The 55639-nt window shown below is 72.9% G+C and carries 52 protein-coding genes (2 of these 52 only partly in view); 25 read left to right on the top strand and 27 right to left on the bottom strand.

The genetic code is table 11. The features are described from left to right. From ACSBPG_RS15755 to ACSBPG_RS15710, 10 genes are all read right to left on the bottom strand, one after another. Positions 1–2195, bottom strand: the 5' portion of a protein-coding gene (locus ACSBPG_RS15755; RefSeq protein ID WP_435538133.1) for an ATP-dependent helicase. The gene continues 823 nt to the left of window position 1, outside the view; 2195 of the gene's 3018 nt are visible here — the first part of the coding sequence; the start codon lies at positions 2193–2195; its stop codon lies beyond the left edge, outside the window. Then, positions 2192–3256: a DNA cytosine methyltransferase gene (locus tag ACSBPG_RS15750; protein WP_435538132.1), complete on the bottom strand. Its 1065-nt coding sequence runs from the start codon at positions 3254–3256 to the stop codon at positions 2192–2194. The genes ACSBPG_RS15755 and ACSBPG_RS15750 overlap by 4 nt, the downstream gene beginning before the upstream one ends. Positions 3257–3285: 29 nt before the next feature. Next, complete coding sequence (locus tag ACSBPG_RS15745; protein ID WP_435538131.1) at positions 3286–3780, bottom strand: very short patch repair endonuclease; 495 nt, start codon at positions 3778–3780, stop codon at positions 3286–3288. A gap of 306 nt (positions 3781–4086) precedes the next feature. Beyond that, a complete protein-coding gene (locus tag ACSBPG_RS15740; protein WP_435538130.1) occupies positions 4087–6327 on the bottom strand; it encodes a TRAP transporter permease in 2241 nt (746 codons plus the stop codon). Next, positions 6324–6881, bottom strand: a complete 558-nt coding sequence (locus ACSBPG_RS15735) for a DUF1850 domain-containing protein (protein WP_435538129.1) — start codon at positions 6879–6881, stop codon at positions 6324–6326. Before ACSBPG_RS15735 ends, ACSBPG_RS15740 begins: the two co-directional genes overlap by 4 nt. Beyond that, positions 6878–7858 carry a TAXI family TRAP transporter solute-binding subunit gene (locus tag ACSBPG_RS15730; protein WP_435538128.1) on the bottom strand — a complete coding sequence of 327 codons (981 nt, stop codon included), beginning with the start codon at positions 7856–7858 and terminating at the stop codon, positions 6878–6880. Before ACSBPG_RS15730 ends, ACSBPG_RS15735 begins: the two co-directional genes overlap by 4 nt. A 217-nt stretch (positions 7859–8075) precedes the next feature. Continuing rightward, entirely contained in the window at positions 8076–8783 is a 708-nt protein-coding gene (locus tag ACSBPG_RS15725) for a sarcosine oxidase subunit gamma (protein WP_435538127.1), read from the bottom strand. Further along, entirely contained in the window at positions 8770–11760 is a 2991-nt protein-coding gene (locus ACSBPG_RS15720; RefSeq protein ID WP_435538126.1) for a sarcosine oxidase subunit alpha family protein, read from the bottom strand. The genes ACSBPG_RS15725 and ACSBPG_RS15720 overlap by 14 nt, the downstream gene beginning before the upstream one ends. Further along, positions 11757–12035: a sarcosine oxidase subunit delta gene (locus tag ACSBPG_RS15715; protein WP_435538125.1), complete on the bottom strand. Its 279-nt coding sequence runs from the start codon at positions 12033–12035 to the stop codon at positions 11757–11759. The genes ACSBPG_RS15720 and ACSBPG_RS15715 overlap by 4 nt, the downstream gene beginning before the upstream one ends. Positions 12036–12059: 24 nt before the next feature. Continuing rightward, a complete protein-coding gene (locus ACSBPG_RS15710) occupies positions 12060–13313 on the bottom strand; it encodes a sarcosine oxidase subunit beta family protein (protein WP_435538124.1) in 1254 nt (417 codons plus the stop codon). 225 nt (positions 13314–13538) lie between these two features. On the opposite strand from ACSBPG_RS15710, the gene ACSBPG_RS15705 reads away from it, so the two are divergent. The 7 genes from ACSBPG_RS15705 (at position 13539) to ACSBPG_RS15675 (ending at position 21036) form a co-directional block, all read left to right on the top strand. Continuing rightward, complete coding sequence (locus tag ACSBPG_RS15705) at positions 13539–14552, top strand: GlxA family transcriptional regulator (protein WP_435538123.1); 1014 nt, start codon at positions 13539–13541, stop codon at positions 14550–14552. Positions 14553–14583: 31 nt separating this feature from the next. Further along, positions 14584–15036 carry an RrF2 family transcriptional regulator gene (locus ACSBPG_RS15700; protein ID WP_435538122.1) on the top strand — a complete coding sequence of 151 codons (453 nt, stop codon included), beginning with the start codon at positions 14584–14586 and terminating at the stop codon, positions 15034–15036. 173 nt (positions 15037–15209) lie between these two features. Further along, entirely contained in the window at positions 15210–16223 is a 1014-nt protein-coding gene (locus tag ACSBPG_RS15695) for a sulfate ABC transporter substrate-binding protein (RefSeq protein WP_435538121.1), read from the top strand. A 3-nt stretch (positions 16224–16226) separates the two neighbouring features. After that, positions 16227–17078: a sulfate ABC transporter permease subunit CysT gene (gene cysT / locus ACSBPG_RS15690; protein WP_435538120.1), complete on the top strand. Its 852-nt coding sequence runs from the start codon at positions 16227–16229 to the stop codon at positions 17076–17078. After that, positions 17068–17949, top strand: a complete 882-nt coding sequence (gene cysW, locus ACSBPG_RS15685; protein WP_435538119.1) for a sulfate ABC transporter permease subunit CysW — start codon at positions 17068–17070, stop codon at positions 17947–17949. The genes cysT and cysW overlap by 11 nt, the downstream gene beginning before the upstream one ends. A 22-nt stretch (positions 17950–17971) precedes the next feature. Further along, a complete protein-coding gene (locus tag ACSBPG_RS15680; RefSeq protein WP_435538118.1) occupies positions 17972–19102 on the top strand; it encodes a sulfate/molybdate ABC transporter ATP-binding protein in 1131 nt (376 codons plus the stop codon). Between the two features lie 188 nt (positions 19103–19290). After that, complete coding sequence (locus tag ACSBPG_RS15675; RefSeq protein ID WP_435538117.1) at positions 19291–21036, top strand: SLC13 family permease; 1746 nt, start codon at positions 19291–19293, stop codon at positions 21034–21036. A 48-nt stretch (positions 21037–21084) separates the two neighbouring features. On the opposite strand, the gene ACSBPG_RS15670 is transcribed toward ACSBPG_RS15675, so the two are convergent. Both ACSBPG_RS15670 and ACSBPG_RS15665 read right to left on the bottom strand, forming a co-directional pair. After that, positions 21085–21753 (bottom strand): hypothetical protein, encoded by a 669-nt coding sequence (locus ACSBPG_RS15670; protein WP_435538116.1) that lies wholly within the window; start codon positions 21751–21753, stop codon positions 21085–21087. Continuing rightward, the gene (locus ACSBPG_RS15665; RefSeq protein WP_435538115.1) at positions 21750–23150 is read right to left on the bottom strand and encodes a selenium-binding protein SBP56-related protein; all 1401 of its coding nucleotides are present in this window, start codon (positions 23148–23150) and stop codon (positions 21750–21752) included. Before ACSBPG_RS15665 ends, ACSBPG_RS15670 begins: the two co-directional genes overlap by 4 nt. A gap of 308 nt (positions 23151–23458) precedes the next feature. Between ACSBPG_RS15665 and boxC the strand changes: the two genes are divergently transcribed. The 3 genes from boxC to boxA all read left to right on the top strand — a co-directional run bounded on the left by boxC (position 23459) and on the right by boxA (position 27829). Continuing rightward, positions 23459–25108, top strand: coding sequence for a 2,3-epoxybenzoyl-CoA dihydrolase (gene boxC, locus ACSBPG_RS15660; RefSeq protein ID WP_435538114.1), 1650 nt, complete (start codon positions 23459–23461; stop codon positions 25106–25108). 5 nt (positions 25109–25113) lie between these two features. Next, positions 25114–26535, top strand: coding sequence for a benzoyl-CoA 2,3-epoxidase subunit BoxB (gene boxB / locus ACSBPG_RS15655; protein WP_435538113.1), 1422 nt, complete (start codon positions 25114–25116; stop codon positions 26533–26535). A gap of 79 nt (positions 26536–26614) precedes the next feature. Further along, entirely contained in the window at positions 26615–27829 is a 1215-nt protein-coding gene (gene boxA, locus ACSBPG_RS15650) for a benzoyl-CoA 2,3-epoxidase subunit BoxA (RefSeq protein ID WP_435538112.1), read from the top strand. A gap of 21 nt (positions 27830–27850) precedes the next feature. On the opposite strand, the gene ACSBPG_RS15645 is transcribed toward boxA, so the two are convergent. Continuing rightward, the gene (locus ACSBPG_RS15645; protein ID WP_435538111.1) at positions 27851–28723 is read right to left on the bottom strand and encodes a LysR family transcriptional regulator; all 873 of its coding nucleotides are present in this window, start codon (positions 28721–28723) and stop codon (positions 27851–27853) included. Positions 28724–28884: 161 nt separating this feature from the next. Here ACSBPG_RS15645 and bla point away from each other — a divergent pair, with 161 nt between their 5' ends. Then, positions 28885–29787 (top strand): class A beta-lactamase, encoded by a 903-nt coding sequence (bla, locus tag ACSBPG_RS15640; RefSeq protein WP_435538110.1) that lies wholly within the window; start codon positions 28885–28887, stop codon positions 29785–29787. 15 nt (positions 29788–29802) lie between these two features. Here the strand turns inward: bla and ACSBPG_RS15635 are convergent, their stop codons facing one another. Continuing rightward, a complete protein-coding gene (locus tag ACSBPG_RS15635; RefSeq protein WP_435538109.1) occupies positions 29803–30249 on the bottom strand; it encodes a VOC family protein in 447 nt (148 codons plus the stop codon). Between the two features lie 102 nt (positions 30250–30351). Between ACSBPG_RS15635 and ACSBPG_RS15630 the strand changes: the two genes are divergently transcribed. Next, positions 30352–30879: a DUF1499 domain-containing protein gene (locus ACSBPG_RS15630; RefSeq protein ID WP_435538108.1), complete on the top strand. Its 528-nt coding sequence runs from the start codon at positions 30352–30354 to the stop codon at positions 30877–30879. A 136-nt stretch (positions 30880–31015) separates the two neighbouring features. On the opposite strand, the gene pqqA is transcribed toward ACSBPG_RS15630, so the two are convergent. The 3 genes from pqqA to ACSBPG_RS15615 form a co-directional block, all read right to left on the bottom strand. After that, positions 31016–31096 (bottom strand): pyrroloquinoline quinone precursor peptide PqqA, encoded by an 81-nt coding sequence (gene pqqA, locus ACSBPG_RS15625; RefSeq protein WP_435538137.1) that lies wholly within the window; start codon positions 31094–31096, stop codon positions 31016–31018. Positions 31097–31298: 202 nt separating this feature from the next. After that, positions 31299–31646: a hypothetical protein gene (locus tag ACSBPG_RS15620; RefSeq protein WP_435538107.1), complete on the bottom strand. Its 348-nt coding sequence runs from the start codon at positions 31644–31646 to the stop codon at positions 31299–31301. Beyond that, on the bottom strand, positions 31643–32350 hold the full coding sequence (locus ACSBPG_RS15615) for a hypothetical protein (protein WP_435538106.1): 708 nt from the start codon (positions 32348–32350) through the stop codon (positions 31643–31645). The genes ACSBPG_RS15620 and ACSBPG_RS15615 overlap by 4 nt, the downstream gene beginning before the upstream one ends. 206 nt (positions 32351–32556) lie before the next feature. Here ACSBPG_RS15615 and folB point away from each other — a divergent pair, with 206 nt between their 5' ends. From folB to ACSBPG_RS15585, 6 genes are read left to right on the top strand one after another with little or no spacing between them, the layout of a single operon-like run. Then, on the top strand, positions 32557–32925 hold the full coding sequence (gene folB / locus ACSBPG_RS15610) for a dihydroneopterin aldolase (RefSeq protein ID WP_435538105.1): 369 nt from the start codon (positions 32557–32559) through the stop codon (positions 32923–32925). Positions 32926–32940: 15 nt separating this feature from the next. Then, a complete protein-coding gene (locus tag ACSBPG_RS15605; protein ID WP_435538104.1) occupies positions 32941–33606 on the top strand; it encodes an aspartate/glutamate/uridylate kinase in 666 nt (221 codons plus the stop codon). After that, positions 33600–34160, top strand: a complete 561-nt coding sequence (locus tag ACSBPG_RS15600; RefSeq protein ID WP_435538103.1) for a flavoprotein — start codon at positions 33600–33602, stop codon at positions 34158–34160. Before ACSBPG_RS15605 ends, ACSBPG_RS15600 begins: the two co-directional genes overlap by 7 nt. Continuing rightward, a complete protein-coding gene (locus ACSBPG_RS15595; RefSeq protein WP_435538102.1) occupies positions 34136–35545 on the top strand; it encodes a DUF6513 domain-containing protein in 1410 nt (469 codons plus the stop codon). The genes ACSBPG_RS15600 and ACSBPG_RS15595 overlap by 25 nt, the downstream gene beginning before the upstream one ends. Beyond that, positions 35542–36108 (top strand): DUF447 domain-containing protein, encoded by a 567-nt coding sequence (locus ACSBPG_RS15590; protein ID WP_435538101.1) that lies wholly within the window; start codon positions 35542–35544, stop codon positions 36106–36108. Before ACSBPG_RS15595 ends, ACSBPG_RS15590 begins: the two co-directional genes overlap by 4 nt. After that, positions 36108–36866 (top strand): (5-formylfuran-3-yl)methyl phosphate synthase, encoded by a 759-nt coding sequence (locus ACSBPG_RS15585; protein WP_435538136.1) that lies wholly within the window; start codon positions 36108–36110, stop codon positions 36864–36866. Before ACSBPG_RS15590 ends, ACSBPG_RS15585 begins: the two co-directional genes overlap by 1 nt. On the opposite strand, the gene ACSBPG_RS15580 is transcribed toward ACSBPG_RS15585, so the two are convergent. After that, a complete protein-coding gene (locus ACSBPG_RS15580) occupies positions 36767–37789 on the bottom strand; it encodes a hydantoinase/oxoprolinase family protein (RefSeq protein WP_435538100.1) in 1023 nt (340 codons plus the stop codon). The genes ACSBPG_RS15585 and ACSBPG_RS15580 overlap by 100 nt on opposite strands. Positions 37790–37845: 56 nt before the next feature. Further along, the gene (locus ACSBPG_RS15575; RefSeq protein ID WP_435538099.1) at positions 37846–38832 is read right to left on the bottom strand and encodes an ATP-grasp domain-containing protein; all 987 of its coding nucleotides are present in this window, start codon (positions 38830–38832) and stop codon (positions 37846–37848) included. Between ACSBPG_RS15575 and ACSBPG_RS15570 the strand changes: the two genes are divergently transcribed. Then, complete coding sequence (locus ACSBPG_RS15570; RefSeq protein WP_435538098.1) at positions 38831–39562, top strand: HisA/HisF-related TIM barrel protein; 732 nt, start codon at positions 38831–38833, stop codon at positions 39560–39562. The two genes, ACSBPG_RS15575 and ACSBPG_RS15570, sit on opposite strands and share 2 nt — an antisense overlap. A 185-nt stretch (positions 39563–39747) precedes the next feature. Here the strand turns inward: ACSBPG_RS15570 and fae are convergent, their stop codons facing one another. From fae to ACSBPG_RS15535, 7 genes are all read right to left on the bottom strand, one after another. After that, entirely contained in the window at positions 39748–40272 is a 525-nt protein-coding gene (gene fae, locus ACSBPG_RS15565) for a formaldehyde-activating enzyme (RefSeq protein WP_435538097.1), read from the bottom strand. Between the two features lie 179 nt (positions 40273–40451). Continuing rightward, positions 40452–41435 carry a triphosphoribosyl-dephospho-CoA synthase gene (locus ACSBPG_RS15560; RefSeq protein ID WP_435538096.1) on the bottom strand — a complete coding sequence of 328 codons (984 nt, stop codon included), beginning with the start codon at positions 41433–41435 and terminating at the stop codon, positions 40452–40454. Then, a complete protein-coding gene (locus ACSBPG_RS15555) occupies positions 41419–42315 on the bottom strand; it encodes an ATP-grasp domain-containing protein (RefSeq protein ID WP_435538095.1) in 897 nt (298 codons plus the stop codon). The genes ACSBPG_RS15560 and ACSBPG_RS15555 overlap by 17 nt, the downstream gene beginning before the upstream one ends. Then, complete coding sequence (mch, locus tag ACSBPG_RS15550; protein ID WP_435538094.1) at positions 42308–43306, bottom strand: methenyltetrahydromethanopterin cyclohydrolase; 999 nt, start codon at positions 43304–43306, stop codon at positions 42308–42310. The genes ACSBPG_RS15555 and mch overlap by 8 nt, the downstream gene beginning before the upstream one ends. Beyond that, on the bottom strand, positions 43284–44456 hold the full coding sequence (locus ACSBPG_RS15545) for an ATP-grasp domain-containing protein (protein WP_435538093.1): 1173 nt from the start codon (positions 44454–44456) through the stop codon (positions 43284–43286). The genes mch and ACSBPG_RS15545 overlap by 23 nt, the downstream gene beginning before the upstream one ends. Further along, complete coding sequence (locus ACSBPG_RS15540) at positions 44434–45321, bottom strand: NAD(P)-dependent methylenetetrahydromethanopterin dehydrogenase (RefSeq protein WP_435538092.1); 888 nt, start codon at positions 45319–45321, stop codon at positions 44434–44436. The genes ACSBPG_RS15545 and ACSBPG_RS15540 overlap by 23 nt, the downstream gene beginning before the upstream one ends. 33 nt (positions 45322–45354) lie before the next feature. Further along, positions 45355–46398 carry a beta-ribofuranosylaminobenzene 5'-phosphate synthase family protein gene (locus ACSBPG_RS15535; protein ID WP_435538091.1) on the bottom strand — a complete coding sequence of 348 codons (1044 nt, stop codon included), beginning with the start codon at positions 46396–46398 and terminating at the stop codon, positions 45355–45357. A gap of 214 nt (positions 46399–46612) precedes the next feature. Between ACSBPG_RS15535 and ACSBPG_RS15530 the strand changes: the two genes are divergently transcribed. The 6 genes from ACSBPG_RS15530 (at position 46613) to ACSBPG_RS15505 (ending at position 55403) form a co-directional block, all read left to right on the top strand. Then, positions 46613–47884 (top strand): formylmethanofuran dehydrogenase, encoded by a 1272-nt coding sequence (locus ACSBPG_RS15530; RefSeq protein WP_435538090.1) that lies wholly within the window; start codon positions 46613–46615, stop codon positions 47882–47884. Further along, entirely contained in the window at positions 47874–49598 is a 1725-nt protein-coding gene (locus ACSBPG_RS15525; protein WP_435538089.1) for a formylmethanofuran dehydrogenase subunit A, read from the top strand. Before ACSBPG_RS15530 ends, ACSBPG_RS15525 begins: the two co-directional genes overlap by 11 nt. Continuing rightward, positions 49595–50491 (top strand): formylmethanofuran--tetrahydromethanopterin N-formyltransferase, encoded by an 897-nt coding sequence (gene fhcD / locus ACSBPG_RS15520; protein WP_435538088.1) that lies wholly within the window; start codon positions 49595–49597, stop codon positions 50489–50491. Before ACSBPG_RS15525 ends, fhcD begins: the two co-directional genes overlap by 4 nt. Continuing rightward, positions 50488–51309, top strand: coding sequence for a formylmethanofuran dehydrogenase subunit C (locus ACSBPG_RS15515; protein ID WP_435538087.1), 822 nt, complete (start codon positions 50488–50490; stop codon positions 51307–51309). Before fhcD ends, ACSBPG_RS15515 begins: the two co-directional genes overlap by 4 nt. 223 nt (positions 51310–51532) lie before the next feature. Then, entirely contained in the window at positions 51533–52729 is a 1197-nt protein-coding gene (locus ACSBPG_RS15510) for an FIST N-terminal domain-containing protein (RefSeq protein ID WP_435538086.1), read from the top strand. Further along, on the top strand, positions 52692–55403 hold the full coding sequence (locus ACSBPG_RS15505; protein WP_435538085.1) for a NahK/ErcS family hybrid sensor histidine kinase/response regulator: 2712 nt from the start codon (positions 52692–52694) through the stop codon (positions 55401–55403). Before ACSBPG_RS15510 ends, ACSBPG_RS15505 begins: the two co-directional genes overlap by 38 nt. 41 nt (positions 55404–55444) lie before the next feature. Here the strand turns inward: ACSBPG_RS15505 and ACSBPG_RS15500 are convergent, their stop codons facing one another. Continuing rightward, positions 55445–55639: the 3' end of an SRPBCC family protein gene (locus tag ACSBPG_RS15500; protein ID WP_435538084.1), read on the bottom strand. Its footprint extends 285 nt past the window's final position; only the last 195 of its 480 coding nucleotides appear in the window; its start codon lies beyond the right edge, outside the window — the gene reads right to left on this strand; the stop codon is at positions 55445–55447.

The following is a 55639-nucleotide window of genomic DNA, read 5'->3' as shown; positions in this document are numbered from 1 at the left end:
ACCCCCGGTCCGAACCCCATCAGCGAACGCAGGCGGTATTCGTACGGACACCGCCACCAATAGGTCAGGTCGGAGAACGTAGTGGGCAGCATCTCAGCGTCGTCGGGAGGACGCGGGTCGCCCCGCTCACGCGCGGTGGGGTCCGTCCCGTCCCGTCGGACGGCATCGTGATGGATCTCGCGTAAATATTCGGTCGGCCGTTTGCGCGGCCGATCCAGTGACGAAATATTGAGGAACTTGGCTGAGCGAGTCAGAGCGACGTACCAGAGCCGCCGCTCCCCATCGTCACCGCCAGCGTACTCCGCCGGATCAAAAATCTGTGCCGACAGAAAGGTTTCCGGCCCCTGGTTGCGCCGGCTACTCGGGAAGTTTGAGCTTGAGACCCGCGGCAGAAAGACGACGGGCCATTCCAGCCCTTTAGCCGCGTGGACCGTCATGATCTGAACAGAGTTGAGCCGAACAACCTCGTCCAAACCGCCCTCATCGGCGTTGCTGGCGGCCCAATTTCCCAGGAACAGGCACAAACCCTTGAGGTTGGCCGGCGTCACCCATTGGTGGACAGCCTCGAACTGGGTGAGCAGCGAACTGAAGGCGCCCAGATTGAACAGGGCATCGGTCGTCCACTCCGCCTCCTGGCTGCCCAGCTCCTTGAGCATTTCTTGGAAGATGTCCTGCGGATAGATCCGCTTTGCGAGCCGTCCCCGAAGCTCGCGCTTAAGGCTGCGCCGATCGAGCTCTTCGAGCTTCGCACCGATCCATCCCAGAAAGCGCGTCGAGGAAGCGGTCGGCATATGGCGGACGCGGAGCCGCTCGATGCACTCGCGGACGAAATCGCGGGTCTCGATCGTGTTCAAGATGCGGAGCTGACCGTCATCGTCTGGCATAGCGTAGTCGGCGCGCGCCAGGAGACAGAAGGAGGCATGGATGAGCCGGACCTCGTCGTTATTGAAAAGGCCGCGAGTCCCACTCACCACTGCGGGGATGCCCCGTCCGCGCAGCACCCGGGCAAATGTGTTGCCAGCAGTCTTCACGCTGCGGAGCAGCACGGCCATGTCGGCGTAGTCCAGGGCGCGGCGGCTTCCGTCCTTCTGCTCGAAGATCACGCCACGGAGCTGCTCAATGCGGTCGGCCACCCAAGAGGCTTCTGCCTCCTCGTTGGGGAACGTCGCCATCTGGATGTCCCCAGGTTGCGCCAGACGCTCCACAACCGCACCCGTCCCCGGCTCCCGGTACCGTGCCGACATCTCCTTGTCCAGCCGTTCCGATACCTGCCGAATGGCGTGGTCGGCGATTTCCACGATGGCGTGGGTGCAGCGGAAGTTCTCCCCCATATCTACCCGATGCACCTGGGGATAGCGTCTCGCGAAGGTAAGGATGTTGCGTACACTCGCCCCACGAAACCCGTAAAGCGCTTGGTCGTCGTCTCCCACGGCGGTCACCGAAGCCGACCGGCCGCCATCGGAGAGCAGTCTGATCAGTTCCTCCTGCCGATCATCGACATCCTGGTACTCATCGACGACGATGTGGGTGAACTTTTCGCGCAGACGACCGAGAGCAGTCGAGTCCGACTTCAGAAGCTCGAGCAGCTGATCGATGATTCGATTGAAATCCACGAAGAAGTTAGGCCGGTCGTATGCGAGCGCTTGGTAGCGCAGCACGGCGTCCGCCAAACGCGGATCGTCGAGGTCCTGTGGCCGGAGCCCCTTCTGGTGCATTACGTTCAGCGTCGTGGTGAAGCGCCTGACGGTCTCCCAATAAGTCCTGGTCCGCGTTTCCGACCTGAGCCGATCGAGCCCCAGGCCTCGGCCTGAGTCCTCCCAACGCGTGAAATTGGTTGAGATCAACGCGGCCTGACGGACCTCGTCCATCACCTCCCAATTCCGGAACTGGGGCCAGTTTTCCTTAAGCACGCGCAGACAGAAGGAGTGAATGGTGCCTACGTACATGTCACCGAGCGACGGTTCCTCCGGGACCAGTTCTTCAAGATGGCCGCGGATGCGGGCCTTGAGCTCGGCCGCAGCATGTTCCGTGAAGGTGAAGGCAACGATAGAGCTCTTCGCTGTCCCGAGACCCACCAGACCAGCGATGCGGCGCGAGATGGTCTCGGTTTTGCCGCTTCCCGCACACGCAACGATCAGCAAATTGCCGCCGGAGTGCTCGATGGCCTCTTGTTGGGCGGGGGTCGGGGTAATCACCGCACACCCTCGGCGAACGCCAACCGGAAGGTCGGCACGAGCGCTTCAACCAATTTCACCGGCACAGCATTGCCGATTTGCGTCTGAATGTCTGACGAGGTTCCCGTGAACCGATAGTCTGGCGGAAACGTCTGAAGCAGCGACGCCTCGCGGGGCGTAATCGCCCGATCATCCTCGGGATGGGCAAAACGCCCGCGTGTGATATCGGTGCAGCCAGTCGTCAGAGTTGGGGCGACATCGTTCCAACGCATCCGCCCGTAGACATCCGAGAACTTCTGCTTACCCACGCCCACGTGGCAGGCCAACTCCAACTCCGGAGGAAGTGACGAGCGGCTGCCGCCATTTTTCGGTATGGCGGCAAGACGCCGTAGGGCGATCTCTTGATGGTGCCTAGCGGCATGCAGGACATCGTCGGCATCTTTCTCTCCGGCTTTTAAGCTTCGGAGATGCCCGATCGCTTGCTGAACGCTGACCCGTTTTCCCTTGGGCGTGATAGGCGGCGGTAATTCCGGAGGCGCTACCCCCCGTGCCGCCAGCATAATACACCGTACCCGCCGCTGCGGCACGCCGTAGTCGGCGGCGTCGATCCGTTGAGGTTCGCCCAGCACATACTGTGGTCCTAGGGCTTCCCGCAGTTCAGCCAAGAGGCTGGCATGTGCGGCCAACCCCGGCACATTTTCGAAAAAAATGAGCCGAGGCTTCAGCACCTCGGCGAAGCGACCGGCCTGCAGAATGAGTTGGGAACGATCGTCGTGGCCTCGCTTGCGATTTTGGCTGCTGAACGGCTGGCATGGAGCGCAGACAACAAGCAGGTCCAAATCTTTACCGCCTAGGTCCCGCTCGCGGATATCTGCCGGATCGACACGACGAATGTCGTCCTGGATCATTCGGATCCGCGGGTGGTTAAGACGGTAGGTGCGGCAAGCCACCGGATCAGAATCTACTGCGGCCACGACACGAAAGCGGCGCCGTTTCAGCGCAGCTGTAACAGCCCCTGACCCGCTATACAGATCAACAGCGGTGCGCCAGCGTCGCCCACCGCGGATCTCACTCTCGACCATCACGGTTACTCACACCCCGACGTTCCGCTTCAGCATAAATTAATAGTGGGAACGCTGCAAATGTCAGAGTCTGTCGACGTGACGGCCCAGCATTGGGGTTTCTTCCCGTTCCCCGGCGGTCCAAGAAAAGCTTGCAGCCGTTCCAACAGTGTCAGCCTATCCTTAATTTCACACTCCCAAACCACATGCACGCGCCACCCTTCGCCCCGGAGCGAAGTCATCACCAGCATATCGCGGCGGCGGTTGGTTTCAAATTTCTCGCGCCAGAACTCAGGTCGCGTTGAAGGCATGCTCGCTCGTGCGCAGCCAGCATGCCGATGCCAGAAGCAGCCGTGAACAAAGATCACGGCCTTTCTCCCAGGGAATACCAAGTCCGGTTTGCCCGGCAGCCCCCTCACGTGCAGCCGAAAACGGTAGCCCAATCCATGCAGCAGTCGGCGCACAGCCAGTTCCGGCCGGGTGTGGGCGGACCTCACCCGGCTCATATTCCAACTGCGCTTCCCTGGCTCAAGGCGATCAACCATCACTAATCGATACCAGATCCCCGTGATCCTGGCGAGCCCGGCGACGATCCAGACAAATCGGGGGTTGAGATTATGTGCACGGATGCTGCCTCAATCGTGCTTGACAGATCGCGACGCGGCGTTCACCCAACCCGGACCTCAGGTTTTGAGGAAGGTCCAATTATCCGCTCCTGGCGCAAAGCCGACCCCCGTCCGAAATCCGCCAATCGACCTCTCGACCGCCAGCCGTCTGCCCGTCCATCAACCCCAGACCGGCCACGGCGCGCAGGACATGGGGCCGCCACGCCGCGGGTCGGCGCGCGCCCCTTACCCCGCCACCCGCCGCACCATCCGCCGCTCCGCCGTGCCGTGCCAGGTCAGCAGCGCCAGGGTGACCACGGCGCCCAGCGCGATCAGCCACCAGTTGTTGAAGATCAGGCAGGTGCCGGCGACCATCAGGGCGAGCTTGCTGGCGGTGTCCAGGGGGCGGCCGAACCAGCCGGTGAAGGCGGCGCCGAGCGCGACGATGCCGAGCACGCCGGAGGTGAAGGCGACGGTGAAGCGGTCCCAGGCGAAGTCGATGAACAGCAGGCTCGGCGCGTAGACGAACATGAACGGCACCGTCGCCTTGCCCATCGACAGGCGGAAGGCCGTCATGCCCGTGCGCATCGGCTCCGAGCCGGCGATGCCGGCGGCGGCGAAGGCGGCCAGCGCCACCGGCGGCGTCACGTCGGCCAGCACGCCGAAATAGAAGACGAAGAAGTGCGTGGCGAGCAGCGGCACGTCGAGCATCGCCAGCGCCGGGGCGACGATGGCGGCGAGGATGATGTAGCTGGGCGTCGTCGGGATGCCCGTGCCCATGATGATGCAGGCGATCGCCGTCAGGATCAGCCCGAAGAAGACGGTGAGCTGTTTCAGGTCGATGAGGTTCAGCAGGTCGAAGGCCTTCACCGCCTCGGCCAGGCCGCCGGAGGCGGAGAACACCGCGGCGGAGAACTTGAAGCCGACGCCGGTCAAGGTGGTGATGCCGAGGATGAAGCCGACGCAGGCGCAGGCGGCGCCGATGCCCAGCGCGTACTTGGCGCCGAACTCGAACCCCTCGACCAGCGCCTTGGGCGTCATCGCCGTGCCGGTCATGCCGGTCACGCCGAGCGGGCGCAGCAGCAGCGGGATGTAGGAGCACAGGATGGTCAGGATGATGCCCCAGAAGGCGGCCAGGAACGGCGTGTAGCGCATCAGCAGCAGCGCCACCATGACCACCAGCGGGATCAGCAGGTGCCAGCCCCGGGCGAAGACCTGGCCGATGCGCGGGATGTCGGCGGCCGTCATGCCCGACAGGCCGAGGCGCCGCGCCTCCAGGTGCACCATCAGCAGGATGGCGAGGTAGTGCATGATCGCCGGCACGATGGCGACGGCGATCAGGTCGGTGTAGGGGATGCCCAGCGTCTCGGCCATGACGAAGGCCGAGGCGCCCATGATCGGCGGGGTGATCTGGCCGCCGCACGACGAGGCGGCCTCGGTCGCCGCGGCGAAGCGGCTGGAGAAGCCCACCCGCTTCATCATCGGGATGGTCAGCGCCCCGGTGGTCACCGTGTTGGCGATGGCCGAGCCGGAGATCATGCCGAACAGGCCGGACGACACCACCGACACCTTGGCCGGCCCGCCGGAATAGCGCCCGGCGACGATGGTCGCCAGGTCGATGAAGATCTGCCCCAGCCCGGTCGCCTGGGCCAGCACGCCGAACAGCACGAAGTGGTAGACGTAGGTCGCCACCACGCCCACCGGGATGCCGTAGATGCCCTCGGTCCCGAGGTAGAGATGGTTGACGATGCGGGTGATGGTGTAGCCGCGGTGGGCCAGCATCCCCGGCAGCCAGGGCCCGAGCATGCCGTAGAGCAGGCAGGCGATGCCGAGGATGGGCAGGAACAGGCCCATGGTGCGCCGCGTCGCCTCGGTCACCATGACGATGGCGACCACGCCCATCATGTAGTCCACCGGGATTGGCTGGCCGACGCGGGCGATGAAGACGTTGTCGAAGTTGAGCAGCAGGTACAGCGAGAAGCTGGACGCGGCCGCCGCGAACACCCAGTCGCGCACGGGGATGTGGGCGTGCGGGCCGGACCCCCGGCTGCCGATGGGCAGGCTGAGCAGGCTCAAGACGGCGATGCCGGCGAAGAACACCCAGCCCTCGCCGGCGGCGGTGGCCGGCATGGCCTGCACCAGGTCCCAGCCGATGTAGAGGTAGAAGGCGGCGAAGCCGATGGAGACCAGCCAGTCCGCCGCCGGGCGGGCGTGCTTCTGCCGCGGGAACACCAGGAACACCAGGGCCAGCACGGTGGCGAGGTGGGTGGCGCGGTGGGCGATCTCGTTCAGCAGGCCGAAGCCGGCGGTGTAGAGGTGCCAGCTCGACAGCGCCACCGACAGCACCGTGATGACCAGGGCGCCGAACCCCACCACCCGCCGGAAGTTCGATTCCGGATCGTATTCCTCCACCAGGTCCTGGATCTGGGCCTCGGTGAGGGGCGCGTCGTCGTCGTGGCGCGCGGGCGTGGTCGGCGGCGTGGTCAAGGCGTCGTCGTTCCCTGTCTGGAGGTGTCGGGGGTGTCGGCGGTGGCGGGATCATGATCCGCGCAGGCGTCCACGGCAAGCTCGCGCGGGCCGTCGCCCCAGCGGGCGAGGTCGACCGCCTCGGGTGCGGTGATGCGGTTGCCGGCGGCGGCGGAGGCGCGGATCACCAGCCGGTCGATGGGCCGGGCCAGGGTCAGCACGCGCGTGCCGTCGGGCCCGGTCACCAGCCGTTCGCCCGGGCCTTCCGGCCCCTGGGCCAGGCCGTAGCCGGAGCCGGCGAAGCGCTCGCGCACCAGGACGATCCGGCCGTCCACCACGCGGTAGTCGTCGGTCACGGTTTCCTTCATCACCGAGTGGCGGTAGGCGGTGGCGAAGGCGGGGGCGGCGGGGTCCAACGCAACACGCGCCAGCTCGTCGCCGGCGCGCGCGTCGCGGATCACCAGGGTGGGGCGGCAGGCCGCCGCGGCCGGCACCGGCCCGGCGAACGCCGGTGCCGATGCCGCCGTCAGCAGCGCCGCCCCCGCCGCGGCCATCACCGCAGCCGTGCCGGTCACGGCTTGGTGATGCCCTTTTCCTTGTAGTACTTCTCGGCACCGGGATGCACCGGCACCGACACCGACTGCAGGGCCGTCTGCGGGGTGATGTTCTTCCCCTGGCTGTGCACCTGCGACATGATGGCGGTGTTCTCGTAGAGCGCCTTGGTCACCTCGTAGGCGACGTCGTCGGGCAGCTCGGCGTGGGTGGCCCAGATCGCCATGACCGCGAGCGTCTCGGTGGCCTCGGTCTGGCCCTTGTAGGTGTCGGCGGGAACGGTGACCGACGCGTAGTAGGGCTGCTTCTGCTTCAGGGTGGCGATCTCGGGACCCGACAGCGGCACGATGCGCACGGGATGGCCCTGCGCCAGGTCGGTGACGGCGCTGGTCGGCATGCCGGCGGTGATCAGCGAGGCGTCGAGGTTGCCGTCGCGGATCTTGTCCACGGACTGGGCGAACGAGGAGTAGTCCTCCTTCACGTCCTCCCGCTTCATGCCGTGCGCTTCCAGGAGGTCGCCCAGGAGCTGCCACTGCCCCGACCCCGGCGAGCCGGACGAGACGGAATGGCCCTTGAGGTCCTTGAAGCTCTTGATCGGGCCGTCGGCCCGCACGATGAGCTGCACGGTCTCCGGATAGAGGGCGCCGAGCGCCCGGACGTTGGTCAGGGCGCCGTCCTTGAACTGCGCCTTGCCGTGGTAGGCGGCGTCGAGGATGTCGGCGGCGATGAAGGCGCTCTCGATCTCGCCCTTGCCGAGGAGCTGGGCGTTGGCCACCGAGGCGTTGCCGGTCTCCGCCGTGGCGGTGATCTTCTTGCCGTCGACGGTCGCCTTGTTGGAGATGAGCTGGGCCAGCATGCCGCCCAGCGGGTAGTAGGTGCCGCCGGTGCCGCCGGTCGCGATCCCGAAGAAGATCCGGTTCTGCGCCGCCGCCGGCAGCGCCGTGGCGATCATGACGCCCGTGGCGAGAATGGTTGCGACGGCCGTGCGTCTCGTCAGCATTGGTTGTCTCCCGTTCCCTTATCTCTTGGCGAATCCATTGGTGAGGCGATGGGGGCGGTCCGGTGGACCACCAGCCGGCGGGACTTGTGCGTCCGCCGGGAATCCTTCCGTCAACCGGCCGTCAGGGCAAGCGAAATCTCCTCCGGGGCTCCCTCGCCCTCTCCCGTCCTGGGAGAGGGAGGGGACCCGCGGCACCGCCGCGGGGAGGGTGAGGGTCTCACGCAACCGCAGCGCCCTCACCCTTCCCGACCTGCGGTCGGGTCCCTTCCCTCTCCCGGGGCGGGAGAGGGAGGCCGTCGGCCGGCACCAGGAGGCCGTGCTCCTCGGCCGCGGTGACCAGCCAGCGCCACAGGCTGCCGGCGAGGCTGCGGCCGACCGACAGCTCGAAGGCGGCGCCGTCGTCGCTGCGGACGAGGTGCACCGCCATGTGCGCCACCTGGGTGAGCGCCACCTCGGCGGGGCGAAACAGCCGCGCGTCCAGGTCGATCACGCAGCCCTTCGCCAGCACGTCGCGCACCGCCGGGCCCGCCAGCAGCAGCGCCGCGCGGGCGCCGCCCTGGTCGACGACCGCCGCCGTCCCGGCCAGCGAGGCGGCAAGCCGGGCGGTGAGCCCGGCGTCGTCGCCGGTGGCGAGCCACTGCCGCGGCCCGGCCCACTGCACGGCGATGCCCGGCCCGCGGGCGCGGCGCGGCGTCAGCGGCAGGTCGACGCCGTGGCGGGCGGCCAGGGCGGCGGCGAGGTCCGCCACCCCGTCGGCCGGTGCGGTGAGCGTGGCCGCCGCCGCCGGCTCGGCCGGCCGCACGACGAGGCCCGGGCGCCCCTCGGGGTTGCCCAGGCGGCCCGGCCGCAGGAGGCCGTCCCACGGCCCGGCGGGGCGCCATGCAGGGACGAGGGCAGCGGCAGGGGAGGCGTCAGGAACGGACACGGCGGCCCTCCGGATCGATGAACACGGGGTCGACGATCTCCACCTCCACGTCGAGGCCGCGCACCAGGTCGACGGCGCGGACGCGCTCGCCGTGGCGCTCCGGCCCGCGGCGGATCAGGCCGAGCCCGATCATGTGGCCGAGCGTGGGCGAGTGGGCGGCCGAGGTCATCCAGCCCTGGCCGTTCGCCGCCGTCGCCTCGGCGCCAAGCGCGAGGAGGGCGGCGCCGGCGGTCAGCCGGGCGGCCGGGTCGATGGGCCGGAAGCCGGCCAGCCGCGGCCGCTCGGGGTCGGTGAGGCCGGGCCGGCCGGCCAGGACGCGGCCGACGAAGTCCTTGCCCGGGGCGAGCAGGCGCCCCAGCCCGAGGTCGGCGGCGGTGGTGCGGCCGTCCATCTCGCCGCCGGCGATGTGTCCCTTCTCGATGCGCATCACCCCCATCGCCTCGGTGCCGTAGGGGACGAGGCCGAACGGCTCCCCGGCGGCGAGCACCGCCCGCATGGCGGCCCCGCCGAGGTCGGCGGGCACCGCCAGCTCGTAGGCGAGCTCGCCGGAGTAGGACACGCGGAACAGCCGCGCCGGCACGCCGCCGCCGACGGTCACCGGGATCACCGCCATGTGGGGGAGGGCCGTGTCGGACAGGTCGGTCCCGGGGTCGACCACCGCCTGCACCACCGCCCGCGACCGCGGCCCGGCGACGGCGAGCTGGGCCCAGCGCTCCGTCACCGGCACCAGGCGGACGTCGAGGTCCGGCCACAGCACCTGGGCGCAGTGGTCGAGATGCTCCAGCACCGCGGCGGCGTGGGCGGTGGTGGTGGTGAGGAGGAAGTGGGTCTCGCCCAGCCGCGCCACGGTGCCGTCGTCGAAGACGTGGCCGTCCTCGCGCAGCATCAGCCCGTAGCGCACCCGCCCCACCGCCAGGGTCGACAGGGTGTTGGCGTAGACCCGGTCGAGGAAGCGGGCGGCGTCGCGCCCCTGGACGTCGATCTTGCCGAGGGTGGAGACGTCGCACACGCCGGCCGCCCGCCGCACCGTCGCCACCTCGCGGTCGACGGTCTGGCGCCAATGGTCCTCCCCGGGAAGCGGGAAGTACTGGGCGCGCAGCCACGCCCCGGCCTCGACGAACACCGCGCCCCGCTCCGCCGCCAGCGCGTGGGTCGGCGTCAGGCGGGCCGGGCGGAAGTCGCGGCCGCGGTGCGGCCCGGCGAGCGCCCCCAGGGAGACGGGCGTGTAGGGCGGGCGGAAGACGGTGGTGCCGACCTGCCCCATGGGGGCGCCGGTCAGCGCCGCCATCAGGCCGATGGCCGGGACGTTGGAGGTCTTGCCCTGGTCGGTGGCCATGCCGAGCGTGGTGTAGCGCTTCAGGAGCTCCACCGCCCGGTAGCCCTCGCGGTGGGCGAGCGCGACGTCGTCGGCGGTGACGTCGTTCTGCAGGTCGACGAAGGCCTTGCCGCGGCCGGTCGCCCGCCACACCGGGGCGCCGGCGGTGGTCTCCGGACCGGCGGTCTCCGGATCGGTGGCCGGCACCGCGGGCGCCGCCGCGCGGAAGCCGCACTCGGCCGCCGCCGCGGCGCCCAGCGCCATGCCGTCGGCCAGGGCCTCGGCCAGGGTCAGCCGCCCGGCGGCGGCGCCGGCGACGGTCATGCCGGGCGGCGGGGTGCCGGGCAGGAACATCGCCGTCCCCTCGTCCCACACCGGCCTGCCGCCGTGATGGCAGGTCAGGTGCACCGCCGGGTTCCAGCCGTTGGCGACCGCCAGCAGGTCGGCCGCGACGGTGGTGCGGCGGCCGTCGCCGCCGGTCACCTCGACGCCGCGCAGGGCCTGCCCGCCGCGCGTGCCGGTGACGACGGCGCCGGTCATCACCGGCACGCCGGCGGCGTGGGCCGGCGCCGCCACCGCCGCGTCCACCGTCGGGCGCGGGTCGACGACGGCGGCGACCGCCGCCCCGGCCGCCAGCAGGTCGGCCGCCGTGCGCCAGCCGTCGTCGTTGCTGGTGTAGACCACGGCCTGGCGGCCGGGCAGCACGCCGAAGCGGTGGATGTACGTGCGTACGGCGCCGGCCAGCATGACTCCGGGCACGTCGTTGCCGGCGAACAGGGCCGGCCGTTCCAGCGCGCCCGCCGCCAGCACGGCGCGCCGGGCGACGATGCGCCACAGCCGCTGCCGGGGCTGCCAGGGCGCCGGGACGGCCGCCGCCGCCACCCGCTCCACCGCCCCGTATGTGCCATGATCGTAGACGCCGAAGACGGACGTACGGGGCATCACGCGGACGTCGGGCAGGCCGGCCAGCTCCGCCGCCGCCAGCGCCGCCCAGTCGGCGCCGGGCAGGCCGGCGACCTCCCGCCGCTCGCCCAGCAGGCGCCCGCCGAGGCGGAAATCCTCCTCGCACAGCACCACCCGCGCGCCGGCCCGGCCGGCGGCCAGGGCCGCCGCCAGCCCGGCCGGGCCGCCGCCGATCACCAGCACGTCGCAGAACAGCGTGGCCTGCTCGTAGCGGTCGGGGTCCGCCGCCCCCGCCGCCCGGCCCAGCCCGGCGGCGCGGCGGATCAGCGGCTCGTACACCCGCTCCCAGAAGGACGCCGGCCACATGAAGGTCTTGTAGTAGAAGCCGGCGGAAAACAGGCTGCCCAGCCGGCCGGTCGCCGCCATGGCGTCGAGGCGCAGGGACGGCCAGCGGTTCTGGCTCGCCGCCTCCAGCCCCTCGCACAGCTCCACGACGGTGGCCCGGGTGTTGGGCTCGCGGCGGGCGCCGCCGCCCAGCTCCACCAGCGCGTTGGGCTCCTCCGGCCCGGCGCCGAGGACGCCGCGCGGGCGGTGGTACTTGAAGGAGCGGCCGACCAGCCGCACGCCGTTGGCGAGCAGGGCCGAGGCGAGCGTGTCGCCGGCCAGCCCGCTGTAGCTGCGGCCGTCGAAGCGGAAGCCGAGCGGCCGCTCGCGGTCGACCTGGCCGCCCGCCGCGGTGCGGAACGCGCCGGCGGTCATGGCGTCGCCTCCGCCGCGGGGGCGCTGTCGAGGACGGCGTGCGTGCGGGTGTCGCGGGTCACCCGCACCCAGGTGCGGCACGGCGTGTGGTACCACAGCTCGCGGTGCTCCCCGGCCGGGTTGGTCCGCTGGTGGACGTAGGCGGTCATGGCGGCCATGGCGGCCATGTCCGCCGGATCGGCGCCGGTCCCGTCGGGGCGCCGCACCGTGGCGTCGCCGCGGTAGGTGAACTCCCGGCCGTCACGCTCGCCGCAATGGGGACAGCGGATGCGCATGGGTGCGAACCGGCTCCTTCCGGATCAGTGGAGGTTGGGGCGCGCGCCGGCGCCCTTTTCGTCGAGGAGGTGGCCGGTGGCGAAGCGGTCGAGGCGGAAGGCGGCGGCCAGCGGGTGGGGCTCGTCGCGGGCCATGAGATGGGCGAAGCACCAGCCCGAGGCCGGCGTCGCCTTGAAGCCGCCGTAGCACCAGCCGGCGTTGAGGTAGAGCCCGGCCACCGGCGTGCGGTCGATGATCGGGGAGCCGTCCATGCTCATGTCCATGATGCCGCCCCAGTGGCGCAGCAGCCGCAGCCGGCCGATGCCCGGCCACAGGGCCATGCCGCACTCCATCACGTCCTCGATCACCGGCAGGTTGCCGCGCTGGGCGTACGAGTTGTATCCGTCGATGTCGCCGCCGAACACCAGCCCGCCCTTGTCCGACTGGCTGACGTAGAAGTGGCCGGCGCCGAAGGTCAGCACGATGTCGATCAGCGGCTTCACCGCCTCCGACACGAAGGCCTGCAGGACGTGGCTCTCCAGCGGCAGGGTCAGCCCGGCCATGGCCGCCAGCTCCGACGAGCGGCCGGCCACCGCCAGCCCCACCTTGGGGGCGGCGATGAAGCCGCGGGTGGTCTCGACGCCGCGCACCTGCCCGTTCTCGATGCGCAGGCCGGTGACCGCGCAGTTCTGCACGATGTCGACGCCGCGCCGGTCGGCGGCGCGGGCGTAGCCCCAGGCCACGGCGTCGTGGCGCACCGTGCCGCCGCGCCGCTGCAGCAGGCCGCCGCGGATCGGGAAGCGGGCGTTGTCGTAGTCGAGGAAGGGGACGAGGCGGCGCACCGCGTCGGCGTCGAGCAGCTCGGCGTCCACCCCGTGCAGCCGCATGGCGTTGCCGCGCCGGGCGTAGGCGTCGCGCTGGGCGTCGGAGTGGCAGAGGTTCAGCACCCCGCGCTGGCTGACCATGGCGTTGAAGTTGATGTCCTGCTCCAGCCCCTCCCACAGCTTGAGCGCGTGCTCGTAGAAGGGGATGTTGCCGGGCAGCAGGTAGTTGGAGCGGACGATGGTGGTGTTGCGCCCGACGTTGCCGGAGCCGATGACGCCCTTCTCCAGCACCGCCACCCGGCTCAGGCCGTGCTCGCGGGCGAGGTAGTAGGCGGTGGCGAGGCCGTGGCCGCCGCCGCCGACGACCACCGCGTCGTAGGCCGCCGCGGGTTCGGCGTCGCGCCAGGCGGGGCGCCAGCCCGTCTGCCCGGTCACGGCGTTGGCGAGAAGGCTGAGCAGCGAATACGCGGGCATCGGTCGGGCGCCTCTCGGGCGGCGGGGAACGGACCCATGACTGTCGCCGGTCGCCGCCGCCTCCGTCTGCCCGGAAGCGACCTCTTTGTGTCCGATCCGGACATCCTACGCATCGCACGTTTCAGCCACGCGCTGACGCTCCCTCCCCCGGCCGGGCCGGGGGAGGGTGGGGAGCCTTCTGCCGCGCTTTCCTTGGCCGACGCGCCGCGCCATTGTGGGCACGTGATGCCCCACGCCACCCCTCCTGCCGGCGCCGACCGGGCGGCGCCGCCGACGCGCACCATCGGCCTGCTGCTGATCCCCGGATTCGCGCTGATGTCCTACGCGTCGGCGGTGGAGCCCCTGCGCGCCGCCAACGTGCTGTCGGGGCGCACCCTCTACCGCTGGTCCCACATCGCCCCGGACGGCAACGCGGTGACGGCGTCCAACGGCGCCACCATCCTGGCCGACCACCGCGTCGGCGGGACGGCGGACTTCGACACCGTCCTGGTGTGCGCCGGCGGCAACCCCGCCACCTTCCGCGACCCGGCGACGCTCGCCTGGCTGCGCCACCTGGCGCGGCGGGGCCGGCGGGTGGGGGGCATTTCCGGCGGTCCCTACGTGGTGGCGCGGGCCGGCCTGCTCGACGGGTACCGCTGCACCATCCACTGGGAACACATCCCGGCCTTCCTGGAGGAGTTCCCCGAGGCCCGCATCTTCCGCACCCTGTACGAGATCGACGGCACCCGGCTGACCTGCGCCGGCGGCATCGCCGCGCTCGACCTGATGCTGGCGTTCATCGCCGCCGACCACGGCCCGGCGCTCGCCAACGCGGTCAGCGACTGGTTCCTGCACGGGCGGGTGCGCCAGGGCAGCGGGCCGCAGCGCATGGACCTGCGCGAGCGCACCGGCGTCAGCCATCCGCGCCTGCTGAAGGCGATGGAGGCCATGGAGGCGGCGATCGAGACGCCGCTGACGAGCGCCCGCATCGCCGCCGTCGCCGGGCTGTCGCAGCGCCACCTCGAGCGCCTGTTCGCGCGCCATCTCGGCACCACGCTGGCCGACCACTACCTCGGCCTGCGCCTCGACCACGCCCGCGCCCTGCTGCGGCAGACCACCCTGTCCCTGGCCGAGGTCGCCGTCGCCTGCGGCTTCGCCAGCGCCAGCCACTTCTCGCGCCGCTTCAAGGGCCGCTTCGGCCATCCCCCCGGGGCCGAGCGGCCGCGCGCCCTTCCACCGCAACGCCCCGGACGCCGCTGACGCGGTCCGACGGACGGGCTATAGTGGCGGGATGCTCTCACAGAAAGCCAAATACGCCCTGCGCGCGCTGCTCGCCCTCGCCGCCGCCGACGAGGGGGAATCGCTGCAGATCGCCGACATCGCCGAGCGCCACCGCATTCCCAAGCGCTTCCTCGAGCAGATCCTGCTCGACCTCAAGCACCACGGGCTCGTCGGCAGCCGGCGCGGCAAGAACGGCGGCTACGTGCTGATCCGCCCGCCGGCCGAGATCACCTTCGCGCAGGTGGTGCGCGTCGTCGACGGGCCGATCGCCCCCTTGCCCTGCCTCAGCCGCATGGCCTACCGGCGGTGCGAGGACTGCGTCGACGAAGCGGCGTGCGCCATCCGGCGCGTCTACGCCGGCGTCCACGACGCCACCGTCCGCATCCTCGAGGGGACCAGCCTCGCCGACGCGGCGGCTTCGGAGGAGACGGCGGACTCGCTTCTCCAGGCGCGGCGCGCCTGATCAACGGGCCTCCCGGCGCGCCGCGCCTGATTGACGGCGCGGCACTGTAAATCTTCACCCAATTCGTGGGTATTCACATCGGCGAAGGATTTTTCGCTTGCGATCACGACCAAGTTGATCGGGTATATGGGGTATCGGGCCGGCACGCCGGCCCCATGCCGATGGAGTCGACGATGACCCTGCGCACCCGTTCCTTCGCGGTCCTCCTGGCCGGTGCGGCGCTCGCCTGCGGCGCGCCGGCGGCGCGGGCCGACAGCAGCCTGCTCAACGTCTCCTACGACCCGACCCGCGAGTTCTACGCGCAGTTCGACAAGGCGTTCGCCGAGACGTGGAAGGCGCGGACCGGGGAGACCGTGACGGTCCGGCAGTCGCACGGCGGGTCGGGCAAGCAGGCGCGGTCGGTGATCGACGGCATCGAGGCCGACGTGGTCACCCTGGCGCTCGCCTACGACATCGACGCCATCGCCGAGGCCGGCCGGATGAACAAGGACTGGCAGAGCGAATTTCCCGACAACAGCGCCCCCTACACCTCGACCATCGTCTTCCTCGTCCGCAAGGGCAATCCCAAGCGGATCGAGGACTGGGACGATCTGGTGAAGCCGGGCGTCCAGGTGATCACGCCCAACCCGAAGACCTCCGGCGGCGCGCGGTGGAACGTGCTCGCCGCCTACGGCTACGCCCTCGACCGCGCCGGCGGCGACGAGGCCAAGGCCCGCGACTTCCTGCGCGACCTCTTCCGGAACGTCCCCGTGCTCGACACCGGCGCCCGCGGCTCGACCATCACCTTCGTCCAGCGCGGCATCGGCGACGTCCTGCTGGCCTGGGAGAACGAGGCGTTCCTCGCGGTGGAGGAGCTGGGCCCCGACCACTTCGACATCGTCGTGCCGTCGCTCAGCATCCTGGCCGAGCCGCCGGTCGCCATCGTCGACGCCGTCGTCGACAGGCGCGGCACCCGTAGGATCGCCGAGGCGTACCTGCGCCACCTCTACTCGCCGGAAGGCCAGGAGCTGGCGGCCAGGAACCATTACCGGCCGCGCCTGGCCGAGGTCGCGAAGCGCTACGCCGACCGCTTCCCCCAGGTGCCCCTGTTCACCGTCGACGAAAAGTTCGGCGGCTGGTCGAAGGCGCAGGCGACCTTCTTCGCCGACGGCGGCGTCTTCGACCAGATCTACACGCCGGGGCGCTGAGCCATGGCCGGCGCTCTCGCCTGGGCCGGTGCGCTGAAGAAGCCCAGCGTGCTTCCCGGCTTCGGGATCGCGCTGGGGTTCACCCTGACGTACCTGTCCCTGATCGTGCTCGTTCCCCTGGCGGCGCTGGTGGCGAGCGCCGCCGGGCTGGGCTGGGACGGCTTCTGGGCGGCGGTGCTGAAGCCGCGGGTGATCGCGGCGTTCCAGGTGAGCTTCGGCAGCGCGCTCGCCGCCGCCGGCCTGAACGCCGTGTTCGGACTGCTCGTCGCCTGGGTGCTGGTGCGCTACGACTTCCCCGGCCGGCGCCTGGTGGACGCCCTGGTCGACCTGCCCTTCGCCCTGCCCACGGCGGTCGCCGGCATCGCGCTGGCGTCGCTGTACGCGCCCAACGGCTGGATCGGCGGCCTGTTCGACCCGCTCGGCCTCAGGGTGGCCTTCACGCCGCTCGGCATCGTCGTGGCGCTGACCTTCGTCGGCCTCCCCTTCGTCGTCCGCACCGTCGAGCCGGTGCTCCAGGACCTCGAGGCGGAGCAGGAGGAGGCCGCGGCGATGCTCGGCGCGGGGCGGCCGTCCACCGTCCTGCGGGTGATCCTGCCGGCGATCCTGCCGGCCCTGCTGACCGGCTTCGCGCTCGCCTTCGCCCGCGCGGTCGGCGAGTACGGGTCCGTCATCTTCATCGCCGGCAACCTGCCGATGGCGTCGGAGATCGTGCCGCTGCTGATCGTCATCCAGCTCGAGCAGTACGACTACGCCGGCGCCACCGCCATCGCCACGCTGATGCTGGCGGCCTCCTTCGCCATGCTCCTGGTGATCAACCTGCTGCAATCCTGGACGAGGTCCCGCCATGGCTCTTGACGCTCCATGGGATGCCGGCGCCGCACTCCCCGCGCCGACGGCGCTGTCGGAGCCGCGGGCCGTCCGCTGCGGCCTGATCGGCCTGGCGCTCGGCTTCCTGGCGCTGTTCCTGGTGCTGCCGCTGGTGGTCGTCTTCAGCCAAGCCCTGGCCGGCGGCGTGGCGGCGTACGCGGCGTCGCTGGCCGAGCCGGACGCACTCGCCGCCATCCGCCTGACCCTGCTCGCCGCGGCCATCGCGGTGCCGCTGAACCTGCTGTTCGGCGTCGCCGCCGCCTGGTGCGTCGCGCGCTTCGAGTTCGCCGGCAAGAGCGTGCTCACCACGCTGATCGACCTGCCGTTCTCGGTGTCGCCGGTGATCTCGGGCCTCGTCTACGTGCTGCTGTTCGGGCTGCACGGCTGGCTGGGGCCGTGGCTGCAGCAGCACGACGTCAAGATCATCTTCGCCGTGCCCGGCATCGTCCTGGCCACCGTCTTCGTGACCTTTCCCTTCGTCGCCCGCGAGCTGATCCCGCTGATGCAGGAGCAGGGCAGCGAGGAGGAGGAGGCCGCCATCGTGCTGGGGGCCTCGGGCTGGCAGACCTTCCGCCGGGTGACCCTGCCGAAGATCAAGTGGGGCCTCCTCTACGGCGTGCTGCTGTGCAACGCCCGCGCCATGGGCGAGTTCGGCGCGGTGTCGGTGGTCTCCGGCCACATCCGGGGCGAGACCAACACGATGCCGCTGCACGTGGAGATCCTCTACACCGAGTACGACATGGTGGCCGCCTTCGCGGTCGCCTCGCTGCTCGCCCTGCTGGCGCTCGTCACCCTGGTCGCCAAGGCCCTGCTCGAATGGCGCTACGCCGACGAGCTGGCGGCGACCCGGCGCCACTGACCCTCGCGACCGGAGCCCCATCATGCACATCGACATCCAGGGCATCACCAAGCGCTTCGGGGCCTACACGGCGCTCGACGCCGTCGACCTGCGGATCGGGGAGGGCGAGCTGGTCGCCCTGCTCGGCCCTTCCGGGTCGGGCAAGACGACCTTGCTGCGCATCGTCGCCGGCCTGGAGACGGCGGACGCCGGCAGCGTCCTGTTCGGGGGCGAGGACGCGCTGCGCCGTCATCCGCGCGAGCGCCGGGTCGGTTTCGTCTTCCAGCACTACGCGCTGTTCCGCCACATGACGGTGTTCGACAACGTCGCCTTCGGCCTGCAGGTGCGGCCGCGGGCGCTGCGCCCGTCGAAGGCGGCCATCATCGAGCGGGTTCATGAGCTGTTGCGGCTGGTCCAGCTGGAGTGGACCGCGAACCGCTACCCCAGCCAGCTCTCGGGCGGGCAGCGCCAGCGGGTGGCGCTGGCCCGCGCGCTCGCCATCGAGCCGCGGGTGCTGCTGCTGGACGAGCCGTTCGGCGCCCTCGACGCCAAGGTCCGCAAGGAGCTGCGGCGCTGGCTGCGCCACCTGCACGACGAGATGGGGATCACCAGCGTCTTCGTGACGCACGACCAGGAGGAGGCGCTGGAGCTGGCCGACCGGGTCGTGGTGATGAACCGCGGCCGCATCGAGCAGGCCGGCACGCCGAGCGCCGTCTACCGCGCCCCCGCCTCGGCGTTCGTCTACGACTTCCTGGGCGACGCCAACCGCATCGACTGCACGATCGACGGCGGGCAGGCGCGCCTCGCCGGACCGGGCACGCCGCTCGGCGGGGTGTCCGGCCACGCCGGACCGGCCACGCTCTACGTCCGGCCCCACGACATCGACCTGCTGCCGGGCGGCGAGGACGGGGCGTCGGGCACGGTCCGGCGGGTCTACGAGGTGGGGCCGCTGGTGCGGGCCGAGGTCGACTACGCCGGCACGGTGCTCGAGGTGGCGCTCCCGCCCGACCGCCGGGACGCGTCCCCGCGCGCCGGGGACCGGGTGCGGGTGGCGGTCCGCAGGGGGCTGGTCTTCGCCGAGGAGCGGCCGGGCGGGGCCGGGCCGATGCAGCTCGTCCCATTCCGCCAGGGCGGGGGAGCCGCCGTGGGCCGTCGCGCCTCGCCCCCGCCCTGACATTGGCGTGTCCTTGCCGCAGGGTCATCGCACGTGACTTTCGCTTCCCCGGCAGACCTTGGAATGCGCCCTCTCCCGCCCCGGGAGAGGGCGAAGCGACCAAATGCGGTCACCCCGGTCCATCCCGCTTGTCTCGGCACCGCGGCTGTGCACCATCCGCGAGGACGCGGCACCGGCAGGGGCGGGCGATGGGTTTCGATCAGGCGGCGTTGACCGCCATCCTGGCGGTCGTGCTGGCGGCGTTCGCGGCGGGGCGGTGGCGCTACGACGTCGTGGCGATCGGCGGCCTGCTGGCCGCCGTGGGCGCCGGGCTGGTGCCGGCGGAGGCCGCCTTCGTCGGCTTCGCCAACCCGGCGGTGATCACGGTCGCCGCCGTCCTCGTCCTGGCGCGGACGGCGGCGGAGTCGGGGGTGTTCGACCGGGTGGCGGGACGGCTGCTCGCGCCGGCGCGGTCGCTGCCGGCCGAGCTCGCCATCCTCTGCGGCCTCGGCGCCGCCACCTCGGCCTTCATGAACAACATCGGCGCCATCTCCCTGTTCCTGCCGGTGGCCCTGTCGCTGGCCGCCCGCCAGGGCCGGCCGCCGGGGCTCTACCTGATGCCGCTGTCCTACGCCACCCTGCTCGGCGGCATGGTGTCGCTGATCGGCACGCCGGCGAACCTGCTGGTGTCCGGGTTCCGCGCCGGGGCGGTGGGCGAGCCGTTCGGGCTGCTGGCGTTCGCCCCGGTCGGGGCGCCGCTGGCGGTGCTGGGCGTCGCCTACCTCGCCCTGGCCGGCTGGCGCTTCCTGCCGGCCGCGCGGGACGATGCGGACGCCGGCGAGCCGGCCGGCCCCGGCGCCTTCGACACGGAGCTGCTCGTCGCCGCAGGCTCGCCCCGCGCCGGGCGCACCGTCGCCGCGCTGGAGAGCGACACCGGCGTCGAGGTGCACGGGATCGTCCGGGAAGGCCGGCGGGTCTTCGCCCGCCTGGCCGGCGAGGCGCTGCGGGACGGCGACGTGCTCCTCGCCCGGGCCGACGCCGGCACCTTGCGGCGGCTCGCCCGCTCCGACGGTCTGGCCGCCGCGGGCGATCCGGGAACCGCGGACGGGGTGCTGGCGGAGGTGGTGGTGGCGCCCGACGCGCCGCTTCAGGGGAGCTGCGCCGTGACCCTCGACCTGGAAGGGCGCTGGGGCGTGACCCTGGTGGCGGCCGCCCGGCAGGGCCGGCGCAGCGAGGGGAGGCTGGCCGAGGCGACGCTGGCGACCGGCGACGTCCTGCTGCTGCGCGGCGAGCGCGAGGCGATCCGCCGGGCGGCGGCCGACCTCGGCTGCCTGCTGCTGGCCGACCGCGACCTGCCGGTGCCGCCGCGCCGTTCGCCGCTTGCCGGTGCCGTCTTCGCGGCGGCGGTCCTCGGCGCGGCGTTCGGCCTCGCCCCGCCGGAGATCGTGTTCGTCCTCGGCGTCTTGGCGCTGGTCGTGGCCGGCCGCGTCAGCCCGTCCGAGCTGTACCGCACCGTGGAATGGCCGGTGATCGTCCTGCTCGCCGCCATGATCCCGCTGGGCGAGGCGCTGCAGGCGACCGGCACCGCCGGGCTGGCCGCCCAGACGGTGCTGGCCGTCGCCGGCGGTCTCGGACCGGCGGTGCCGCTGGTGCTCGTCCTGGCGGCGACCATGCTGCTGACCCCGGTGCTGAACAACCCCGCCACCGTCGCGGTGATGGCGCCGATCGCGCTGGACCTCGCCGGCCGCCTCGGCGTGTCGGCGGATCCGTTCCTCGTCGCCGTGGCCGTCGGCGCCTCGTGCGACTTCCTGACGCCGTTCGGCCACCACAACAACGCGCTGGTCATGGGGCCGGGGGGCTACCGCTTCGCCGACTTCGCCCGCGTCGGTGCGGGGCTCGAACTGCTGGTGATCGCCGCCGGGGCGGCGCTGATCCTCCTCGTCTGGGGCCTGTGACCGGGTCTGGGGCCTGTGACCGGGCCGATCGCCGGCCGGCGGACCCGGCTACCGGATCAGCAGGACCGCGAGGCCGGTGCCGATCAGCGTCCCGGCCCACAGCCGGTCGAAGTTGATCCAGCCGCGCCGCAGCACGCCGAGGCCCACGGTGTGGAACACCAGGAGGGCGACGGCGGCGATCACCGCGAGCATCGCCGCCATGTGCACCAGGACGACGGCGGCGCCGGCCGCGGCGGAGCCGAGCGCCGCGACGGAGCCCGTCATGTCGCGTCCCGGTCCGCACAGCGACAGGGCCAGCATCTGAGCCGGGGCCAGCATGCCGAGGAGCAGGGGCAGGATCATCAGCCCCGCCCCGTGCACCGAGGCCATCAGGAACGACCACAGGGTCAGGCCGGCGAAGCCGGTGCGCATGCCGACCCGCACCCGGTGGCGCGGACCGCGGCCCAGCCGGTGGACGCCGAAGCCGATGAGGATCGCGGCCAAACCCGGCTTCACGACCTCAGGCGTGGCGACGAGCTGGGTCAGGCCGAAGCCCAGGAACACCGCCAGCACCGACAGGGCGTGGCCCAGGGCGATCGGCGGCAACGCCTTCAAGACGGCGCCGCGCCGCCCCTCCTGGAGGCCGAGGGCCACCGCGAACAGCCAGCCCATCGCCGGGTTGGAGCCGTGGAAGGCGCCGAGCCCGGCGAGCGCCAGCCATTGCCAGGGATCGCTCATGGATAGCAGTAGGAATCCGACGAGGCGTCGCCGCCCTCGAGCCGCACCTGATGGCCCCGGAACCCGTCGTCGAAGCGCAGGAAGAAATGCTCGTCGATGGCGAGGCCGCCGTCCGGAGCGGCGTCGAGCTTCACCATCCAGCTCTCGATGCCGTCGGGGTAGAACTGCTCGTCCCAGGTGCGGTACAGGGAATTGGTGAAGTAGACCCTCCGACCGTCGCGGCTCACCTCGACCATCTGCGGTCCGCCGTTCAGACCGCCCTCCGCGGCCGGATGGCCGGCCCGCGCGGCGATCCCGCCCAGGCGGACCGATCCCGTCAGTTCGGGCTGGAACGGGTCGGCCACGTCGTACCGGCGCAGTTCGCCGGTCCCCCAGCACGCGACGTAGAGCCAGCGGTCGTCGAGCGACAGGTCGATGTCGGTGACGAGCGGCGGCACGGCCTTGAAATCCTTGAGGAGCGGCGGCAGGCGGTCCGGGTCCGCCGGCTCGGCCGGGATGTCGATGATCTTCCGCATCGCCCACCGCTCGCCCTCGCGGTGCCACAGCCAGATGGATGAGGACAGGTCCGTCAGGTTGACCACGGCGTTCATGAAGCCGTGCGTCCTGGTCGGGTCGTGGGCCGGCCGCAGTTCGAGCGCCAGCTGGTATTCGGGGCCGAGGTCGATGGTCTGCTGGTGCCGGCGCTTGCGCAGATCCCAGAAATGGACCTGGTGGCCGTATTTGGCGCCGAGGAGCAGCTCCGGATCGAGGCCGTTCTCGATCATGTCGGGCGTGCCCCACTCGCTGGTGATCATCGTGTCCTGGCCGAGATGCCACCAGACGTCGTAGGCCAGGAACTGCGGCCCCCGGTCGATCTCCCACTGGCCGAGCACGTCGAACGTCTCGTGGTCCATGAGGAACACCCCGCCGGGCCCGCCGCCGTCGCCGTTTCCGGTCCCCAGCGCGCTGACGTAGATGCCCTCGGGCCCGCAGTGGAGGGTGTGGGGGCGGGAATAGTTGGCCCGCGCCGCCAGCTCCTCCGGTTCGATCACCTTGACGATCTTCGGGTTGGCCGGGTCGGGCTTGGTGTCGACGATGTGGATGCGCGAGGAGCGCAGCCCCGGCACGATCAGGTAGCGGCGTTCCACATGGGGATGCGGTGCATAGGGGCACAGGGCGGAGCTGCAGGCGTTCCAGCCGAAATGGTGCAGTTCGTCGCCGGGGTTGGGCATGTCCAGCCGGGCGATGACCCGGCCGTAGCGCGGCGAGGCCGGATCGACGTCGACGACGCCGAGCGCGTCCGGGCGTGCATCGGCGGCGACGTTCAGCATCGCCACATAGGCGAGCCGTTCGGGCGGCGCCCGCATCGCCATGCGGGGCGAGGGGTAGAAAGTGGGATCGGGAGTCCAGGTTGGCATCGGGCGTCCTCCCTGATGGCCGCACTCCGGAATTCCGAGAAGCTAGCGCCGCACGCCGCGACCGATCAAACGGGCATAGGGCGGTGGCCGCCGCCCGGTGGAGGGCCGTGCCGACCCATTTCGGGCGGTGGCTTCCCAAACCGATCGGGCGGTGGCCGACCGGGAGCGGACACAACGCCCTTGCAGCATAGTGCACGTCCGGATGCGGTGTGCATGTAATATGATGCATTTTGCCGTTGCCGGCCCCTCGGTCATGCATTATAGTTCCTGCATCACCGCATTCCGGCCAACCGCAACGGCGTCAGACGATGATCGATTTCCGCACCCATCCCGGCCAGTACAAGCACTGGAAGCTGTCCATCGAGGGCGACGTGGCGACCCTGGTGATGGACGTCGACCCCGCGGGCGGCCTGTTCGACGGGTACGAGCTGAAGATGAACTCGTACGACCTCGGCGTCGACATCGAGCTCTACGACGCCGTGCAGCGCCTGCGCTTCGAGCATCCGGAGGTGCGCTGCGTCGTCGTGACCTCGGCGAAGGAGAAGATCTTCTGCGCCGGCGCCAACATCCGCATGCTCGGCAAGGCCAGCCACGGCCACAAGGTCAACTTCTGCAAGTTCACCAACGAGACCCGCCTGTCGATCGAGGACGCGACCGACTTCTCGCGGCAGATCTACCTGTGCGCGGTGAACGGCACGGCGGCCGGCGGCGGCTACGAGCTGGCGCTGGCGACCGACTACATCATCATGGCCGACGACGGCAACACCTCGGTGTCGCTGCCCGAGGTGCCGCTGCTGGCGGTGCTGCCGGGCACCGGCGGCCTCACCCGCGTCACCGACAAGCGCAAGGTGCGCCGCGACCTCGCCGACATCTTCAGCTCGACCGAGGAAGGGGTGCGCGGCAAGCGCGCCGTCGACTGGCGCCTGGTCGACGAGGTGGTGCCGCTGTCGCGCTTCCAGGACACGGTGCGCGCCCGCGCCGCCGAGTTCGCCGCCCGCTCCGACCGTCCGGCCGACGCCCGGGGGATCGCGCTGACGCCGCTGGAGCGCACCATCGACGGCGACCGCATCGCCTACCGCCACGTGCGCGTCGTTCTCGACCGCGGCGTGCGCGCCGCCAACATCACCATCACCGCGCCGGAAGAAGCGCCCCCCGCCGACGCCGCCGGCATCCACGCCCAGGGCGAGGCGTTCTGGCCGCTCGCCCTGGCGCGCGAGCTGGACGACCTGATCCTGCACCTGCGCACCAACGAGCCGACCGTCACCTCCTGGATCTTCCGCAGCGAGGGCAGCCTCGACCAGGTCGCCGCCTACGACGCGCTGCTGCAGGCGGCGCAGTCCGACTGGCTCGGCCGCGAGATCGTGCTGTACTGGAAGCGCACCCTGAAGCGGCTCGACACCACCTCGCGCAGCCTCTTCGCGCTGATCGAGCCGGGCAGCTGCTTCGCCGGCTTCCTCCTGGAGATCGCCTTCGCCGCCGACCGCTCCTTCATGCTGGACGGCCGCTGGGAGGGCGACAACCGGCCGGCCGCGGCGATCCGCCTGTCGGCCCTCAACTTCGCCGACCTGCCCATGGGCAACGGCCTGTCGCGCCTCGCCACCCGCTTCCTCGGCGAGCCGGCGAGCGTCGAGGCGGCGCGGGCGCGGATCGGCGAGGAGCTGGACGCCGAGGCCGCCGGCGGGGGCGGGCTGGTCACCGCCACGCCCGACGACATCGACTGGGACGACGAGCTGCGCCTGATGCTGGAGGAGCGCGCCAGCTTCTCCGCCGACGCGCTGACGGGCATGGAGGCGAACCTCCGCTTCGCCGGCCCCGAGACCATGGAAACCAAGATCTTCGGCCGCCTCACCGCCTGGCAGAACTGGATCTTCCAGCGCCCCAACGCGGTCGGCGAGGGCGGCGCCCTCAAGCTCTACGGCTCCGGCAAGCGCGCCGACTACAACCTGGAAAGGGTGTGAGATCCATGTCGACCATCAATTACGCCGACAAGATCCCCAACAACGTCCACCTCTCGGACGACCGCAAGTTGCAGCGCGCGCTGGAGAGCTGGCAGCCGCACTACATCGACTGGTGGCGCGAGATGGGCCCCGAGGGCTCGCTCGACTACGACGTCTACCTGCGCACCGCCATCTCCGCCGCCCCCGACGGCTGGGCCCAGTTCGGCCACGTCAAGATGCCGGACTACCGCTGGGGCATCTTCCTCGCCCCGCCCGAGCAGGACCGCAGGATCGCCTTCGGCGCCCACCGGGGCGAGCCGGTGTGGAACGAGGTGCCGGGCGAGTACCGCGCGCCCCTGCGCCGCCTCATCGCCATCCAGGGCGACACCGAGCCGGCGTCGGTCGAGCAGCAGCGCCACCTCGGCGCCACCTGCCCGTCGCTCTACGACCTGCGCAACCTGTTCCAGGTCAACGTCGAGGAGGGCCGCCACCTCTGGGCCATGGTCTACCTGCTGCACGCCTATTTCGGCCGCGACGGCCGCGAGGAGGCGGAGGAGCTGCTGGCCCGGCGCTCGGGCGACGAGGACAAGCCGCGCATCCTCGGCGCCTTCAACGAGAAGACGCCGAACTGGCTGTCCTTCTTCATGTTCACCTTCTTCACCGACCGCGACGGCAAGTTCCAGCTGGCATCGCTGGCCGAGAGCAGCTTCGACCCGCTGGCCCGCACCTGCCGCTTCATGCTGACCGAGGAGGCGCACCACCTGTTCGTCGGCGAGAGCGGCATCTCCCGCATCGTCGAGCGCACCTGCCAGGTCATGCGCGAGCACAAGACCGAGGACGTCCGCCAGTACGGCGTCATCGACCTGCCGACCATCCAGAAGTACCTGAACTTCCACTTTTCCGTGACGTCCGACCTGTACGGCTCGGAGGTCTCGACCAACGCCGCCAACTTCTATCACGCCGGGCTCAAGGGCCGCTTCGAGGAGACCAAGATCGCCGACGACCACCAGCTCGACGAGACCGCCTACGGCGTCGTGCACCACGTCGACGGCGCCTTCAAGACGGTGGACGTGCCCGCCCTCAACGCCCTCAACGACCGCCTGCGCCAGGACTGGATCGCCGACGTCGCCAGGGGCGTCGAGCGCTGGAACCGGGTCATCCAGAAGCACGGCATCGACTTCCGGCTCACGCTGCCGCACGTCGCCTTCCACCGCGCCATCGGCCACTTCAATCACCTCTCGGTGACGCCCGACGGGCGCATCCTGCCGCGCGACGACTGGGAACGGCAGGCGCACCGCTGGCTGCCCACCGACGACGACCAGGCCTACGTCAACTCGCTGATGGCGGCGCCGGTGACCGAGCCGGGCAAGTTCGCCAACTGGATCGCCCCGCCGGCGCGCGGCATCAACAACCAGCCCATCGACTTCGAGTACGTCCGCTTCGCCTGAGCCCGACGGACCCGGCCGGACCCTTCCCCGGCCGGGCCGCCACGCCGCGGCCGCCGCCAAGGACAATGGAACAGAGGACATGGAGCTTCGTCGTCAACACCTGATCGACCCGGCGATCTGCATCCGCTGCAACACCTGCGAGGAGACGTGCCCGATCGGCGCGATCACCCACGACGACCGGAACTACGTCGTCCGCTTCGACGTCTGCAACGGCTGCGGCCACTGCGTGCCGCCATGCCCGACCGGGGCGATCGACAGCTGGATCCTGGTGAAGCAGCCCTGGTCCATCGAGGACCAGTTCGGCTGGGACGACCTGCCGGCGTCGGAGGAGGGCGAGGCGGAGGCGGCCGGGCCGGCGGACTCCGCCGAGCCGGCCGAGGTGGCGGCGATCATCGAGACGGCGACGGCCGCCACCGGCGGCCGGGTGCCGCCGCCCTTCTCGGCGGCCCACCCCTACGTCCACATCTACACCCGCGAACGGCCGGCGGTCGCCAAGGTGGCGGGCAACTACCGCATCACCGACCCCGAGACCGAGTCCGACATCCACCACATCGTGCTCGACTTCGGGCAGCAGGCCTTCCCGGTGCTGGAGGGCCAGAGCATCGGCATCGTCCCGCCCGGCAGCGACGCCAAGGGCCGCGCCCACACCGTGCGCCTCTACTCCGTCGCCAGCCCGCGCGACGGCGAGCGGCCCAACCACAACAACGTCTCGCTCACCGTCAAGCGGGTGGTCGCCCGCGGCGCCGACGGCACGGCGCAGCCGGGGCTGGCGTCCAACTACCTGTGCGACGCCCGCAAGGGCGACGAGGTGCTGGTGACCGGGCCGTTCGGCGACTCCTTCCTGATGCCGAACCATCCCGAAGCCAACATCATCATGATCTGCACCGGCACCGGTTCGGCGCCCTTCCGCGCCTTCACCGAGCGGCGCCGGCGTCGGGCCCCCGACGCGCCGGGCCGGCTGATGCTGTTCTTCGGCGCCCGCTCGCCGGGCGAGCTGCCCTATTTCGGGCCGCTGATGAAGCTGCCGGCGTCGCTGATCGACGTGAACCTCGCCTTCTCGCGGCTCGCCGACCAGCCCAAGGTGTACGTCCAGGACAAGATCCGCGAGCGCGGCGGCGACGTCGCCTCCCTGCTCGGCAGCGGCGACACCTTCGTCTACGTCTGCGGCCTCAAGGGCATGGAGCAGGGCTGCGAGGAGGCGCTGGCCGACGTCTGCCGCCGCCACGGCCTCGACTGGACCGCGCTGCGCGCCGCCATGCGCCGGGAAGGGCGCTACCACGTCGAGACGTATTGAGGGGGGACCGCCGCGGCACCTTCACCCGATCGCCGCCAGGAGCCAGTCGTGGAAGGCCGCCATGGCCGGCGTCGGCTGGCGCGACTGCAGGCGGGTCAGCCAGTAGCTGCCCATGGAGGTGCTGACGTCGAAGGGCTGCCGGATCTCGCCGGCCGCCAGCAGGCGGGGGAACATCAGCGGCGGGCACAGCGCCACGCCGGTGCCCTGCAGGGCGGCCTCCATCATCGTCAGGGACGAATCGAAGACGATCCCCTTCGGCAGGGGGGCCGGCACGGGCACGCCGGCGGCGGCGAACCAGGTGGTCCACTCGTCGGCGCGGTAGGAGCGCAGCAGCGTCTGGTTCAGGAGGTCGGCGGGCGTGCGCAGGGTGTCGGCGATCGCCGGGACGCACAGGACCGTCAGCGGCGCCTCGAACAGGCGGACCGCCTCGATGCCGTGCCAGGCGCCGCTGCCGAAGCGGATGGCGTGGTCGAGGCCCTCGGCCGCCATGTCGACCCGGTTGTTGTTGGTCGACAGGCGCACGTCGATGAACGGATGCCGTTCCTGGAAGTCGGCGAGCCGCGGCAGCAGCCAGCCCACGGCGAAGGTGCCGACGGCGCCGACGGTCAGCACCTGGCGGACGTGTCCGCCCTGGAAGCGCTCCAGCATGTCCGCCATGCGGTCGAAGGACTCCCGCAGCACCGGCAGCAGGGCCTCCCCCTCCTCGGTGATCAGCAGCCCGCGCGGCAGGCGCTTGAACAGGGTGACGTTCAGCCGCCGCTCCAGCACCTTGACCTGATGGCTGACGGCGGCCTGGGTGACGCACAGCTCGATCGCCGCGCGGGTGAAGCTGAGGTGGCGCGCCGACGCCTCGAAGGCGCGCAGCGCGTTGAGCGGCAGGTGAGGACGGACCATGGATGCCCAAATCCAATTTGTGGCTCGTCCTAGATAACGTGGTTTGCGGGTGCGGTCAAAAGCCCCTACCCTGGTCCGCGTCAACAACCCCCGGCTGCAAGACGACGTCGCCATGCCGCGGCCGGGCGGCCTGCCTTCATCCCATCCCTTCGGAGTTCGACATGACGTGCGCATTGACGCGCCGCGGCTTCGCCGCGGCGATCGGAACCCTCGTGGCCGGCGGCCTGCTGGCACGCCCCGGGTTGGCCCGTGCGGCCGGCGGATCCGGCGACGCCCTGGCGCGGGCGCTGGCCGAGACGGAACGGCGCCTCGGCGCCCGGCTCGGCGTGGTCGTCGACGACACCGGGAGCGGGCGGCGCTGGGCCAGCCGCCCCGACGAGCGCTTCCCCATGTGCAGCACCTTCAAGGTGCTGGCCTGCGGCGCCGTGCTGGCGCGGGTCGACGCCGGCCGGGAGACGCTGGAGCGGCGCGTCCGCTTCACCGCCGCCGATCTCGTCACCTATTCGCCGGTGACCAAGGACCATGCGGGCGGCGACGGGATGACCCTGGCGGCGCTCTGCGAGGCGGCGATGACCCGCAGCGACAACACCGCCGCCAACCTGATCCTGAAAGGTCTCGGCGGGGCGTCGGCGGTGACCGACTTCGCGCGCTCGCTGGGCGACACCATGACCCGGCTGGACCGCCTGGAGACCGAACTGAATGAGGCCAAGCCGGGCGATCCGCGCGACACGACGACGCCGGCCGCCATGGCCGCCGACCTGCGCGCCCTCGTCCTCGGCGACCGTCTGTCCCGGGAGTCGCGCGACCGGCTCACGGCGTGGATGCTGGCCAACAAGACGGGCGACGCGCGGCTGCGCGCCGGCCTGCCCGCGGGATGGCGCATCGGCGACAAGACCGGCAGCGGCGACCGCGGCACGTCCAACGACGTGGCGGTGATCTGGCCGACCGGCCGGCCGCCGCTGGTGGTCACCGTCTACATCACGCAGACGGGGGCCTCCTTCGACGACCGCAACCGTGCCATCGCCGGCATCGCGCGGTCCCTGACGGCCGCGCTGGACGCCTGAACCGGGTGTTCGGGCTCAGGGCGCCTCGGTCAGCAGCGCCGTGTAGCGGCGCTGCATCTCCTCCGGCGTCACCGCCTCGATGCTGTGGCCGATCATCCACAGGTGCCCGAAGGGATCGCGCACCTTGCCGCTGCGCTCGCCGTAGAAATGGTCCTGCGGCGCCTGCACCAGGGTGGCGCCGGCCTCGACCGCCCGGCGGATCAGCGCGTCGGCGTCGTCGACGTGCAGGTGGATGGCGGCCCCGGCGTCGCACCCGCCGGCCGGGGCATGGATGCCGTATTCGGGAAACTCGTCGGAGATCATCAGGACGGCCGGACCGATCTCCAGTTCGGCATGGCCGATGCGGCCGCTCGGTTCCACCAGGCGGTAGCGTTCGGTGGCGCCGAACACCTGCGCGTAGAACGCGATCGCCGCGTCGGCCCCGCGGGCGCGGAGATAGATGTAGACCTCGTGGATCGCCACGCCTTGTCTCCCGTCGTCGAAACGCCGACGCCAATGCAGCAGCTTTCCCGCCGGCTGTCGCTCACCATGTTGCTGCCTTCAACCGCCCCCGGGGGAGTGATCGTGAAGAAGCCCTATGCCCTCATCCTCGCCGCGCTCGCGGTGCCGCCGCTCGCCTACGCCGGACTGGCCATGGCGGTGGGGCGGGACCAGGTGTGGGAGACGCTGTTCGGCCGGCCGGCCGTGGACCCGGTGGACTTCGCCACCCTGGTGCCGCCGGACGATCCCACCCATCATCTCGTCTGCCCGCCCGGGCTGTGCCGGGGGGGCGCCGCCGCCAGCCCGGTGTTCGCGGCGCCCGCGCCGGTGCAGCGGGCCGCCTGGATGCGGTTGCTGGAGCGGTCCGGCGCCCGCTGGCTCGACCGCGGGTCGCCGGAACGGGCCGACGGCACGCTGGAAGCGGAGGTGCGCACGCCGTGGCTGCGCTTCCCCGACGTGGTGACCATCCGCCCCGTGCCGCTGGAGGGCGGCCGCTCGACGGTCGCCGTCTACAGCCGCTCGCTCTACGGTCGCGGCGACTTCGGGACCAACCGCCGGCGGGTGGACGGTTGGCTGGCGACGCTGGCGGACGAACTCGGCCGCGCTCCCTGAGGGATGCGGTCGGGAGGGATTGGACGGGGAGGGATGGGGCGGCGGCGCGGCGCGGCGATGGTGCAAAGCGGCCCGCCCGCCCGCCCCGATCGGCCGGGCGAACGGGCGGAACCGCCCCCTAGGTCCCCGTCAGGGGTCACAGGTCGGCGCAGGCGTACGCGTTGATCTCGTTGCCCACGCTGATCTCGACGATCTTGGGCTTGCGCCAGCTCTTCATGTTTCGACTCCCTATCCGTTGAGGCACGGCCGGGCTGTGTGGCGATCGGGACCCCGGCCACGCCGTGACGAGCCCGATCCGGAACAGTAAAACCCAGGCGGTCGCCTTGTTCCATGCCACTTTAGTGCAAAGTTTGGAACCGTTCTACGGTTTCGCCTTGCAGGTCAAGCCCTTGCGGCGGACGGCGCCAGGAGGCGCCAGCTTAGAAACATTTCAGATTGGCGTCCGCCTGGGCACGCTCGAAGTCGGCGATCAGCTGCTTGGCCCAGGCCGCCTCGCGGAAGAAGCCGGCGCGCGCGCCGGTGACCTGCTGCATGGTCATCACGGTCTCCGCGCGCTCGTACTGTTCGTAGGGCATGCGCTCGGCGATGGCGTCGATGCTGCAGGAGCATTTCTGCAGCATCTCCGCCGTCTGCCCGTTGGCGGCCATGCAGGTGAAGACGTATTCGGCGCGCGCCGCGGTCGGGTAGTCGTTGGCCGCCGCGGGAGCGGCCGGCGCGGCCAACCCGGCCACCAGCAGCAGGGCCGGGGTGGAGAAGGGATGGGTCACGGGCGGGCCTCCGTGTGGCTGTGCGCCTCCTGGACGGGGGCGGTCAGGGTCATCGTTTCGTCCAGCACCGGGCCGTCGGGGCCCGGCGTCACGGTCCGGACGGCGTACAGGGAGCCGGGGACCGCCTCCGACAGCACGAAACGGTACTCCTTGTGCTCGAAGGCGGGAAACCGCTCGATCAGCTCGACCGCGACGTAGGGGTGCACCACCACCTCGGTGGCCGGCACCTCGCGGCCCTTCCAGGAGACGGTGGTGGCCGTCACCTCCGCCGTCGACGCCGCGAAGGCGTTGCGCAGGCGGTTGCGGAAGTAGAGTTCCGAACCGCCGGTCAACCGCTTCATCTCCCGCGCGTCGCGTTCCAGGAACAGCATGATGAGCGGGTTGCCGTTGAACTTCGCCATCGGCTCGAAGGCGATCGCGCGGTCGCCGGTGAGGAAGTGGAAGCTGAGGTCCTTGCGCCCGTCGGCGGCGACCGCGGTCACCGTCATCTCCACCGTGTCGGTGAAGCCGGGCTCCATCGTCCCCGCCTTGTCGAAGCGGTAGCGCAGCGTCGTCCCGTCGTTCAGGTCGCGCAGATGGTTGGTGTCGAACAGCAGCGCCTGGGCGCGCGTCAGCTCGAACGCGGCCACGGGCACCGCCACCGGCGCCGCCAGCAGAACGGCGGCCAATGCTGCCGCCAATCCCGTCCTGAGCCACACGGTCATGCCGGTCGTCCTCCCTCGTTCCTTCTTGTCAGTTCCCCCGAGTGTACCTGCCGCCGGTGCGTGCGCGGATCATAGACTTTCGTCCAATTGGACCACGACAAGAAGTTCTGTAGCATCGTTAATACTGCACTGCACAGGGACTAGAGACGATGAACATGCCGCAGGCTCTCGCGGCCGGGCTCGCCCCGCGAAACGGCAGGAAGCCCATGGCGAAGACTTATCGAATTCGCGTCAAGGACCTGGTGTTGATGTGCAGCATCGGCGTCTATGCGCACGAGAAGACGAAGCCGCAGCGGGTGCGCATCAATCTCGAGATGACGGTGCGGCAGAGCGTGACGCCGGTGGACGACGACATCGCCAACGTCGTCTCCTACGACGCGACGATCCAGAGCATCAAGGCGCTGGTCGCCGGCGGCCACATCAACCTGGTGGAGACGCTGGCCGACTCCATCGCCGACATCTGCCTGGCCGACGGCCGGGTGGAGAGCGTGCGGCTGTCGGTGGAGAAGCTCGACGTGTTCGCGGAGACCGACGGCGTCGGCGTGGAGATCGAGCGCTCCCAGGCCGAGACCTGAGGGCGGAGCGGCGCCATGGTGCGAGCGCAGGCGGCCCCCCGCCCCTGGGTGGTCAAGATCGGCGGCAGCCTGGCGGCGGGGCCGCACACCCTGCGCGACTGGCTGCGGGCGGTGGAGGCCGGCCGCCGCCGTGCCGTGGTGGTTCCCGGCGGCGGCCCCTTCGCCGATGCGGTCCGCGCCGCCCAGGCGGCGCTGGGCTTCGACGATTCCACCGCCCACCGCATGGCCCTGTTGGCGATGGAGCAGTACGGGGCGGCCCTGTGCGCCCTGGCGCCGGGATTCGTTCCGGCGGCGACGCCCGACGACATGGTGCGGGCGCGTCGCGACGGGTTGGTGCCGGTGTGGGCGCCGAGCGCGCTGGCGCTCGCCGCCGCCGAGATCCCGCACCGTTGGGAGGTCACCTCCGACAGCCTCGCCGCCTGGCTGGCCGGGCGCCTCGACGCCGAGGCGCTGGTGCTGGTAAAGTCGGCGCCGCGGCCGGCCGACGGCACGCCGCTGGAGACGGTGATGGAGCAGGGGCTGGTCGACCCGGCCTTCTCCCGCTTCGCGCCGCCCGGCTGCGCCGTCGCCTGCCTCGGACCCGGCGATCCGCGGGTTCTGGCGGCGGCGCTGGCCGGGCAGGGTGGCCTGCCCGGGCAACTCGCCACGGCATCCGCCGGGGTGTGGGAGGTGGCATGCTGACGACCCGGCTCTACCCGCGCCTCGCCTGGGCGGTCACCGGCTCCGGGCACTTCCTGACCGAGTGCCTGGAGCTGATGGACGGCCTGCCCGACTTCGACCTGTTCGTCAGCGCCGCCGCCGACGAGGTGGTGCGCATGTACCGGCGCGGCGGCGTGCGCTGGCCGGAGAACACGCGGGTGTTCCGCGACCGCACCGCCAGCGCCGTGCCGGTGGGGCGCTTCTACCGCGGCCACTACCACACGCTCGTGGTGGCGCCGGCGACGTCCAACACCATCGCCAAGGCGGTGTGGGGGATTTCCGACACGCTCGTCACCAACGTTCTGGCCCAGGCCGGCAAGTGCCGCGTGCCGACCATCGTCTTCGCCTGCGACACCGCGCCGGAGATGGACACCGAGGCGCCCGACGGCATGGTGAAGGTCTATCCCCGGCGCATCGACCTGGAGAACGTCGAGCGGCTGCGCGGCTTCGAGGCGACGACCGTCGTCGACAGCGTCGCCGGTCTCGCCGCGGCGCTGCGGGAGCGGGCGGAATGCCAGAGCGCATCCTCTTCCTGACCGGCCACCTCGCCGAGCGGCGGCTGCGCCAGGTGCTGGACGCCATGGCGCCGCCCTTCGCCTGGGAGGTGCGCGACATCGGCGTGCAGGTCGCCGGCCTGATGACCGCCGACCTCGTGCGCCGGCGCCTGGGCGACCTCGGCGGCGCCACCCGGGTGATGCTGCCGGGGCGCTGCCGCGGCGACCTGGCGCCGCTGGCCGACGCCTTCGGCGTGCCGTTCGAGCGGGGCCCGGACGAGCTGATCGACCTGCCCGACCATTTCGGCCGCGCCCGCGTCGCCCTGGCCGAGGAGCCGGCGGGCCCGGCGGCGCTGATCTTCGCCGAGATCGTCGAGGCGCCGACCCTGTCGGTCGCGGCCATCCTGGAGCGCGCGGCGGCGCTGCGGGCCGAGGGCGCCGACGTGGTCGACCTCGGCGGCCTGCCCGGCACCCCGTTCCCCCACCTGGAGGAGGCGGTGGCGGCGCTGGCCGCCGCCGGCCACCGGGTCAGCGTCGATTCCGGCGACGTCGCCGAGCTGCGCCGGGGTGCGGCGGCGGGGGCGGAGTTCCTGCTGAGCCTGACCGAGGAGACCCTCGACCTCGCCTGGGAGACGGCGGCGGTGCCGGTGCTGATCCCGGCGCGGCCCGGCGACCTCGACTCCCTGGAGCGGGCGGCGCGCCGGCTGCTGGACGCCGGGCGGCCGTTCTACGCCGACCCGATCCTCGACCCCGTGGGCAGCGGCTTCACGGAGTCGGTGGTGCGCTACCACGCCTTCCGCCGCCGCCTGCCGGAGGCGCCGATGCTGATGGGGGTGGGCAACGTCACCGAGCTGACCGACGCCGACACCACCGGCCTCAGCGCGCTGCTGATGGCGATGGTGGAGGAACTGGCGATCGGCGCCGTCCTGGTGGTGCAGGTCAGCCCGCACTGCCGCCACGCCGTGCGCGAGACGGCGGCGGCGCGGCGGCTGATGCGCGCGGCGGTGGCCGCCGGGGTGCCGCCGGCGCGCATGGACCCGGCGCTGCTCTGCCTGCGCGACCGCCGCCCTTTCGCCAGCACGCCGGCCGAGATCGCCGAGACCGCCGCCGGGGTGCGCGACCCCAACTTCCGCATCGAGGCGGCCGAGGACGGCGTCCACGTCTACAACCGCGACGGCCACCACGTCGCCGGCGATCCGTTCGAGCTGTGGCGCCGCATCGCCGTCGACGACCCGGCGCACGCCTTCTATCTCGGCGTCGAGATGGCGCGCGCGCAGATCGCCGCCCAGCTCGGCAAGCGCTACGCCCAGGACCGCGAGCTCTCCTGGGGCGTGGCCGGGACCGGGCGGGCCGACGTTCCCCTCCCGCCCCGGGAGAGGGCCTCTCGCGAAACGGGAGAGGCAGAGGAACCGGAGGCCGCCTCATGATCCGCGAGATCGTCGTCGTCACCCTCGACCCCGACGGCAGCCCGCACGCGGCGCCCATGGGGCTGATCGCGGCGCCCGGTGCTGCGCCGGTGCTGGCGCCGTTCCGGCCCTCGCGCACGCTCGACAACCTGATGCAGCGGCGCCAGGCGGTGCTGAACTACACCGACGACGTCCGTGTCTTCGCCGGCTGCGTGTGCGGGCGCAAGAGCTGGCCGACGCGGCCGGCGGCGCGGGTCGCCGGCGGCGTGCTCGAGGGCGCGCTGGCCCACGCCGAGGCCGAGGTGGCGGCGGTCGAGGACGACCCCGTGCGGCCGCGCTTCTCCCTGCGCATCGTCCACGAGGAGACGCACGCGCCGTTCCGCGGCCTCAACCGCGCCAAGGCGGCGGTGATCGAGGGCGCCGTGCTGGTGTCGCGCCTGCACCTGCTGCCCGCCGCCCGCATCGACGCGGAGATGGAGCATCTCGCCGTCGCCGTCGATAAGACCGCCGATCCCGAGGAGCGGGAGGCCTGGCAGTGGCTGGTCGACCACATCGCCGCCTGGCGGGCGGGGAAGGCGGCGTGATGCGGCTGCTGGCCAGCGTCAAGGACCCGGCGGAGGCGGCGCTGGCGGTGGCCGGCGGCGCCGATCTCGTCGACCTCAAGAACCCCGCCGCGGGCGCCCTCGGCGCGCTGCCGGCGGCGACCCTGCGCGCCTGCGTCGCCGCGGTCGCCGGCGGGCGGCCGGTCAGCGCCACCATCGGCGACGTGCCGCTGCGCCCCGGTCCGGTGCTGGCGGCGGTGACGGCGACCGCCGCGACCGGCGTCGACATCGTCAAGATCGGCCTGTTTCCCGGCGATTCCGACGGCTGCCTGCGGGCGCTGGCGCCACGCGCGGCCGCCGGGCTGCGGCTGGTGGCGGTGCTGTTCGCCGACCGCGTGCCCGACTTCGGCGTGCTCGAGCGGCTGGCGGCGGCCGGCTTCGCCGGCGCCATGCTCGACACCGCCGGCAAGGAGTCGGGGCCGCTGACCCGCCATCTCGACGCGGCGGCGCTGGCCGGCTTCGTGGCGCGGGCGCGCGGGCTGGGGCTGATGGCCGGGCTGGCGGGATCGCTGCGGGTCGGCGACGTCGCCGGGCTGGCGGCGGCCGGGCCCGACTATCTCGGCTTCCGCGGCGCGCTGTGCGGCGACGGCCGCGCCGGAGCGCTCGACCCGGCGCGCCTGGCGGCGGTGCGGCGCGCCGTTCAGGCGAGCAGCCGCGCCACCGCCACGGCCGGGGCGCAGCACGCCGCCCGGTCGGCGTGGCCGCCGTCGGCGCCCAGCACGGCGGCGACGTCGACGTAGGGCCGCCCGAGGCGGCGGGCGAGCTCGGCGGCGAGCGCCCGGCCGACGCCGGCGCCGACCACCGGCGCGTCGTCGCCGGTCGGCACGGTGGAGAGCACGAGGTGGGCGGCCTCGACGATCCCGGCCATCTGCCGCTCCACCAGCGCGGCGGCGAGGCGGCGCCAAGCGGCGCCGTCGCCCTCGTCGAGGTCGACGCCGATGCAGCGGCCGAGACGCCGGGCGCTGGCCTCGGCGGTCTTGGGCCCGCCGTCGGCCGCCGGGTGCTGGTCGGCCTCCTCGTCCAGCCGGCCGAGCACGCGCTGGGCGTCGGCCATGGTGGCGAAGTGCTCGGCCATCACCGGCACGCGGGCGCCGCGCCAGGGCAGGGCGTCGGCCACCGCCATCACCGGCGTGCGGGTCAGGCCGGTGTAGACCAGTTCGCCGGCGAGCAGGCGTTCGCGGTCGCTGCGCCCGGCGGCGGCGACCCGGCCGCCGGCCACCGGCACGAGGTCGGTGGTGGTGCTGCCGACGTCGGCCACCAGGGCGGCGGGGAGGCGGCGGGCGACCACCGCCGCCGTCGCCAGCCAGTTGGCCGAGGCGACCTCCGGCACCGCGGCCGCGGCGGCCCCGGCGCTCAGGAAGCCGGCGGTTCCGGCCCAGAAGCGCGCCTCGCCGGGCAGCCGGGCGGCGGTGGCGCCGACCAGCGCGGCGACCCCGGCGGCCCGGCTGGGAAACAGGTCGACCAGCTCGCCGGTCATCGTCACGGCGTGGCGCGGCGCCGCGGGGAACGCCGCCAGGATCGCGTCGAAGGCGGCGTCCAGCTGGTCCAGCCCCTCCCACAGCCGGCACGGCACCTGCCGCACCGCGCCGAGCCGGCCGTCGCCGTCGATCCAGGCGGCCTTGAGATGGGCGCCGCCGAGGTCCCAGCCGATGATGGGCGTCATGGGGTCTCCTGTTGCCTCGATGCCCTCCCCCGGCGGCGCCGGGGGAGGGAAGGATCTCACACCCGCACCTCGACCGCCCGGCCCGCGGCCGGAAGCGGCAGGTCGGGCGGGGCGTCGGCGAGCGCCAGGGCGGCGGGGTTGCGGGCGAGCGCCTCGTGCAGGCCGACGTAGGAGGTGGTGAGCCGCGGGTTCACCTCCACCACCACCGGGCCGCCGTCGGCGAGGATCAGGTCGACGCCGACGTGGCCCCACAGGCCGGGGAAGGCCGCCGCCACCGCCTGCGCCAGCGGGGCGACCTCGGCGGCGCGGTGGTTGAGGGCGCCGACGACGCTGCCGCGGTAGCCGAGGGCGCCGTCGGCCTCCTCGTCGATGAGCTGGCGGTTGACCGCCAGCAGCCAGGCGCGGCCGTCGCGGCACAGCAGCGACAGGCTGGCCGGCACGCCCGGCACGAAGGGCTGGACGACGTACCCGGGATGGGGGTCGGCGGCGCGCCACGCCGCCAGGGCCGCCGCGTCGCGCAGGTGGCGCACGCCCTCGGCGCCGGCGCCGTCGTCGGGCTTGACGATCCAGCCGTGGGCGGACGGCGGCTCGGCCCAGGGCGGGTGGGCCGGCACCGCGGGCACCCCGGCGGCGGCCAGCCGCTCGGCGGTGGCGCGCTTGCCGGCGGTGTGCGCCACCGCGTCCGGCGCGCTGCCCAGCAGCGTGCGCCGCTCGGCCAGGACGAGCCGCGACAGGCGCTCCAGCAGGCCGTCGCTCTCCGGCGCGATCGGCCACACCGCGTCGTGGGCGGCGATCGCCGCCGCCCAGGCCGGCCACGGGTCGGCGCCGTCCACCCAATGGACCCGCGCCGGGGCGTCGGGCGGCGGCAGCGCGCGGTCGCGCGCCACCGTCGCTTGCACGCCCGCGACGCCCATGAGATCGTTCGCCAGCGCGCACGCCATGCGCTCGCCCTCGTGCCGCAGGGCGGCGAAGGGCCCTTCGGCGACGCGGCCGCCGAGGCCGCCGCCGGTCACGTACTCGCACACCAGGATCCGCCGCGTCATGGACCTCGTTCCCGTCATCGATCTCCTCGGGGGAGCCGTCGTGCACGCCCGCCGCGGCGACCGCGACCGCTACCTACCGATCCGCTCGTCCCTGTGCCGGGGCAGCGATCCGGAGACGGTGGTGGCCGCCCTCCTGGCGCTGCACCCCTTCGCCAGCCTCTACGTCGCCGACCTCGACGCCATCCAGGGCCGCGGCGACCACGGCGCCGTCCTCACCCGGCTGGCCCGGCGCTTTCCCGGTCTCGACCTCTGGGTCGACGGCGCGGCGGCGACGCCGGCGCGGGCGCTGGTTCTGCTCGACCAGGGCGCCGGCACCGTCGTCGTCGGCAGCGAAACGCTGGCCGCCGCCGCCGACCTCGCGGCGATCCGCGCGGCGGTGGCCGACGACCGCCTGGCCCTCTCCCTCGACCACCGCGGCGACTCCTTCGTCGGGCCGCCGGAACTGGAGACCGCCGCCGCGGCATGGCCGTCGCGGGTGATCGCCATGACCCTGGCCCGCGTCGGCAGCGACGCCGGCCCGGACCTCGACCGGCTCGCCCTGGTGCGCGCCCGCGCCGGGGAACGGCGGGTCTACGCCGCCGGCGGCGTGCGCTCGCCGGCCGACCTCGCCCGCCTCGCCGCCGCCGGGGCCGCCGGGGTGCTGCTCGCCAGCGCCCTGCACGACGGCCGGATCGCCGCCGCGGACCTCGCCGCCGTGCGTCGGTCCGCGTCCGGAGGAGCGGGGGGCTAGAGGCAAAAAAACGGCCGGCTTGCGCCGGCCGAGCGGAGGATTCGCACCCTGACCCCCGGCACCGCCGGAGCTTAATGGCCGGACGCGGGGTGCCGGCCGAGAACGTAGTTGAGCAAACGCATCCCGAGGCTTTCCTTGGACGGACTCTTGCTGATTTCCTGCGCCTCGGACACGCCGCGGGACTTTCAAGCCGGCTCGGGCTCCGCCGCGGCGAAGGGATGGGAGACCGAGCCCATGGTGTCGAGCATGGCCTGGGCGGTCGGCTCGCCGTCGACGGCGCGCTGGATCGCCATCTTGGTGGCCTCGTAGTTGTACTTCTGGATCTTGGCGTCGTCGGCCGCCTCCCAGTGGATGAAGACGCCGACGCAGATGAAGAGGTCGTCGGCCTCGTGCACCGGGATCACGCCTTCCTTCACGGAATCGGCCACCGCCATGGCGACGCCGCGCTGGGCCGGCCCGAACATCTGGACGGCCTGGCGGGCGTCCTTGATCGTCACCTTGTTGAACATGACCGTCGCCGGCTTGCACATCAGGTTGGGCCCGATGACGGCGAGCAGCGCGGTGAAACCGTCCTTGTTGTTGGTCAGGCTGGTGGCGAAGGCGGTTTCGGCGGCGCTGCCGCGCGGGCCGATGATCAGGTCGATGTGCGCGACCTCGTTGCCGTCGCCGACCAGGGCCTCGCCAATCACCATCTTGGCGATCTTTGCCATAGAAGTCCTCCCGTGTTCGCGTTGGGGCTCGCCACCCGGTGGCACCCGTGGACGCCGGGCGCACCCGGCGGGGCACCGCTGACGGCAGGTCAGAGGTGGTCTCGTGAAATAGATGCCTGGACCGACTTGCGGAAATCGTTCGCAACTTCAGTATTGGGCAGGACGAACCTTACCCCATGTCAATGGGCCGATGTAATTGGACTAAAGTCCAAACCGCGACGTTTGCCGCCGACGAGGCGGTGCACGAGCAGGCTGGCGACGGTGAGATCGGCGCTGGTGCCGGGATTGAGGCCGTCGCGGCGCAGGCGCGCGTCGAAGCGGCGCAGCGCCTCCTCCCGGGTGCGGGGATCGCCGGCGGCGGCGGCCACCGCGGCGTCGATCGCCGCCGCCTCGTCCTGGACCGCGCGCGCCGCGGCGTCGCCGTGCTTGCGGGCGATGTGGCTGTCGGGGGCGCTGGCGAGGAAGGCGAGATAGGCCGCGGTGGTCGCCCACTCCGCCGGCACGCCGCGGTCCAGCGCCTCGGCCAGGCGGCGGCGGCCGAGGTCGAAGACGTCGGCGTAGCCGTCGGCGTACTGGCGGGCGACGCGGTCGCGCGGGGCGGCGGCGCGCATCGCCTCCAGGAGCGTGACCGTCGGCGCGCTGCGCACGTCGTGCTCGGCCGCCGCGCCGAGGCCGGCGGGTGCCGCCAGCACGATGGCGCGGAAGGCGAGCGCCGCGTCCTCGACGGTCAGCGCGGCGAGGGTGCGGGCGAGGGCGGCGCGCAGAGGGTGGTCGCGTCGGACCCCCCTCCCGGCCTCCCCCCACTGCGCGGGGGGAGGAGAAAAGCCCTCCCCCGCGCAGTGGGGGAGGGTTGGGTGGGGGGCCGCCGCGACCATCTCCACCGCCGCCTCCACCAGCGGCGCCGCCAGCAGGACGATGCCGAGGTTGGTGTTGTGGCCGACGGCGGCGCGGGTCGCCGCGACGGCGCGCAGGATGCGGGCGCCGACGCCGGGCGGGCCGGCGCACAGAGCCGTTGCGGCGACCGCCGCGCTGGTGGCGAAGTCGGCCAGCAGCGCCCCGACGCCGGCGGCGTGGCGGTGCACGTTGCCGGGCTTCAGCGCCGCCAGCTCGTCCAGGCAGGCGTCCCGCACCGCCTCCTCAAGCTCCTCACGGGGCGGCGGCATGGATGCGCCCCAGCACGTGCTCGACCACCAGGGCGGCGATGTCGACCCCGGCCACGCTCTGCAGCCCCTGCCAGGCCGGCATGCTGTTGACCTCCAGCACGGCGAGCGCGCCGGAGGCGTCGCGGATCAGGTCGACCCCGGCGACCTCGGCGCCGACCGCCGCCGCCGCCGCCTCGGCCATCGCCTCCAGCTCGCGGTCGCCGCGCACCGCCTCGCAGCGGGCGCCGCGGTGGACGTTGGTCACCCAGTCCCCGGCGATCCTCGCCATGGACGCGACGGCGCGGCCGCCGATCACGAACACCCGCCAGTCGCGGTAGGGACCGCCCTCGGCGCCGGCGACGAAGCGCTGCAGGTAGTAGACCCCGTCCGTGGCGACCAGGGCGTCGCCGCGGTCGAGGCGGCGCACGTCGCGCCCCTGCGAGCCGAACAGCGGCTTCTGCACCAGGGCGCCGCCGTCGTCGAGGGCGCGGCGCAGGGCCGCCGCCGCCCGCTCGGGGTCGGCGGTCGCCCAGGTCTCGGGGGTGGGGATGCCGGCGCGGTGCAGCAGGAAGCTGGTCATCGCCTTGTCGACGCAGCGCTCGATGGCGCGGGCCTCGTTGACCACCGGCACCCCGAGGTGGCCCAGCGCGTGCAGCACGTCGAGGCGCAAGGTCACCGGCTCGAAGCCGCCGCCGGCGACGGTGCGCACCAGGGCGGCGTCCGGCGGGCCGCCGGCGAGGCCGGGGATGCGCAGGCCCCAGGAGCCGGGCGCCACGACGACGTCGACCGTCTGCAGCGACACCACCAGCGGCTCCACCGCCGCCGCGCGGAAGGCGCGGACGAGGCGGCCGACGTGCCAGGAATCGCCGGATTCGGCGAACAGGACGACCCGATCAGCCATCGCCCAGCCCGAACGACCGCGCCACCAGGTCGGGGCGCAGGGCGCCGGTGCGGAAGGTGCGGCCGCTGGCGAGCGCCGTCACCGCCGCCGCCGCCGGGCTGAAGAGGTGGCCGTCGATGGCGTAGAAGTCGTAGTTGACGGCGGCGAACAGCTCGGCGAAGGGGCGGCCGAAGTCGCGCGAGGCGGCGCTCGGCAGGCCCTCGGCGAGGGCCCGCGCCTCGTCCTCCGGGCCGTCGACGAAGAGGTGGACCGAGCCGCCGTAGAGGATGGCGTCGTTGGTGCGGCCCATCGCCTGCAGGAAGTCCGCCCCCGGCGGCGGCAGCGGCGCGCTGGCGGCGCCGTCGACGATGCGCTCCAGCGGGAAGTGCAGGGTGTGCGCCTTGTGCAGCGCCACCTCCAGCACCCGCGCCACCACCTGGACGGTGCCGGCGAGGCTCTGGGTCGGCGTCAGCACGAAGGTCAGGGCGTCGGGCGTCACGCCGCACATGCCGGCGACCTCGAGGCACAGCTCGGCCGGCGGCGGCCGGTCGGTCTCCAGCACGAGGACGGCGCGGTCGGCGCGGTCATGGTAGCCCAGCTCGGCGAACAGCTCCTCGCGCGCCGCCAGCGCCCGTCCGGGCCCGGAGCCGAGGGCGCCCCAGGCCGCCTCCCCGGTGCCGTGGGACAGCGACAGCCCGGCGTACTGGCTGCCCAGGCAGGCCAGCACCGGGTCGCTCGCGGTGACGGCGAGCGCGAAGGGCGTGGGGCCGGCGGACGGCACCACCGCGACCCGGCCCAGGCCGCCCAGGCAGATCTCGGCGATGCGCCGCCCGGCCTCGATGCCGCCGCGCACGGCGATGCCGCCGTCGACGATGGTGGCGCCGGAGCGGCAGCGGCCGACGCCGAGGCGCAGCGCGTCGGCGCCGTCCACCAGTTCGGCCACCAGCGGCGCGGCGAGGCGGGAGACGCTGGGCCGGCCGGGCGCGGCGTCAGGAGAGGCGGTGTCGGTCATGGCACCCTTCCGGTCGGGAGGGCGGCCGGCACGGGGCGGCCGCCTCCAAGGTGGACAGCAGGCGGGCGGCGCGGCGGCGCGCCCGCCGCGCCGCATCGGCGGCGTCGGCGGCCTCGGCCACCACCGTGCACAACGGCGCGCCGGCGGGAACCGTGCCGCCCTGGTGCGACGGGCGGGCGCAGGGCCGGTCGGCGCTCCAGGCCGGCCAGGCGAACCAGGGCGGCACGGCCAGGGCGGTGCGGGCGTAGAGGACGGCGACGGCGCGCGCACCCCGCCGCTCCGGCAGCGGGCCGGGATCGGGGGCCAGGCCGAAGGCGGCGAGATGGCGGGCGAAGAGGAGGGGATCGTCGGCCAGCACGTCGAGCGAGGCGCCGGGGCGCGGGTTGATCTCCAGCAGCCATGCCGCCTCGTCGGTCGCTATGAAGTCGACGCTGCACAGGCCGCGCAGCCCGAAGGCGCCGACCGCGGCGGCGGCGGCCTCGGCCACCCCGGCCGGCGCCGCCACCGGCCCGGCGAGGCCGCCGAAGCGGTAGGGCAGGCCGGGGGCCGGGGCGCACCAGCCGAGGGTCGCGGCGAGCACCCGCACCCCGCCGTCGTCCGCCAGCAGCTGCACCGACAGCGGCCGGCCCGGCATGCGCCGCTGGTAGCAGACGTCGCCGCCCTCGGGCGCGGCCGGCCGCACGTGCAGGCCGCCGCTGCCGCCCGGCCGCTTGACCAGCCAGCCGCGCCGGTCGCGCGGCGGCGTCCGCCGGGTCTCCGGGTGGGCGATGCCGAGGCGGGCGAGGGTGGGGAAGAGGGTTTCCGGCCGCCGCACCGCCCGCACCAGATCCGGCGGGTTGCCGGCGAGCGGCCGGCCGGCGGCCAGCGACGCGAGCCTCTCCGGCCGGCCCTCGAAGCCGCTGCCGTAGACGACGGGCACGTCCGGCGGCAGGCGGGCCGCCGCCCGCGCCAGGGCGCGGCCGGTGAAGGCGACGCGCCGGCAGTCCGCCGCGAGCGCACGGGTGTCCGCGTCGGCGAAGGCGTCGACGACGATGGGCCGCCGGCCGGCGCGCACCGCGGCGGCGGCCAGCGCCCGGCCGGCCAGGGCGCAGACGATCACCGGGCCGCCGTCGCCGGGGGGCCCCGCCTCAGCGGGTGAGGGTCCGGGCATGGGCGAAGGCCTCGGCGAAGGACAGGTACTGCCGAGTCTCGGCCTCCAGCATCCGCTGGAACAGGGCGTGCTGGACCTGGAACTTGACGTTGCCGATGGCGAGCGCGCCGATGCCGACCGCCGCCGTGCCGTCGATGGGGACGCCGTCGTCGAACAGGGTCACCCCCTCGACCCCCAGCGGCGGCACCGCGTTGATGTCGGCGGCGATGCGCAGGTCCGGGGCGGCGGCGAGGTGACGGCGGTCGAGCACCTGCATGCCGGCCTTGGCGGCGCACAGGGCGACGTCGCTGCCGCGCAGCACCGCCATCTTGTCGTCGTCGTCGATCCCGTCGGCCACCGCCAGGGTGACGCCGAAGCGGCGCGCGAACTCGGCGGCCTTCTCCTCCAGACCGCTCGGCTGGCGGTGGGCGACCAGGGTCACCGCCGCCCCGGCCTGCGCGGCGATCACCGCGGCGATGCCGCCGACCACGCCGGTCGCCCCGAACACGGCGACCCGCCGCCCGGCGAGACCGCCGGCGCCGAGGTGCTTCTCGACCACGGCGACCATCGCGGCGGCGGTGGTGAAGGCGCCGGAGGGATCGGCGAACACCGACACCTCGAAGGGCGGCTGCATGGCGCCGCGCGCCGCCTCCAGCATGTCGACGGCGAGGCCGGCGTCGCGGCCGCCGACGAAGATGCCGGTGCGCCGGCCGTCGTCGGGGGCGCGCGAGAAGATGACGTCCTGGGTGAAGGCGGTGACCTCGTCGAGGCGCAGCCCGGTGTAGGGCGTCACGGCGTCGAAGCCGGCGTCGTGGGCCATGTTGACGTCGAACGGGCTCATGTTGGCGAGCGGCGTCAGGGCGTGCAGCAGGGAGCGTTTGGTCATGGCGGGTGTCCAGAGAGCGGGGGCCGGCGGCGGTCAGCCGCCCGTCGAGGGGGGGATCGTCGAGGGGGTGATCGCGGCGCCCCGGTTGCGGCCGCGGACGATCCGGAAGTCGAGCCCGGGCGTGTCGGCGAAGGCGGTGCGCGCCGCCTCGGCCAGCGCCCGCGCCTCGGCCTCGCTGGCGACCAGGGCGAAGCCGGTGGGCCCCCACGAGGACTGGCCGACGCCGGCGATCCCCCGCGCCTCGAACCAGGCCAGCGCGCGGGCGACGTCGGGACTGGTGAAGACGCCGCCCTGGCAGGCGGCGAAATGCTCGCCCATCGCCCGCTGCAGGGTGCCGACGGCGGCGGCGAAGCGGTCGAGGTCGCCCTCGGCGAGCGCCGGCAGCGCCTGCATCAGCATCAGCCGGCACAGGTCGGGGGCGGCGCGGAAGTCGGGCAGCCGGTGGAAGGCGGCGGTCTCGGCCGAGCCGTGGACGCCCTGGCGGGCGTGGTCGAACACCAGCACGATGCGCCAGTCCACGGGGAACGCCATGCGCGCGACGATGGGGGCGATGCCGCCGTCGGGCCCGCAGCCGCCGTCCAGCAGCACGCCGCCCTCGGCGAAGGCGGCGATGCCGATGCCCGACCGCTTGCCGCGCCCGAGCGCGGCGGCGATGCGGCGGGCCGGCCAGTCGGCGCCGGCCAGGCGCGCCGCCGCGGCGCCCACCGCCAGCGCGATCTGGGTGCCGGAGCCGAGGCCGGTGTGGGCCGGCACGGCGCGCCGCACCGTCAGCTCCGCCGTCTCGGGCAGGCCGAGGCGCTGGGCCATGGCGGTGTAGGCGGCGTAGGCGCGCTCGGCGTCGGGACCCTCGGCGCGGCGGCGCGGCGAGGCCGCCAGCCGCACCTCGGTGCCGAGCTCGTCCAGGGTGATGCCGAGGCTGCCGAAGCGCCGCCCCAGCGCGCCGTCGAGATCGAGGAAGCCCAGATGCAGGCGCGCCGGGGCGAACACCGTGACGGCGGTCAGCGGCGCCGGATCGGGCGCGGGCTGGGACGTCCGGACCATGTGCATCGCCGTGATCCCCTCGGGCGGACTGAACATCCTGCAAATGCTCGCTCGCATCCTTTGCCGCGTCAACTCTGCACGGCAAGTCGAACCATTCAACTTAAGTCCAATGGAATCAGGGTGATTGACGTTCGAAAATAGGCGCATGGTAACGGACAAGATTCAGCCGAACGATTCAGCCGGGGGAACAGGCATGCGCAGGAACGAGACATTCCCGACCGGCCGGCCCGCCTTCGCCTGAAGCGCGCCGATGGACTCCGACATCGCCTTCCGCGGGGCCACCGCGACCTGTCCCTTCTGCGGCCTGCTGTGCGACGACCTGCCGGTCGACGCCACCCCCGACGGACCGTGGCCGGGCGCCGCCGGCTGCCCCGTCGCCGCCGAGGGGTTGGCGCGCTGGTCGTCCGACCTGGCGTGCGCCGTCGGCGGCGCCGCGGCGACGCAGGCCGACGCGGTCGCCGCCGCCGCCGCCCTGCTGCGCGGCAGCCGGCGGCCGCTGTTCGCCGGCCTCGGCGTCGACGTCGCCGCCCAGCAGGCGGTGCTGGCGCTCGCCGACCGCGCCGGCGGCGTCGTCGACCACGGCGAGTCCGACGGCCATTTCCGCAACCTTTCGGTGCTGCAGGACACCGGCGCCATGAGCGTCACCCTGGGCGAGGCGCGCACCCGCGCCGACCTGGTGGTGCTCGTCGGGCCGGACACGGTGCGCCGCTTCCCCCGCCTGCTGGAGCGGCTGCGCGCACCGCCCGAGCGCGGCCTGGTCTGCCTGGGCTGGACGCCCGAGGGGCGCGACCTCGCCGGCTGGACCGGAGCGCCGCCGGAGGTGATTCCGGCCGACCTCGGCGCTCTGCCGGACCTGGCGGCGGCGCTGCGCGCGGCCGGCGCGGGGCGGCGGCTCGGCGCCGAGGTGGTCGCCGGGGTGCCGCGCGGCACGCTCGACCGGCTGGCGGCGCGGCTGACGGCGGCCCGCTACGGGGTCGTCGCCTGGGCCGCCGGCGCCTTCGCCGGCGCGGCGCCGGAACTCGCCGTGCAGGGGCTGGTGGAACTGATCCGCGACGTCAACCGCACCACCCGCTGCGCCGGGCTGCCGCTCGGCGGCACCGGCAATCTCGTGGGGGCGCACCAGGTGTCCACCTGGCAGAGCGGCTGCGGCCTGCGCAGCGCCTTCACCGCCGACGGGCCGCTCTACGACCCGGACCACAATGGCTGGCGGCGGGTGCTGGCGGCGGGCGAGGCCGATCTCCTGGTGTGGACGGCGGCGCTCGGCGGCCCGCCGGTGCCGGCTCCGCCCGGCGTCCCGGTGATCGCGGTCGCCGCCCCGGGGACGGCGTTCGCCGGCACCCCGGCGGTGGTGCTGGCGGCGGCCCGCCCCGGGCTCGACCACGACGCCTGGGCGTTCCGCACCGACGGCGTGGTGGCGCTGCGTCTGCGCGCCCCGGCCCCCGGCGGGCGACCGTCGGCGGCGGCGCTTCTCATGGAACTGGCGACGGCCGTGCAGGGGCCGGAGGTGCGGCATGCGGATTAAGCTCGCCGGCGGGCGCGTCTACGACCCTTCCAACGGCTTCGCCGGCGCCACCCGCGATCTGTTCGTGGAGGACGGCCGCATCGTCGCCGACCCCGGCCGCGGCTGGCGGGCCGACGAGGTGGTGGACGTCGCCGGCAAGGTGGTGATGGCCGGCGCCATCGACATCCACAGCCACATCGGCGGCGGCAAGGTCAACATCGCCCGCAGCCTGATGGCCGAGGACCACCGCGACCACCGCTTCGGCGCGCTGGAGCACGGGCCGCTGGACCATCGCCCCGCGGATCACGGTTCCTCGGACAGCGGGATGAACGGCCGGCGCTCGGGCAGCGGGCTGGTCACGCCGTCCACCTTCACCACCGGCTACCGCTACGCCGAGATGGGCTACACCGCGGCGTTCGAGCCGGCCATGGTCGCCTCCAACGCCCGCCACGCCCACATGGAGCTGACCGACACGCCGCTCATCGACAAGGGCGCCTACGTCATGCTCGGCAACGACGACCTGCTGCTGCGCCTGATGGCAGAGGACCGCGGGCAGAGCGCCGTCGAGGACTACGTCGCCTGGATCATGGGGGCGACCCGCGCGCTCGGCGTCAAGGTGGTCAACCCCGGCGGCATCTACGCCTTCAAGCACAACGCCCGCCACCTCGGCCTCGACGAGGAGAGCCCGCACAGCGGCCTGACGCCGCGCACCATCCTGCGCCGCCTCGCCGGGGCGGTGCGCGCGCTCGGCGTGCCGCACCCGCTGCACGTCCACTGCAACGACCTCGGGCTGCCCGGCAACATCGAGACGACGCTCGCCACCATCGAGGCGGCGGAGGGGCTGCCGCTCCATCTCACCCACGTGCAGTTCCACAGCTACGGCCGCGAGGGCGACCGCCGCTTCTCGTCGGCCGCGGCGCGGCTGGCCGAGGTGGTGAACCGCACGCCGACCCTCTCGGTGGACGTCGGGCAGATCCTGTTCGGCCAGACCGTGACGGCGTCCGGCGACACCATGTCCCAGTACCGCAATTCCGGCCTCGCCGACCCGCCGAAATGGGTGTGCATGGACATCGAGTGCGACGGCGGCTGCGGCCTGGTGCCGTTCCGCTACCGCGACCAGAACTTCGTCAACGCCCTGCAGTGGGCGATCGGGCTGGAGCTGTTCCTGCTGATCGAGGACCCCTGGCGGGTGTTCCTCACCACCGACCATCCCAACGGCGCCCCCTTCACCAGCTATCCGCACCTCATCCGCCTGCTGATGGACCGCTCCTTCCGCGAGGAGAAGCTGGCGACCATCCATCCCGCGGCGGCCGCGGCGTCCAACCTCGGGTCGATCCGCCGCGAGTACTCCCTGTGCGAGATCGCCATCATGACCCGGGCGGCGCCGGCCCGCATCCTCGGCCTGGAGGACCGCGGCCATCTCGGGCCCGGCGCGGTGGCCGACGTCGTCGTCTACACCGAGGACGCCGACCGCGAGCGCATGTTCGGGACGCCCGACCTGGTCTTCAAGGGCGGCCGGCTGATCGCCCGCCAGGGGCGGGTCGTCGAGGTGACCTGGGGCGACACCCACGTGGTGCGCCCGGAGTGGGACCCCGCCATCGAGCGCACCATCGCCGACCACGCCGAGGACAAGCTGGGCCTGCGCCTGGACAGCCTGCGCATCGCCGACGACGAGTTCGCCGACGGCCGCGGCTCGGTCGTCGCCCATCCCTGCCGCCGGGAGGGCGGATCGTGAAGATCGCCGGCATCGACATCGACGACAGCTTCGCCGAGGCGTTCGGCATGGTGGCGACGCGCATCGTCGTCACCGCCGACCGCACGGAGTGGGTGGAGCACGCCGCCCGCAGCATGACCGGCTTCGCCACCTCCGTCATCGGCTGCGGCTGCGAGGCCGGCATCGAACGGCGGCTGGACGGCCACGAGACGCCGGACGGAAGGCCGGGCGCCGCCATCCTGCTGTTCGCCATCTCGCCCAAGGACCTGACCAAGGCGCTCGCCCTGCGGGTCGGCCAGAGCATCCTGACCTGCCCGACCACCGCCTGCTTCGCCGGGCTGGAGGCGCCGGAGCAGGTGCCGCTGGGGCGGGCCCTGCGCTATTTCGGCGACGGCTTCCAGACCGCCAAGCGGATCGGCGAGCGGCGCTACTGGCGCATCCCGGTGATGGACGGCGAGTTCGTGGTCGAGGACCGCACCGGCATCGCCGCGGCGGTGGGCGGCGGCAACATCCTGATCGCCGCGGCAGACCGCCCGTCGGCGCTGGCGGCGGCGGAGCGGGCGGTGGCGGCGATGTGCGCCGTCCCCGACGTGGTGATGCCGTTCCCCGGCGGCGTGGTGCGCTCCGGCTCCAAGGTGGGCAGCCGTTACAAGGCGCTGATGGCCTCGACCAACGACGCCTGGTGCCCGACCCTGCGGGGGCAGACCGACAGCCAGCTTCCCGAGGCGGCGGCGGCGGTGATGGAGATCGTCATCGACGGGCTGAGCGCCGACGCCGTGGCGGCGGCGATGCGGGCCGGCGTGCTGGCCGCCTGCGCGGGCGGGCGGGAGAGCGGGGTGCTGCGCATCGGCGCCGGCAACTACGGCGGCAAGCTCGGCCAGTTCCACTTCCACCTGCGGGAGCTGCTGGCATGACCGGCCTGACCCTCACCCTGCGGGAGCGGCCGCTGCACCGCATCGACGTCTCGCCGCTGGTCCCCGAGCGCGTCGCCGGGCTGACCGTCGCCGAGCTGGCCGCCCTGCCGCTGACGCTCGGCCTGGAGCGGCGGCCGCTCGGCGAGCTGTTCGCCATCGACGGGGAGCCGGGCGAGAGCCTCGTGCTGCGCGGGCCCTGCGACCGGCTGGACTTCATCGGCGCCGGCATGGGCGGCGGCCGGATCGTCGTCGAGGGCGACGCCGGCGGCGCCGCCGGGTGCGCCATGACGGGCGGCGAACTGCTCATCCTCGGCGCCGCCGGTCCGCGGGCCGGGGCCGAGATGCGCGGCGGCCGGCTGGAGGTGGCGGGCGACGTCGGGCCTTTCGCCGGGGCCGGCCGGCCGGGCGCCACCCACGGCATGGCCGGCGGCACCCTGATCGTGCGCGGCAGCGCCGGCGAGCGGCTGGGCGACCGCATGAAGCGTGGCCTGATCGTGGTGGAGGGCGCCGCCGGGCCGGGGGCCGGGTCGCGCATGATCGCCGGCACCCTGGTGGTGGTGCGGGACGTCGGCCCGCACGCGGGGCTCGGCATGCGGCGCGGCACCCTGCTGCTGGGACGTCCGCCGGCCGCCCTGCCGCCGACCCTGGTGCCGGCCGGGCGCCACGAGCTGGGTTACCTGCGGCTGCTGAACCGGCACCTCCGGCCGATCAGCCCGGCCGCGGCGGACCTGGCGGCCGACGGGCGGGCGCTCGACCGCTTCGTCGGCTGCACCGGAACCGGCGGGAGCGGGGAGGTGTTGGTGGCGGGGCGGGCGTAGACCGCTTCGTCGGCCACCTCGCCGGGCGGCGGCGCGGAGCGGGGCGCCCGGCGCCCCGGCATGCCACGCGCGATGGTGGCGTGACCCCGCTTGTCACGGCTCTGCCCTATTGCACCGGGGCCGTGCGGCAATCATATTATCCGTATAGGAAAGCGTCCTGCCGTCCGGAGACAAGCCCTGCGACAAGGGGTCGGAAGCGGCGGCGCACCGAGGGGGGAAAGTCATGGAAGGTTCCGGCGCCACGCTGCACGCGCGCGCCCGGACGGGATGCGTCCGGCTGGCGGTGACCCATCGTGCCGACCCGGCCGGGGCGGTCGAGGATCTCGCCGCCGGTCTCGACCAGGCGGACCCGTCCCTGTTCCTTTTCTTCTGCTCGGCCGCCTTCGACCGCTCGCGGCTGGGGCCGGCGCTGCGGGCGCAATGGCCCGGGGCGGAGATCGCCGGCTGCACGACGACGCGGGAGATCACGCCGGACGGCTACGCCGCCAACTCCATCCTCGGCATCAGCCTGGGCGGTCCCGACTTCTTCGCGGTGACCCGGCGCATCGACAACCTCCACACCTTCGGCATCGAACGCGGGCAGAAGCTGGTGGACGACGCGCTCGACGAGCTGTCGGCGCGCACCCAGGCGGCGCACCGGCCGGTGCAGATCTTCGCCATGCTGCTGATCGACGGGCTGTCCTGCTGCGAGGAGACGGTGGTCAGCTCGCTGCAGAGCGTGCTCGCCCACATCCCGCTGGTGGGCGGCTCGGCCGGCGACGACCTCGCCTTCGAGAACAGCTGGGTGCTGCACGGCGACCGCTTCCACGACAAGAGCGCGGTGCTGATCCTGGTCGCCACGCACCACCCCTTCGAGGTGTTCAAGACCGAGCACTTCGTCGGGTCCGACAAGCGGCTGGTGGTGACCGCGGCGGCGCCCGACCGGCGCATCGTCCATGGCATCAACGGCCGGCCGGCGGCGGCGGAGTACGCCCGCCTCACCGGGATCGGCCCGGAGGACCTGACGCCGGCGGTGTTCGCCGCCAACCCGCTCCTGGTGCGTTCGGGCGGCGGCAACTACGTGCGCTCGATCCAGCAGGTCAACCCCGACGGCAGCCTCACCTTCATGTGCGCCATCGACGAGGGGCTGGTCCTGCGGCTCGGCCAGAACATCGGCATCATCGAGGATTTGGAGCGCCGCCTCGCCGACCTGCGCCAGCGGCTCGGCACGCTCCAGCTCGTCATCGGCTGCGAGTGCATCCTGCGCTATCTCGAGCTCCAGCAGAAGCACCTCACCGCCCGGGCCGGGCGAATCCTCGCCGAGAACAACGTCGTGGGATTCTGCACCTACGGCGAGCAGTTCAGATCGATGCATATCAACCAGACATTCACGGGGGTGGCGATTGCCCAGTTCGATCCTGGCGCGGACCGACCGGCCTAGCCCGGGCGGCGACCGGCGCGTCGACGGGGCCGCGGCCGAGCGCATCGCCGCCCTGGAAAGCGAGATCGAGCGCCTGAACCGGGTCAACACGGCGCTGATGGACCGGGTCGAGCGCAACATGGAACTGCAGGGCAGCGCCTTCGCCCTGTTCCAGACGGCGACCCTGCTGGAGCAGCAGGTGCGCGAGCGCACGCGGGCGCTGGAGGCGGTGCTGCACGACTACGCCGCCTCGATCCGCGACCTGCAGGCGGCCAAGCGGGAGCTGGAGACCGCGCAGAACCGCCTGAACGACGCGCTGGAGGCGATCTCCGACGGCTTCGTGCTGTGCGACGTCGACGACCGCATCGTCGTCTTCAACGCCAAGTTCCGCGAGCTCTGGCGCGGCATGGGCGAGCTGCTGCGCCCCGGCCAGCCCTTCGCCCGGCTGATCTCCCAGGCCATCGACAGCGGGCTGGTGCGCAACGACAAGGAGGCGCGGCGCTGGCTGGCCCGGCGCGCCCGCAACCGCTACCGCGCCACCGCCCACGTGCTGGAGCTGTCCAACGGCCTGTGGCTGCGCATCAGCGAGCGGCAGACCCGCGAGGGCGGCTCGGTCGGCATCTACAGCGACGTCACCTCCATCAAGGCGCTGGAGCGCCGCCGCCGCGAGCGCGAGCTGGCGGCCAAGTCGACCCTGCTGCAGGCGACCCTGGACAACCTGTCCCAGGCGGTCTCGGTGTTCGACCGCAACCTGGAACTGGTGGCGTGGAACAACCGGATGGCCGAGCTGCTGGGCATCCCCGAGGAGCACCTGCACACCGGCGCGGCGCTGGAGGAGTTCCTGCACCTGCCGCCCGTCCGCCGGCAGTTCACCGACGACGCCATCGAGCCGCGCGAGCTGGAGCGCCACCTCAAGGCGGCCCGCCATTTCCCGCCGCGCTCGCTGGAGATCGCCTGCCCCGACGGCCGGGCGCTGGAGGTGCGCAGCAACCCGATGCCGGGCGGCGGCTTCGTCACCACCTACACCGACATCACCGACCACCGCCATTCGGAGGAGGCGCTGCGCGACAGCGAGCGCCGCATCCGCCTGGTGACCGACGCCATGCCGGCGCTGATCGCCTACGTCGACACCGACGAGCGCTACCGCTTCACCAACAAGGCCTACGAGGCGTGGTACGGCCGCCCGCGCAGCGAGATCGACGGCCGCCGCATGGCCGAGGTGCTGGACGCCGAGCAGTACGGGCTCCGCCAGCCGCGGGTCGAGCGGGTGCTGCAGGGCGAGCCGCAGGAGTTCGACTTCGTCTCCGACCGCGGCGACGACGAGAATCCCACCTACGCCCACGCCATCTTCGTGCCACACCGCGCCGCCGACGGCACCGTGCAGGGCTTCTTCGCGCTGATCCAGGACATCACCGAGCGCAAGCGCACGGCCTCCCAGCTCGAGGAGGCGAACCGCACCCTGGAGCGGCGGGTCGAGGAACGGACGCGCGCGCTGACCACCCTCAACAGCCAGCTCCGCGAGGAGGTGGCGGAGCGCTCGGCGGTCGAGGCGGCGCTGCGCCTGGCCAAGGCCGAGGCCGAACGGGCCAACCTGTCGAAGACGAAGTTCCTGGCGGCGGCGAGCCACGACCTGCTGCAGCCCCTCAACGCCGCCCGCGTCTTCGCCGCCGCCCTGGCCGAGCGGCGGCTCGGCCAGCGCAACATGGAGCTGGTCGACAACCTGACGCAGTCGCTGGAAGCGGTCGACGAGATGCTGACCACGCTGCTCGACCTCTCCAAGCTCGACGCCGGGGTGCTGCCCACCTGCGTCACCCATTTCGAGATCGACACGCTGCTGCGCCACCTGGCGACCGAGTTCCAGCCGCTGGCGGCCGAGCGCGGGCTGGCCCTGCGGGTGCACCCGTGCGGCGCCGTGGTGCGCAGCGACGCCGCCCTGCTCGGCCGCATCCTGCGCAACTTCCTCACCAACGCCATCCGCTACACGCCGTCGGGGCGCATCGTGCTGGGCTGCCGGCGCGGGGCCGACGGGCTGCGCATCGGCGTGTGGGACACCGGCGTGGGCATCCCGCCGGACAAGCTCGAAGAGGTGTTCCAGGAGTTCCGCCGCCTCAAGGGGAGCAGCGACAAGCTGAGCCGCGGCGCCGGCCTGGGGCTCGCCATCGTCGAACGCATCGCCCGGCGCCTCGGCCATCCGATCCTCGTCCGGTCCGCCTGCGGCCGCGGCTCGATGTTCGCGGTGCGGGTTCCCTACGGCGACCGCGCCTTCATCGAGCCCGACCATGTCCCCTGTCCGGCCAAGGCGCCGGGGACCGTCGCCGGGGCGACCCTGCTGGTGATCGACAACGAGCCGGCGACCCTGACCAGCATGGCCTCGCTGCTCCAGGAATGGGGCTGCCGCGTGCTGACGGTCGAGACGGAGGAGGAGGCCAAGGCGGCCATCGGCCCGCGGCGCGACGCGCTGGACCTGATCGTCGCCGACTTCCACCTGCACGAGGGACGCACCGGCCTCGACGCGATCCGCACCATCCGCGAGCATTGCGGCCGCTACGTGCCGGCGGTCGTCATCACCGCCGACCGCACCCCGGAGATGCAGGCCGCCGTCAAGGAGCAGGGGCACCAGCTCCTGTCCAAGCCGGTCAAGCCGGCCCGCCTGCGGGCGACGGTGGCCCACCTGCTGAGCCGGCGGGGGGTGTAGGCGGCCCTCCCCCGCTGACGCAGGGGAGGGCGGGGGCCGGCTCAGGCGCTCCCGGGCAGGGACTTGGCCAGCGCCGCCAATTGGTCGGCGCACTGTCCCCAGCCCTCGTGGAAGCCCATGCGCTCGTGCGCCTCGCGGTCCGCGGCCGTCCAGTGGTGGACGGTGGCGGTGTAGCGCGTCCCGCCCGCCTCGTCGGCGAAGGTGATCACCGCCGTCATGAAGGGCTTGTCCGACGG

The sequence above is a fragment of the Azospirillum sp. ST 5-10 genome (genome assembly GCF_051225715.1).
Classification (GTDB): domain Bacteria; phylum Pseudomonadota; class Alphaproteobacteria; order Azospirillales; family Azospirillaceae; genus Azospirillum.
The sequence above is the reverse complement of the archived record's forward strand: the minus strand, read 5'-3'. Positions and strand labels throughout refer to the sequence as shown.

What these genes read in the sequence shown, in the direction of transcription:
- ACSBPG_RS15750 (WP_435538132.1), bottom strand. Translation starts at nt 3,256, where the DNA reads ATGGTCGAGAGTGAGATCCGCGGTGGGCGACGCTGGCGCACCGCTGTT.
- ACSBPG_RS15745 (WP_435538131.1), bottom strand. Translation starts at nt 3,780, where the DNA reads ATGGTTGATCGCCTTGAGCCAGGGAAGCGCAGTTGGAATATGAGCCGG.
- ACSBPG_RS15730 (WP_435538128.1), bottom strand. Translation starts at nt 7,858, where the DNA reads ATGCTGACGAGACGCACGGCCGTCGCAACCATTCTCGCCACGGGCGTC.
- ACSBPG_RS15720 (WP_435538126.1), bottom strand. Translation starts at nt 11,760, where the DNA reads ATGACCGCCGGCGCGTTCCGCACCGCGGCGGGCGGCCAGGTCGACCGC.
- ACSBPG_RS15715 (WP_435538125.1), bottom strand. Translation starts at nt 12,035, where the DNA reads ATGCGCATCCGCTGTCCCCATTGCGGCGAGCGTGACGGCCGGGAGTTC.
- ACSBPG_RS15710 (WP_435538124.1), bottom strand. Translation starts at nt 13,313, where the DNA reads ATGCCCGCGTATTCGCTGCTCAGCCTTCTCGCCAACGCCGTGACCGGG.
- ACSBPG_RS15705 (WP_435538123.1), top strand. Translation starts at nt 13,539, where the DNA reads ATGCCCCACGCCACCCCTCCTGCCGGCGCCGACCGGGCGGCGCCGCCG.
- ACSBPG_RS15700 (WP_435538122.1), top strand. Translation starts at nt 14,584, where the DNA reads ATGCTCTCACAGAAAGCCAAATACGCCCTGCGCGCGCTGCTCGCCCTC.
- ACSBPG_RS15695 (WP_435538121.1), top strand. Translation starts at nt 15,210, where the DNA reads ATGACCCTGCGCACCCGTTCCTTCGCGGTCCTCCTGGCCGGTGCGGCG.
- cysT (WP_435538120.1), top strand. Translation starts at nt 16,227, where the DNA reads ATGGCCGGCGCTCTCGCCTGGGCCGGTGCGCTGAAGAAGCCCAGCGTG.
- cysW (WP_435538119.1), top strand. Translation starts at nt 17,068, where the DNA reads ATGGCTCTTGACGCTCCATGGGATGCCGGCGCCGCACTCCCCGCGCCG.
- ACSBPG_RS15680 (WP_435538118.1), top strand. Translation starts at nt 17,972, where the DNA reads ATGCACATCGACATCCAGGGCATCACCAAGCGCTTCGGGGCCTACACG.
- ACSBPG_RS15675 (WP_435538117.1), top strand. Translation starts at nt 19,291, where the DNA reads ATGGGTTTCGATCAGGCGGCGTTGACCGCCATCCTGGCGGTCGTGCTG.
- ACSBPG_RS15670 (WP_435538116.1), bottom strand. Translation starts at nt 21,753, where the DNA reads ATGAGCGATCCCTGGCAATGGCTGGCGCTCGCCGGGCTCGGCGCCTTC.
- ACSBPG_RS15665 (WP_435538115.1), bottom strand. Translation starts at nt 23,150, where the DNA reads ATGCCAACCTGGACTCCCGATCCCACTTTCTACCCCTCGCCCCGCATG.
- boxC (WP_435538114.1), top strand. Translation starts at nt 23,459, where the DNA reads ATGATCGATTTCCGCACCCATCCCGGCCAGTACAAGCACTGGAAGCTG.
- boxB (WP_435538113.1), top strand. Translation starts at nt 25,114, where the DNA reads ATGTCGACCATCAATTACGCCGACAAGATCCCCAACAACGTCCACCTC.
- boxA (WP_435538112.1), top strand. Translation starts at nt 26,615, where the DNA reads ATGGAGCTTCGTCGTCAACACCTGATCGACCCGGCGATCTGCATCCGC.
- ACSBPG_RS15645 (WP_435538111.1), bottom strand. Translation starts at nt 28,723, where the DNA reads ATGGTCCGTCCTCACCTGCCGCTCAACGCGCTGCGCGCCTTCGAGGCG.
- bla (WP_435538110.1), top strand. Translation starts at nt 28,885, where the DNA reads ATGACGTGCGCATTGACGCGCCGCGGCTTCGCCGCGGCGATCGGAACC.
- pqqA (WP_435538137.1), bottom strand. Translation starts at nt 31,096, where the DNA reads ATGAAGAGCTGGCGCAAGCCCAAGATCGTCGAGATCAGCGTGGGCAAC.
- ACSBPG_RS15615 (WP_435538106.1), bottom strand. Translation starts at nt 32,350, where the DNA reads ATGACCGTGTGGCTCAGGACGGGATTGGCGGCAGCATTGGCCGCCGTT.
- folB (WP_435538105.1), top strand. Translation starts at nt 32,557, where the DNA reads ATGGCGAAGACTTATCGAATTCGCGTCAAGGACCTGGTGTTGATGTGC.
- ACSBPG_RS15605 (WP_435538104.1), top strand. Translation starts at nt 32,941, where the DNA reads ATGGTGCGAGCGCAGGCGGCCCCCCGCCCCTGGGTGGTCAAGATCGGC.
- ACSBPG_RS15600 (WP_435538103.1), top strand. Translation starts at nt 33,600, where the DNA reads ATGCTGACGACCCGGCTCTACCCGCGCCTCGCCTGGGCGGTCACCGGC.
- ACSBPG_RS15595 (WP_435538102.1), top strand. Translation starts at nt 34,136, where the DNA reads ATGCCAGAGCGCATCCTCTTCCTGACCGGCCACCTCGCCGAGCGGCGG.
- ACSBPG_RS15590 (WP_435538101.1), top strand. Translation starts at nt 35,542, where the DNA reads ATGATCCGCGAGATCGTCGTCGTCACCCTCGACCCCGACGGCAGCCCG.
- ACSBPG_RS15585 (WP_435538136.1), top strand. Translation starts at nt 36,108, where the DNA reads ATGCGGCTGCTGGCCAGCGTCAAGGACCCGGCGGAGGCGGCGCTGGCG.
- ACSBPG_RS15580 (WP_435538100.1), bottom strand. Translation starts at nt 37,789, where the DNA reads ATGACGCCCATCATCGGCTGGGACCTCGGCGGCGCCCATCTCAAGGCC.
- ACSBPG_RS15570 (WP_435538098.1), top strand. Translation starts at nt 38,831, where the DNA reads ATGGACCTCGTTCCCGTCATCGATCTCCTCGGGGGAGCCGTCGTGCAC.
- ACSBPG_RS15575 (WP_435538099.1), bottom strand. Translation starts at nt 38,832, where the DNA reads ATGACGCGGCGGATCCTGGTGTGCGAGTACGTGACCGGCGGCGGCCTC.
- fae (WP_435538097.1), bottom strand. Translation starts at nt 40,272, where the DNA reads ATGGCAAAGATCGCCAAGATGGTGATTGGCGAGGCCCTGGTCGGCGAC.
- ACSBPG_RS15560 (WP_435538096.1), bottom strand. Translation starts at nt 41,435, where the DNA reads ATGCCGCCGCCCCGTGAGGAGCTTGAGGAGGCGGTGCGGGACGCCTGC.
- ACSBPG_RS15555 (WP_435538095.1), bottom strand. Translation starts at nt 42,315, where the DNA reads ATGGCTGATCGGGTCGTCCTGTTCGCCGAATCCGGCGATTCCTGGCAC.
- mch (WP_435538094.1), bottom strand. Translation starts at nt 43,306, where the DNA reads ATGACCGACACCGCCTCTCCTGACGCCGCGCCCGGCCGGCCCAGCGTC.
- ACSBPG_RS15545 (WP_435538093.1), bottom strand. Translation starts at nt 44,456, where the DNA reads ATGCCCGGACCCTCACCCGCTGAGGCGGGGCCCCCCGGCGACGGCGGC.
- ACSBPG_RS15540 (WP_435538092.1), bottom strand. Translation starts at nt 45,321, where the DNA reads ATGACCAAACGCTCCCTGCTGCACGCCCTGACGCCGCTCGCCAACATG.
- ACSBPG_RS15535 (WP_435538091.1), bottom strand. Translation starts at nt 46,398, where the DNA reads ATGTTCAGTCCGCCCGAGGGGATCACGGCGATGCACATGGTCCGGACG.
- ACSBPG_RS15530 (WP_435538090.1), top strand. Translation starts at nt 46,613, where the DNA reads ATGGACTCCGACATCGCCTTCCGCGGGGCCACCGCGACCTGTCCCTTC.
- ACSBPG_RS15525 (WP_435538089.1), top strand. Translation starts at nt 47,874, where the DNA reads ATGCGGATTAAGCTCGCCGGCGGGCGCGTCTACGACCCTTCCAACGGC.
- ACSBPG_RS15515 (WP_435538087.1), top strand. Translation starts at nt 50,488, where the DNA reads ATGACCGGCCTGACCCTCACCCTGCGGGAGCGGCCGCTGCACCGCATC.
- ACSBPG_RS15510 (WP_435538086.1), top strand. Translation starts at nt 51,533, where the DNA reads ATGGAAGGTTCCGGCGCCACGCTGCACGCGCGCGCCCGGACGGGATGC.